Genomic DNA, 57,671 nt, shown 5'->3' with positions numbered 1-57,671 from the left:
CAACACGACCACAGTGTCCGAACCGATGACCATCGCTTCCCTGTTCTCATGGTGGATGACCGACGCTTTTTCCCGCGCCAACGTTTCCACCAGTTCCGTGGCAGTGTCCAGGAACTTTTCTTGTCCCGCTTCGGCCAGGATGCGTTCTTCTATCGCTTTTTCGTCAATGTCCGCAACTTGGACCGCGAAGTCTTTTGTGGATAATGACAGCAATTCGCTGCGTCTTGGCGATTGACTCGCCAATATGATTTTCAGATCCATTTTCTCTATCCTTTTTTCTTCAAAATGCAAAATCATGTCATACCAAACGGCGTTCCCGTGCGTGGAGCTCGATTTGCCGCTGTTCACCAACCCAAATTTCTCGTAATAAGGGATCTTTTCCTCTTTGCAGCAAAGCGTCAAGCCTTTTCTGCCTGCTTGCCTGGCCGCATCGATCAGTGCCGTCAGCAACTTTTCAGCGATTCCTTGCCTTCTATGGTTTGGGCTCACATCCAAACCGAATACGCTTTGATAAGCGCCATCCGGATTATGCAGCGCAGCATCATGGTAATGGGCATCGCGGATGATCGGTTCATCGATGACGGCTCCGTTCACGAATCCAACCAGTACACCCTCGACTTCAACAACCAGGAAGCTCTCCGGGAACAGTTGTAGCCGCTCACTGAGTGATTCAAGCGTAGCCGCCTCGGCTTCCGGGAAACAAGTGTCCTCTATTATTTTCAGTGCGTCCAAATCCTGCAGATCAGCTTTCCTTATCTCAACTTGCATCCTCTGACTCCTCCTTCACTGTCCATAGTTCATATTACCGACAAATCTTCTATTTATCCAGAAAATTCCGTCTGCTCAGCCTCCCAGGGAAGAACATTGTCCAGATTGGACAAACTGCCCTCTCCCACGGCTTCGGAAAGCGATTGCATTTCCAGTAAATCGGGGTTAAGATGACGGTAGCATGATTAAATATTCACGCAATCATACTATCATTACCTAAGGGGGGCTTCAAAATGAATAACATCGAAAATAAATGGATGCGTGCCGCTGTCCCGGCACTGCTTATCCACTGCAGCATCGGGACAGTCTACTGCTGGTCCTTGCTGAAGGGGGGCATCGCCGAATATATCGGCAGGCCGCTAGGCGAGGTCGAATGGGCGTTCAGCATCGCCATCTTCTTCCTTGGAATGTCGGCTGCCTTCGCGGGCAGGGTCGTGGAGAAGGACATCCACAAATCTTCCCTGATTGCGTCCATTTGTTTTGCCGCCGGGATGGCCGGAACCGGATTCTTCATCCAGCAAAAATCGCTGATCGGCATCTTTCTGACTTATGGTGTCCTGATGGGCATCGGTTGCGGCATCGGCTATCTCTCGCCGGTCAAAACCCTGATGCTGTGGTTCAAAAACAACAAAGGCTTGGCAACGGGGATAGCGGTGGCCGGATTCGGATTGGCAAAGGTCATCGCCAGCCCGATCATCGAGATGCTTTTGGGTGCAACCAATGCGGATGGTACGCTCGTTGACCCGACCCGGCTCTACAAACTGTTCTATATCCTGGCTGTTGTCTATTTCATCATGATGTTCCTGGGCCATCTGCTGTTGAAAAAACCATCCGATTGGGTGGAAGTACCCGTGAAGATGAAGAAAGGCGAAAACATCCTCGACATCTTCAAAAACAAAACATTCATCGGCATCTGGTTGATGTTCTTCATCAACATCACTTGCGGATTGGCGCTCATCTCGCAGGAGAAGGATTTGCTGCACTTCATCGGCTTCGGTGCAGTCGGAGTGATCAGCTCATTGACAGCACTCTTCAACGCAAGTGGCCGGCTTGGCTTTGCATCCTTCGGAGACAGGTTGAAGGACAGAAACACCATTTATATCTGGATTTTCGGTCTGTCGATCGCTGCTACGGCGCTTACACTTTTGGCGAACGGCATCAACAATGCAATCGCTCCTTTAGTCATCATTACGCTTTGTGTCATCAACGCCGGCTACGGCGGCGGTTTCTCCAGCCTTCCGCCATTGCTTGCCGACCGGTTCGGGATGAACAGCATCAGCACCATCCACGGACTGGCTTTATCTGCCTGGGCTTTTGCCGGACTTTCCGGGAACCAATTGAGTGCCTTCATCATTGCGAAGACAGGTTCCTTCAACAACGTTCTCTATGTCGTATTGGCACTGTATTCGGTCGCTCTCTTCATCAGCGCTGTTATCTTAAGATCAAAACCGGATGACATGAATAAAACAAGACGTCCAGCCTAAAAAGAAAAATCCCGGAAGAGATCCATTTTGAATGGATTCTCTTCCGGGATTTTTTTTACATTGTACTAAAAACTTCTTCGGCTACGGTGACGCCGGCTCGGGCATCTTTGCAGTAATAATCCGCACCGATGGCTTTGGCGTACTTTTCTGTCAGTACGGCTCCCCCGACGAAGACCTTCACAGGCAGATTTGCCTCGCGCAAGGCCGTGATCGTATCCTCCATCGCAGTGACGGTCGTCGTCATCAGCGCAGACAGCCCGACCAGTTTGACTTGGCGTTGCTTGGCAACAGCGACAACTTCCTCGATCGGGACATCCTTGCCCAGGTCGATGACGTCGTAGCCATAGTTTTCAAGCAGCACTTTGGCCAGATTCTTTCCGATATCATGGATATCCCCTCTTACGGTGGCCATGACGATCGTCCCCTTCGATTCTAGCTTTTCATTGCCGGCCGCAAGTTTTGCACGGATTGTCTCGAAAGCTTTTCCGGCCGTTTCGGCAGCGCGGATCAACTGAGGCAAGAAGATGTTCTTCTGTTCATAGAGCTTGCCTACTTCATCCAATGCCGGCACGATGTGATCGTCCACGACAGCCAATGGTGTATTGTCTTTAAGCAGCGCGTTGGTTGCCTTCATGATCCCTGTTTCGTCGCCCTCCAACAGCATTTCCCGGTAGGAACGTACCACGTTTTCCTGCTTGGGACCATCGGATTTGACCACAGCCTTCTTGTTGTTGTAGTCGATATAGTCGATGGCACCTTCGTCTTGCCCTGACAGAACATTGAAGGCGCGCATCGTGTCGACGATTCCGTCGGCCCCCGGATTGATGATGACCGTATCCAGTCCCGAAGTCAAAGCCATCGCAAAATAGGTACGGTTGATCAAGGCACGGAAAGGCAGCCCATAGGAAACATTGCTCAATCCCAAAGTGGTCAAAGCTTGCGTGTTTTCCTTGACCCAACGCAAGGCCTTCAGCGTCTCCATAACCGCTTTCTGTTGGGCAGCTGCAGTGAGCACAAGGCAATCCACCAGCAATCTTTCGGCAGCGATGCCGTACTCTGCCGCTCGGTCGATCAGCTTTTGGGCGACCTTTGTCCGGCCGTCAGCATCATCCGGGATGCCCGCTTCATCCAGACACAAGGCAACCACAAAGGCGCCGTATTTCTGGACGATTGGATAAATTTCGGCCATCGAGGATTCTTTCCCGTTGACCGAATTGACGATCGCAACACCGCTGTAGCGCCTCAAGGCTACTTCAAGCACTTCCGGCTTGGTCGAATCGAACTGCAACGGCGCTTCCACTAGGCCGCTCATCCCATCGATTATTTTTGTCATATAGTCCGTTTCGTCGATCATCGGCAAAGAGGTGTTGACGTCCAAAACATCCGCACCTTTTTGGACCTGTTCGAAAGCGACTTTGATGGCCGCTAATGGATTGCCTGCCACGAATTGTTCCTTCAAAGCCTTGTTGCCTGACGGGTTGATCCGCTCACCGATGAGGGTGATCTGGCCGTCCAGGCAAACCTTTTTCTGCGCGGAGCAGACGTACCGCTTCAATTTGTTGATTTCCCTTTTCGCAAAAGACGCCTTGGCCTGCTGCAAATCACGGATGTATTCCGGGGTCGTGCCGCAGCATCCGCCGATAACGGAAACCCCCAAACCGGCCAACTCTTTCGCGACTTCAAGGTAAGCCTTGGAAACGACGTTATATTTGGCGACGCCCGCTTCCGTCACAGGGATGCCGGCATTCGCCTGCACCATCACTGATGTGTTCGTGAATGCCAATATCCTTTTGATGATGGGAATCAGCTCCTTAGGCCCCAATGAACAGTTCACGCCCAGTGCATCCACACCCAATGCATCCAAAGAGAGCGCCATGATTTCCGGCTCAGTCCCGGTCAAGGTGTTGCCGTCCTCCGTAAAGGTCATCGTTGCGAAAATCGGCAGGTCGCAGTTCTCTTTTGCCGCCAACACGGCAGCGCGCATTTCCCCCAGATCCGACATCGTTTCGATGAGGATCAGATCAGCTCCGGCCGCCGCTCCGATCGTCACTTGCTCGCGGAAATAGTCGTAAGCCTGGTCGAAATCAAGCAATCCGATCGGTTTCATCATCTTTCCTACCGGTCCGATATCGAGCGCCACTTTCGCCCCGGTCCCTGCCGTTGCCGCTTTGGCGATTTCAACTGCCGCAGTGATCACTTCCGTGACCGAGTAGCCGGTCTCCTGCAATTTGTAGGCATTGGCGCCGAATGTATTTGTCGTGATGAATTGTGCACCGGCTTCGACGTATTCCCGATGGATCCGGCTGAGCAGCTCTGGATCCTCCAGATTCAACGCTTCCGGGTTTTGGCCGGCTTTCATCCCATATTTCTGGAGCATCGTGCCCATCGCTCCATCGAAAAGAAGCAATTCTTCCCCAATTTGTTTTCTGATATCCATTATTTTTTGTCCCCCTGGCTTAACTTCTGGCCGTGCAGCTGTCGTTCAGATCGCACTCGCTGCAGCTTTTGTTCCCGCAGCGATGATTCTTCCCTTTGGAGATGCCTTCCTCCAGAACGCCCAAAATCGCCACAATCGATTTTCTTGGAGTCATCAGCATCGAATCCGTCAGATGGACCCCGATCCGTTTGTCTGACTGCAATTCCCCGAGCAGCGTTTTGTTGGTGGCCAACGGAAGGTCCCCGTATCCGGGCGCGTAGCGGAAAGTCAATGCGGCTCCCGCTGGCAGCTGGCTTTCGATTTCCTGCTGGCAACTGTCCGCAATCGTCTCGACGAATGCGGATGCACAGGCATCCGCGATCATGCCCATAGTAGGTGACATCATTTTATTGCGCTCAATGAGGAGGTCTCCTTGCGCGCCTAATGTGCAGACCATGATATAGACTTCTTTGCAGCGCTTAAGCGTGCGGTTGATGCTTTTCCCTTCAAGAACTACTGCAGTCCCCTCCAGCTTGATCAAGCCTTCAATTGAATGGTCCAGGAGATAATGGCCATAAGTCCATTTCCCGGTTACCGCCTGCTCAAACTGGGCAGCGATGTTCTCCATGTCATTCCTTGTCCGTTCGTCCGGTTGTTTGTTGCCGAAGCCAAGGTACTTCGCGACCAGCTTCAGATCCGTCTTCATCTTTGCGGCTCTTTTCTGCATACCGCTTTGCGGACACAAGAGATGTTCTCCATGATCCTTCTTGTTGCGTCAGGCTTGTTCATCGTGTAGATGTGGACGCCATCCACCCCGGAAGAAAGCAAATCGATGATCTGATCGACTGCATAAGCGATACCGGCTTCCTGCAGTGATGCCGGATCATGCTCGTATCTGTCGAGTATCCGTAAGAATTTCGGCGGCAAGTTGCAGCCTGAAATTTCCTGGATCCGTTTCACTTGTTTGATGTTCAGGACCGGCAGTATGCCTGCGATGACAGGCTGTTCGATGCCGACAAGATCCAATTTCTCCTTGAATTGATAGAAAAGATCGTTGTCGTAGAAAAGCTGCGTGATCATGAAGTCAGCGCCATGGTCCATTTTCTTTTTCAGATTTTTCAGGTCATCCACTTTGTTGATGGAATCGACATGTCCTTCCGGGTAGCAGGCCGCTCCGATCGAAAAATCGCCTGCTGCTTTGATGTCGTCGATGAGCTCGGAAGCGTAACGGTATTCCGGATTCCAATTCTTGTCCGTCAATTTTTCCTGCGGGATATCCCCGCGCAAAGCCAGGATATTTTCGATGCCGCTATCCTTGATCGATGCCAGTGTCCGTTTCATGCCCTCTTTTGTCGAGGTGCAGCCGGTCAAATGGGCGATCGATTCGATGCCGAAATCCTTTTTGATGCGCGATGCGATTTCGACCGTGTTGCTTTGGGCTGTCCCGCCGGCGCCGTAGGTCACGGAAATGAAATCGGGATGCAGGTCCTTCAATTCGCCCAATGTGTCGAACACTGTTTCAAGGGCATAACTGCTTTTCGGCGGAAAAATTTCAAACGAAACGGTTGGTTCCCCTTTGCTGATCATATCTCTAATCTTCATAATCATGTCCTCCTTCAATTTGTTCAAAGTGGCAAATGTTAAGCTCACTTACTTTGTGTACAATTGATCATGTCAGTTGATGACTTCCACAAGAAGTCATTTATTTCCAATAGTATGCCATGAAATGAAGATATAGAGTAACACCAAAAAAATATATTCAGTTATAGCAGAAGGCTATATCAAAAAAAGAGCGAACCTGTTAATTCCCATAGGTCCGGATCACTGCTTTCAATTCCTTGATATAGGCGGCCGCCTGTCGACTGATTCCCGCTTTCTTGTTGGCGATCCAACCGATCACCATCCGGTCTTCGACATCCAACGGAACCGAAACAATATCCGTGCCGTTCAACTCTTCACTAAGTACGCCTGTAGATATGGTGTAGCCATCCAAGCCGATCACCAGGTTGAACAAAGTCGCTCGGTCGCTGACCAGAATGCTTTTTTTATGGAAGACAGTACTGAGTATCTCTTCCGAAAAATAAAAGGAATTATGCTCGCCCTGTTCGAACGACAGGTAGGGATAGTCCTCAAGATCCGCCAAGGTAACGCTCTGTTTGGCCGCCAACGGATTGCGGACGCTGACAAAGATGTGCGGTTCCGCCTCAAAGAGGGGGTGGAACTCCAACTGGCTCTCCTGTAGGATTTTTTTGAGCGCATTGCGGTTGAACGAATCCAGGTAGAGGATGCCGATTTCACTCTGGAAACTTTTGACGTCCTCGATGATTTCATGGGTCCGCGTCTCACGGAGGGTGAACTTGTATTCATCCGCTCCGCTCTTTTTGATCATATTCACGAACGCGCTGACGGCGAACGCGTAATGTTGGGTCGAAATGGAACACAGTTGCTTGGCCGGCTTCTTGTCGAGGTAGCGCTGTTCCAGCAATTCCGCTTGCTCGATCACTTGCTGCGCGTACTTCAGGAATTCGCTGCCTTCCGCAGTCAGCGTGATGCCTTTGGCGGTCCGGATGAACAGTTCCAAGCCGATTTCTTCCTCCAGGTCCTTGATGGCATTCGAGAGGCTCGGTTGTGAAATGAAGCATTTTTTTGCAGCTTCGTTGATCGATTTGTACTGTGCGACTGCCAGCATATATCTTAATTGTTTTAAGGTCATGTTTGTTGCCTTCCCTCTCGCTGTTTTGGCCGCCGCAGCGGTTATTTGGCTTGTCTTTTTGATTCTGCTTCGATTATACCAGATGGGTTCCCGCACGGCCAAGACTGGGCTGATGAGCATGGAAAAACGATGCCTGCTCCGGTGAAGACAGCGTTGCACGGAGGAATGTCGGATCTTGGGCCGGCTGCTCCGGCTAGGCGGTGCCCGCCGGAGTTGCGTACGAATCTGAAGTCGGTGCTCCGGCCAGGATTGTCTTCACCGGAGCACAAGTAAAAAAAGATCGGCGCGGCAGCATTTTCCTATGCTGCCGCGCCGATCCGATGCTATTTTTTCCGGCTGACTTTTTCTTCTATCGTGCGTTCGAATGTTTCCTTGTTGTCCGTTACCGCTATGGGCGCGTATTCCGGCCATGCCTCTTCCAACGCTTCCGCGGAGTCCCCACTCAAGATAAGCACCTCGATTTTCCGCCCGAAACGCTGCTCCAATTCTTCCGAATAGCCAAAAATGGATGGCACCGCATCGATCGCGATCGCCGCACTGCCGTTCTTTTTGAATGTCCTTGCCACTACGAATTTCATGAATTCACCTCAGGGTCCATTATAGCAAAAAGGCCACGCTACCGGTGAAAAAAATTGGCAATTCCGTTGCTGATTCCACACTTTCGGATTGGCTGCCTATACGTCCAGCTCGGTCTGAACGCTGGTTCCTTCAGGCGTAGCCTTGTAATGAGCCATAACCAAAGCGCCTAAGCCCGCCATGACGGTCAGCAGGGAGCTGAGGAATTTGACAAACGGCGGCAGCCCCAAAAGCCCGAGGACAGCCAAGCCCAAGAGCACCAGCCAGACTCCCTTATGCAGCTCTGGCCATTTGAAGCGCTTCGCCACCCACTGTCCGATGAAAACCGCCACGATGATCCGCGACAAGTACAGCGAAAACGTATAGATGGCACTTAACATGACGCCTGCCGGTATTCCAATGACGGTGACCATTGCCAAGATGATCATCGGCGGCACCACCAGCAACGTCAACAAACCCACCCCTAACGTCTTCAATGGCGTCTCAGCCAATGGGCGGGCAGTATTGTTCCAGAAATTAGGCCGCCAGATCCGTATCAGGAACCAAATCAACAAAGCGCTCGCCAAGCTCCAGAGGAACCAGAAAAATTTCCTTACCGGAGTTCTCGTCTTTTTCAACGCAACTTCCCTGTCCACGTTCACAGTTTCAGCAAATTCCCAATTCGTGTCACCCGCAATCGTTGCGCCAGTGCCGATGTCAGCTTCGTTTTCACCCTTGTAGTAGAGGTCTCCTGCTATGTTCGCACCGTCCTGGAGTTTCAGGCTGTCCGTCTGCAGATTGGCGTTCCCGCCGATTGGGCCGCTGAGCACAATCTCGGCCCCACCCCCGAAGAGGTTGCGTTGGATAATCCCTTCCTGCAGGATGGTTGCGCCTGCCGCGAAGAAATCCCTGCCTACAGATGCATCCTGTCCGATGGAGATATTCTGACCGGCAAAGAAAACATCGCTTTCCGACTGCCCATCAAAGGTGAGCGCTTGCCCCGCTCCGTAAATGTTTCCCGTCACCGTCCCGTTGATGGTAATCGTTTGGGCAGCCACAAAAAGATCGCCATTGATGTTGCCATTGATCCGGATATCCTGCCCGGATACAAAAGTCGTCCCTTCCACATTTCCGTCCACCTTCACCACATTACCCGCAAAGAATCCCGGTCCATCGATCGTTTCGCCTGCAGCCAAATGATCAAGGTTTTCCGCATGCATGGTCGTGGCCGAAGCAACGCCCGAAAAGCCCAACAAAATCGCCAAAAATAGCAAGTTGATACTCCAGAAGAACCCTTTCCACCAAACCTTCTTATTCATCTTGCTTCCTTCTTTCAAATAAAACGCAAGTGACTATCCTTCATAAACTCTTCTCAGCTCTGCAAGGTCCAATTTTTTCATTTTCAGAGTCACCTCTGTGACGCGTGCCAATTTTTCAGGATCCGCTGTCTGCATCATCTCGTTCATGTCCGTTGGGACGATCTGCCAAGATACCCCGTATTTATCCTTCAGCCATCCGCAATTTTCCGCTTCCGGGACAAAAGTGAGGGCTTCCCAATAGTAATCGATTTCTTCCTGATTTTCGCAATTGACGATGAAAGAGAAGGCTTCATTGAATTCAAAATCATGCGCCTGAGCGCTATCCATGGCTGCGAACGATTGGTCTTCCAACTTGAACGATGCGAACCTTACCGTCCCGGGCGCATCCGGCTCCTCCCCCACTCCGTAGTAATCCATTCCGTCGATTTCGGTATCTGAAAATACTGCCTCATAGAAAAGGATTGCTTCCTCTGCTTTGCCGCACTGTTTGTTGGTGAACATCAGTGTCGGAGTCAATTTCTGCTCTATCTCCCGTTCGCCGACATGCATGACCTGCCAGGACAGTCCATAGCGGTCTTCCGTCCAACCGTACCTTTTGCTGAAGGGATAAGCGTCCAACGGCATGAGCACCGTGCCGCCATCCGAAAGCTGTTCCCAGAGGAAATCGACTTCCTTCATCGATGCGCAATCGATTCGGATGGAAATGGACGGATTGAGGCGAAAATACGGACCTGCCGAGATCGCCATGAAATCCTGACCGGCCAACGTCATCGAGACAATATCGGCGTCTCCATATGGTGGCGGATTTTGGATTTGGCTGATGCTTGTGATTTTGGAATTATCGAACAGCGAGGTATAGAATTCGGCTGCTTCTGTAGCCTGCGTATCAAACCAAAAATGCGGAACAATTTTATTCATATATAAAATCCCCTTTGATTTTTTTCATGCCGACCCCGACAGTGCAAATGAACAAAAAAACAGCGGCTGCATCGGCCCGCCGAAGTCTTTCTTCGGCGCAGTCGGTGCTCTCCACTGCCATTATGCCACTTTTCGTTGCCGATGGAAAATGAGAACCATCGGAGCTGAGCGGCTATTGCATTCTGTTCAATTTATCGTTCAGCTTGGCGTAAATGCCCTTCATGTAAGGCTCGTTGCACTTACTGAGCGCCTCTTCCAACCCCATCCAGGCAACCCCGCTGTTTTCGTCCGGTTTGACGCTCGTCTCTTGCCTTTCGTCCGCTTCCAGCAGGTAGGTCAGGTTCAGATGCACATGTGTCCCTACCTGTTTGCCGTTTTTGACGTGCCCGTCCACACTCAATATTTCGAGCGAAAAAAGTTCCTGCGATACAGGTTGCACCTGCTCGATACCTGTCTCTTCCTTCGTTTCCCGGATGGCTGTCGCCAGAAAGTCGGTTTCACCATCCATATGGCCCCCGATCCAGGACCAGGAACGGTAGATGTTATGGTAGACCATCAGCACCTTGGTCCGGTCGCGATTGACGACCCAACTTGAAGCGGTGAAATGGGCGAACTCATTCTCGCGCTTGAACAGATCATCGAACTGATCCAGATAGCGAAGCATCAGCTCACGATCCTTTACTTCCTGCTCATTAAAGGGAGAATAGTCCGCAAGTATTTGTCTGATTCCCATGCCAGCCTTCCTTTCGCATGCTTTTGCTGCTTAATTGGTTCGCGAGAAGCCTTCATCATTCAGATAACCGACAGCCGCATCACGGGTCTTGAAGATCCCTTCGATTTGACCGTTCTTCAAAGCAACCGACCACATCGGATTATCGTAGATCAGTAACAAAACATCTCCGGACGGATCCACCCATTTTTCCGAGTAGCCTTCCACATAGCCGTCTGCGGTTTTCTTCAGGAAGGAAATCGCCTTTTCCAACAGGAAACGGATCGTTCCTTCGTCGCTTTCCAATACGGAAATATAGCCTTTCTCAGTCTCTTCTTTCGGCAGGTAGCCTGCATAAATGAAGGCATTGCCGTTTGGATGCAGGAAGCGGACAACAATCTTGTGGTCCACCGCGCTCGCATTGAAATGATAATTGATCCGGTTCATCGAAACTGGTACAGCCGTCAGTTCTTCATAATCATCAAATATCGCTTTTTTTTCTTCGAATGACAAGGTCATTTCTTTCAACTCCCTAATAATGTTCTCCGATTTTTTTGCGGAGGTTCGACTCATTCTACCATATCCGGCTGCGGCCTTTCAGCCCCATCCGCGTATTTTTCCAGAAAATGATGCCTTCCGTCCCGATCGCGGCAAGAAATGATTTTTTCGAGATTCACGCTCTGCACACTCTGGAAAATGTTCGCATCAATGAGCGGACTCCTTTCGCGCAGCTGCCCGATCAATGCCTTCACCTCTTTGCGCTTAAAACCTCCCAAATCGCTCGGTTGATTTTCGTACATTTCCGTGAAACGGCAGGCGCACTGCAGAAAAGTCAGTTGATGGTAGTCTTTCCAAGCGATGATATCCGTTTCCTTCACGTGATAAAGCGGCCGGATCAGTTCCATGCCTGCGAAGTTCCGGCTTTGAAGTTTCGGCATCATCGTCTCGATGGTCCCGCCATAGAACATATTCATCAGGATCGTCTCGATGACGTCATCAAAATGATGGCCCAAAGCGATCTTGTTGCAGCCGAGCTCCTGGGCTTTTTGGTACAGGCTGCCCCTGCGCATGCGCGCGCAAAGATAACAAGGTGACGACTCGACACTCTCCACGACATCAAATATGGAGGACTCGAAAACGGTAAGCGGGATGTCCATCAATGCGGCATTGGCCAAAATCTGTTGCTGATTCTGTTCGCTGTATCCCGGATTCATCGCCAAAAAGACCAGTTCGAAACGTAGCGGGCCATGCCGTTGCAGTTCCTGCATCAGTTTGGCCAGTAGCATCGAATCCTTCCCGCCGGAGATGCAGACGGCTATCCTGTCGCCGTCCTTAATCAGTTCATATTCCTGGATCGCTTTGATGAAGGGCCGCCATAGCGGCTTCCGGTATTTTTTGATGAGGCTTCTTTCGATTTGATCGCATTTTTCCATTTGATTAGGTTTTCCTTTCTTGCGGGCTGTCCAGTTGATTTTTTATTCTTTTGCTCCGGGGAACGGAGGCTTCGCCGGAGTTCAACCTATATTTCGCAAGCGTCCTCCGATAAAGCTGGCTTCAACGGAGTTGCGGCTAGGAATCAACGGTGTGCTCCGATTAGCGCCCGTTTCCCCGGAGTTGGGGCACCACTTGGTATGCCCCGAGATCCAAATGCCGCTCCTCAAGAAGACTCACCGGCATGATGTCCATCAGGGCATTGGTGACGAATACTTCATCCGCACTCAAAAGTGTCTCCAGGCCGTACGCCCCTTCCTGGACCGGAATCTGAAATTCAGCGCATTTCTTGATTACCCTCGCTCTAGCCGTCCCTTCCAGTATGCCGCAGTGCAGCGATGGGGTGTATACGATTCCGTCCTTCACCCAAAAAACATTCGAAACGCACCCCTCGGAAACATGATCATGCGTGTTCAAAAAGATTGCTTCGTCAAAGCCTTTCTGAACGGCAGCTTCCTTTTCCAGAATGTTCTCCGCATAGTTCATGCTTTTGATACCGACGAGTTTGGAGAATTCGTTCCTTCTCGCATCAGCCAAGCATACTTTCAAGCCTGTGGCATATTCCTCTTTGTAGGTTTTCGTTCCTGTCAGGATCAGGATATCCGCTTCCTGCTGCGGCTGTTTTTTCGGGGTCGATTTGCTGCAGACGGCCTTTACGAATCCTTCGGAGACACCATTCAGCTCCAGCAATTTTTCGATGATCTGCTGGAGTTCGTGTTCCTGATAAGGGCAAGTCATCCCCAGAACGGACAGCGCCTGGACCATACGCGCGAAATGCTGGTCCAGAAACAGCGCTTGTTTACCGGAGACACGGATCGTCTCAAAAACCCCGTATCCGTACATGAATCCCGGGGACAGCGGACTGATCAGCGCTGAATCTTCCTCAAGATAGACATCATTCAAAAATATTTGCATCCTCATTCCCCTTCCGGTAATTCCGCTTGCAGCGCTTCGATAAGTGCCTTTGCCTTCACAAGCGTCTCCTCATATTCCATTTCCGCATCCGAATCCCAGACAATTCCGCCACCGACCTGAAAATAAGCCATGTCGCCTTTCTGCAGGATCGTCCGGATGACGATATTCAGATCGGCATCGCCGTTGAAGCCGACATAGCCGATCGATCCGGTATAGACGTTGCGTTGGGTCGGTTCGATTTCATCAATAATTTCCATCGCCCGGATTTTCGGTGCGCCTGTTATCGATCCGCCCGGAAAGGCGGCTTTGATGCAATCGAGCGCATGGATGCCTTCTTCCAGCTCCCCTTCGACTGTCGAAACAAGCTGGAAAACCGTGCTGTAGTCTTCGATATGGTACATTTCCGTGACCTTGACGCTGCCTGTCTTGCAGACCCGGCCCAAATCATTGCGCATCAGATCGACGATCATCAACAATTCAGCCCGGTCCTTCTCGCTTTCCAGCAACTCCTGGCGATTGGCGCCGTCCTCTTGTTCGGTGGTGCCCCTTGGCCGGGTGCCTTTGATTGGCCGCGTCTGCACCTTGCCGTTGCGGATCTGCAGGAACCGTTCCGGCGAACTGCTCAACAGCTGGCCCATACCGAAGTCGATGAATGCGGCAAAGGGAGCGGGGTTGATGTTGCGCAAGCGCGTGTACAGCTCGTAGGGCGTTGCTTCCGTCCGGCACTGGAAGCGTTGGGTCATGTTGACCTGATAGATGTCGCCGGAACGGATGTACTCTTTGATGCGTGCGATTGCCGCCAAATAGTAATCCTTTGTCATGTTCGCGGTGAGCTTCGGTCTGGCTTCACTTGCCAATTCAAAGTCCGCGACCGGAAACTGCCCCCCTTCCGCGGCCAGAATGACCTTTTCCACCTCGGCCACCCACTTTTCAGGATCGCCGAAGAACCCCGGTGAAGCAAGATGTACCTTCCCCAAAAGATGGTCCACCACGATTGCCCCGTCGTAGATGCCGAAGAAGCTGTCCGGAATCTGGACATCATCGTGCGCTTCCTTCGGCAAGCGTTCCACCTGATGGCGCAGCTCATAGCCGAAGTAACCGACAGCTCCGCCGATGAAAGGGAGCTCCCCTGTATAGTCTACTTGATAATCTTCCAGCAACGATTTCAGTTCTTCGAACGGATCTACGCCCGCTTTGGCTGTCAGTGTCAGTTCGGGATCGAATCCGATGAAGGAATAGCGCCCCAATTTTTCCGGATCCATCCCGCTGTCCAGGAAAAAACAATGCTTGCGGTCGCGGAACAAAGAGAACAGTTCGAAGCTCGAAAGCCCGGTGACGATTTCCTTGATCACGATATCAGCCGCTTTCTTTTTCATCCAAAATCGCTCCTTCCCGCTTTCTTTTGGCGCGCTCATAAAAGTTGCGCAACATATACAAGCCATGCTCCGTCAGGATCGCCTCAGGATGAAACTGGACCCCCTCGATCAACTCTTCGCGATGAAGAAAGCCCATGATTTCGCCATCCTCTGTCCAAGCGGTGACCTCCAACGAGTCCGGAAGGCTTCCCTTTTCCACGATCAAGGAATGGTATCTTGTGACATTCAGCGGACTTTTCAAGCCTTTAAAGACGCCTTTCCCTGTGTGTTGGATGGCATGCACCTTCCCATGGACAGGCTCTTTCGCCTTCACGATTTCCGCGCCGAACAGCCCCGCGATCGTCTGGTGCCCTAAGCAAATCCCCAAAATCGGGATATTTCCTGCGAAATGTTTGACGACAGACAGACTGATACCCGCTTCATCAGGAGTTTTCGGACCCGGGGAAATCAGGATCATCAGCGGATCCAATGCCGCTATCTCTTCGATTGTTATCTTATCGTTCCGTTTCACCACAACATCATCATCCAATTGCTTCAGATATTGGACAAGATTGTAGGTAAAGGAATCATAATTATCTAATACAAGTATCATACGTATCCTCATCAATATTATTATTTTTATAATCTAACATCTATCATTTTCCATGTACCTGGCGGACCTTCTAAAATGATAGGTCCATCATACCAAATGCTGGGACTTCAGCCTATAGTTTTGGGAAAACTGACTACTGACAAAAAAATGGCCAGGACAACAGCCCGGCCATTCTGTCTGTACCGAAAGCAGAGCACTGTGCAGATACAGCCTGGCCCTCACTTCAGCCGCTCTCCTTATGGTTGGACATCCGCCTCATTGTCAAAACCCCGCTGTTCCCAATAGCCTTCATAGTCGGCGTCGTCAGACAGCTCAATGCGGGTGATCCATTTGATCCATTTGTATCCCAGCTTATCCTCCGCTACAAACTGGAACGGAAAGCCTCTTTCCGGCGGCAGGACAACCCCGTTCATCTTATAGGCGATCATCAGCTGCCTGTCCATGATCGTCCGCAGCGGCAGGGAGGTGCTGTAGCCATCCTCTGAATAGAAAATGACCGTATCGGAGGTTGCCTGAACGTCCGCTGCTTCGAACAGGTCCGCAAGCAGAATCCCTTCCCAAAGGATGTCGACGCTCCATCCTTCCACGCAATGCAGCGTCACAACCTTTGTGTATTTCTGATTATCCAGCACTTCGTCGTAGGACAAGGAAACCGGCTGCTCGACCAAGCCGTCAATCGTCAGCATGTAAGTATCTATGTCTATATATTGAGGACCTTTGATAGAATTTTCCCGAAAATCGGTCAAAGAAGACAAATCTTGTCCGTCGTATTCGGTCACTTCGATTTTGGTCAGTTCTTCCAGATCAATCTCACTGGTGTCGTCATCATTGGATGTTCCGCAACCAAAAAGCAACAGACTCAGCAACAGAAACAGGTAGTTTTTGGGAATGCGACTGGCATAGCGGCCCTTTACTGCGAATTTCCCCACTTTTTCCATCAAAAAGCCTTCTTTCCTAAACCCATCAGACTAAAAACCACGTGTCTGCCCTTCCCACGGTTGCGGTTTCCCTTCCCGATGCTCCCCCACGCTTGGCCCTTTCAGGTTGCGGAGGCGCCAAATGCCGTAGAGATAACTGATGATCAGGCCTGCAATCGTTACTGGAAGCCCTAAGAGTGTATTGGTCCAAGCCAACTCGACAACGTCGCCGCGCCTGAAAAGAATGACCTGCAAGGCCAAGCGCATCAGAAAAAATAAAAACCAAAGAACCGTCACTTCCTGATAGGCCGGCTTCACATCCTTGCGCCAATACCACTCCAAATCCCATCCGCGCGTCAAATGGCTCGTCAAAGCGGCCATCGGTTTCCCCAGGATGAGGCTCACCAGCGCCGCCAACACAAGAATGGCACTGGTGACTATTTTGGGGAGGTAATAATTGGCGGCATTATTCGAGAAATACGCGATTCCGGAGGCGACCAAAACCCCCAGCAAACCACCCGCTGCATAACGCAACGGTTGTTTCCGTGCTACTCTGATGATCCCCAACAGCACAGCCAAAGCAATCGCCATAATGATTGCGACCATCAACTGATATCTGCCGTTGACGACGGCAAACAGCAAAGGCGGCAATAAAGCATCGAAAGTCTTCCCCGAAATGACCAACTTCAATTCTTCCGATATTTCCTTGATTCTGGCTTTCAAATCATCATCCCCTATCTGCAAATCTGTATGCTACATACTCGATGATGACTCCGTAACCGATGCCCGCCGCAAAACCGACGGGATCTTCGAACCCTGTTGAACTGTAGAAAGCAAAGGAAACCAGCAAGCCTAGGATGGCTCCCCTTCCCAATGCTAGTTTCAATTCGTGCGTTTCCTTTGCAAAGCCGATGACGATACCCATCAGCAGCCGGTTGTACCAGAAGGCGAACAGATACAGTGCCTCCTTCTCAAATCCGGAACGCAACTGGGCACCCGCGATGCAGATCACTCCCAGAAGAGCTCCCGCAACGATTGAAATTTTCATTCTGTTCGTCAGCATATGCTCAACTCCCCTCATCTGTCAGCATAAAAATCAACCTGCTCATTTGCCTCAATTATACTACTGCTGCTCAAAAAAGCGAAAATGACGGCCCCAGCCCAGAAAATCCCGGATTGGAGCCGTCATAAATTTTAATAAGCTGATACAGTCGGAAAGATTGGATCCTCTAAAAGTCTGTCTATTCTATCAGGAGACAGACTGTTCTCAGTCTGTTTCGTTCATCAAGCCTGCTTTTTCGAACAGATAGAACGATAAGCTCAAAATGATGCCGACCACACTCGCAAGCACCATTCCGCTCAATTCGATGCCTGCAAATTGAACTGTCAAGCCGCTCAATCCAGTCACGAAAACGATGGATGTCAGGATCAGGTTTTTGGACTTGCTGTAGTCCACTTTTTCTTCAACCAATAAGCGCAAGCCGCTCGTGCCGATCATGCCGTAAAGCAGGAACGTAACACCACCGATTACATCACCAGGAATTGTGGAAATCAGTGCCGCCAACGGTCCGAAGAAGGACATGACCATGGAGAAAATTGCAGCGCCGGCGATGACGCGCACGCTGTATACACGTGTGATCGCCATTACCCCGATGTTCTCGCCATAAGTCGTTGTCGGAACCCCACCGATCAAACCGGATAAAGCAGATGCAAAGTAATCAGCAAACAACGAACGATGCAAGCCCGGATCTTTGATCAAATCGCGGCCGACGACGTTGGAAGTGACTACTTGGTGGCCAATGTGTTCAGAAGTAAGAACAAGCAGAACCGGAAGCATCGTCAAGATGGCATTCATATCAAATTTTGCCAATTGGAAATGAGGCATCGTAAACAAGGCTGCTTCCATTACCGGAGTGAAGTCGACCATCCCGAAAGCAATCGCAGAGATATAGCCAACGACGATAGCGATCAGAATAGGGATAGTGGACAAGAAACCTTTGAACAGCACGGAACCCAGAACAGCCGTGCCTAAAGTGATGAAGAAGACAGCGAAGTTCTGTGCTGTCGCCGTTTCGGTCATCAAGTTCGCACCGATCGATCCACCTTGAATCGTAAGATGAGCCAGCTCCAGACCGATCAAGGCAACGACAGCCCCCATCGCTGCAGGCGGTAGGACAACATCGATCCACTTTGTGCCGATACGATGGATGACAAAGGCCATAATACAGCCAATGATACCTAATACAACGAAACCGCCCTGAGCATACTCAAAACCTTGGTTAGCGATGATGATGCTTGTCGGTCCGATGAATGCAAAACTTGAACCAAGATAGGCCGGCGATTTCCCTTTTGTGATCCAAATGAATAATAGCGTGGCGACCCCGTTCATCAATAGTACGATGCTCGGATCAATACCGAAAATGATAGGCACAAGCACAGAAGCACCGAACATTGCGAAAGTATGTTGCAAACTAAGCGGAATCAGCAAGTTTGCAGGTACCTTTTCGTCAACCTGAATAATTTTCTTTGAAGACATCTCCAAATTCCTCCTATGGGCGCAAAAAAAAGCCCTTGAATTATGATATTCGCAAAAGGACCTAAGGTATCAAATATTCGATTTGTTACCCTTTTTAATCTCTCAGGATTAGTTTAAAGGACTTTGCTTCGCTTATTTTAGCAATAATAGTGATGGAATACAATTATAAAATGATTAGATAATCCTGCTTTTGGCCCATAAACCATGCTTGTTGAAGATACAAACAGGACCGCCAGAAAGCCTTGAATCAACCTGTCAGGCTTTCTGTTGGTCCCTACAATTCAATCAGACGGCCTTGCCTGCCAACAAGCTTGACTCCGCAGGGATGCCGGCCATCCGTTTCAGATCGAGGATGCTGTCCGTTTCCTCAATCGAGAGCAGTCCTTTTTCAAGTACCAATTCCCTGACGGTTTTGCCTGTCTTCAGTGATTCTTTGGCGATTGCGCTGGCCTTTTGGTAGCCGATTGTCGGGCAAAGCGCAGTCGCAATGCCGGCGCTCTCTTCCACCTGTTTGTAGCAGGCCATCTCATTGGCTTGGATGCCTTGAATGCAGTTGAGGGTCAGCGTAGCAACCGAATGCGCCAAGCAATCGATCGATTCAAACAACGAATGGAAAATGATCGGCTCGAAGGCATTCAGCTCCAACTGTCCGGATTCGGCAGCCATCGTGATGGTCAGATCGTTTCCGATTAGGCGAAAAGCGACTTGCGAGACGACCTCGGGTATCACCGGATTCACTTTTCCCGGCATGATCGAGGAACCATTTTGCTTGGCAGGCAAATTGATTTCACCGATGCCAGCTCTTGGGCCGCTCGACAACAAGCGCAAATCATTGCTCATCTTCGACAAGTTCACCGCTGCTGTCTTGATTGCCGCCGACACCCTGACGAAACCATCCACGTTCTGGGTCGCATCGAAAAGATCCTCCGCCTGCATGAATTCAATCCCCACTTCTTCACTCACGAAGGCGGTTATGTTTTCCAAGTATTCCGGCGTCGCATTGATTGCATTGCCGATTGCGGTCCCGCCAAGATTGATGCTCTTCATCTCTTCTGCAGCACTCATGAGGTGGCGGATATCTCTTTTGACGAAGGATTGATAAGCCTGGAACGTTCTCCCCAACGTAGTCGGGACCGCATCCTGCATTTGTGTCCGCCCCATTTTGATAACCCCGGCGAATTCTTCAGCCTTATCAGCCAACGCCCGCTCAAGTTTTTCCAGTTCGGCAACCAACTCCGGAAGCAATTGAAGGACGGTCATTTTCCCAGCTGTCGGAAAGACATCGTTGGTGGACTGGCAGAGATTCACATCGTCATTCGGATGAACGATGCGGTAGTCGCCCTTTCTCCCGCCCAAAATTTCGATGGCGCGATTGGCGATGACTTCGTTGGCGTTCATGTTGGCCGATGTTCCGGCACCGCCTTGGATGGCATCCACAATGAACGCTTCATGAAAATGTCCTGCCACTATTTCGTCGCAGGCTTGGACAATCGCATCCTTTTTCCCGACTGTCAGGTTCCCCGACTGAGCATTTACGACAGCTGCGGCTTTCTTGATCCGCGCCAGATTGCTGATCAATTCCGGATGCAATTTCGTGCCCGTGATGGAGAAATTTTCCTTTGCACGCGACGATTGCACACCATAATACGCTTCTGTGGGTACTGCTAACGTTCCGATCGAGTCTGCTTCAATTCTCATGTTCATCTCTGTTTGCCCCCTGAAATTTTTCTGTAATTCATAGTGCAAACAATACCACCCCTGCAAACCGAATGAAACAGCTCAAAGGAAGTTGCGAACAAAACCTGCATATTCGGTATTTCCGCAGAAGAATCCCACGCTATTTCCGATGTAACTTTATTTTCTTAAGTCATGTCAGCATTCGTTTGCTTCCCTTGGTAGGTCTGATATAGAATCTTAAGAATAAAAAGCAAACAACAACAAGGGAAGGAGCCTCTAATGGATAAAATCGATAAGCAAATTTTGAACATTCTGCAGACAAATGCGCGGGCTTCCCTGAAGGAAATCGGCGAGGCCACCTTTTTGTCTTCGCCGGCAATTTCCGCAAGGATCGCCCAGCTGGAAAGGAACGGCGTCATCACAGATTACGGCGCACATGTGAACCTGCAGACGCTGGGCTACAATATCAAGGCTTTCATCAATCTGGAGGTCGACCCCAAGCAAAAGCCGGTTTTTTATCCTTTCGTGGACAGCATCCCGAATGTGCTGGAATGCAACTGCGTGACCGGTGAATTCTCGATGCTCCTGAAAGTCGCCTTTCCGACGACGAATGAACTGGATACTTTCATCGGAGAGCTGCAGCAGTTCGGCAAGACCTACACGCAGGTCGTCTTCTCCACCTCGGTCGGTCCCAGGGGCATCCATTTTGAAGACCAATGACAATAACGATCAGCATCAGTCCTAAAAAAAAGCTATCCTTTCCCGAGACAGACCAGGAGAGGATAGCTGCACATACTATACGTAGTAAAGGTTTTCGGATGGGTAAACTGGATCGCAAGTGATATCGAGGCCAAGATTCCGAAGGATCTGATCATCGTCTTTGTTCAGGATGACAGTCGAATGGGCCTGCACATCCTTCAGCTCGGAAAGTTTATCGTAGGCCAACTGGGCTGTCGGGTTGGTTACCGCTGAAATGGACAGAGCAATCAGAATCTCATTCGCAGTCAAGGTTGGGATGCGCTTGTGCAAACCATCGCTCTTCAGCTTCTTGATCGGCTCCAGAATGACCGGGGACAGCAACAGGATGTCGTCGGAAATGTTCGCCAAGGCTTTGATTGCGTTCAAGATGGCGGAAGAACAGGCGTCCATCAGATCGGAAGTTCTGCCGGTGATGATCCGTCCATCGTTCAGCTCGAAAGCGATGACCGCAGGAATCTCGTTGTCGACCGCGCGTTTCATCAAACGCTTCGCATATTCGCGGGCAGGCTTCACGGGAGCCCGGTCTTCTTGCTTCAATTCGACCTCTTCCATGATCAGGCGCATATGGTTACGCGTCTCTTCATCGCTCAGGCCTTTCTTGTAGTCGCATTCCGTGTCGAAACTGCGGCGGATGATCTCCTGCTTCGACGCTTCCCGGATTGCTTCATCGTCGGTGATGCCGAAGCCGACGCGATTCACGCCCATGTCAGTTGGTGACTGATAGACGGATTCCTTGCCGGTGATGCGCTCGATGATGCGTTTGATGACCGGGAAAGTCTCCAAATCACGGTTATAGTTGACCGCCACTTCGTTGTAGGTCTCAAAATGATAGTTGTCCATCATGTTGACGTCCTTCAGATCGACAGTTGCGGCTTCATAGGCGATGTTCAGCGGGTGCTTCAACGGAACATTCCAAACCGGGAAAGTCTCGAACTTGGAATAGCCGGCCGCGCGCCCTTGACGGCGTTCGTGGTACAGCTGATTCAGGCAGGTAGCCAACTTACCGCTGCCTGGACCTGGAGCAGTCACGACGACAATCGGCTTGGTCGTCGGAATGTAGGTGTTCTGGCCGAAGCCTTCTTCGCTGACGATCGTTTCGATATTGGAAGGATAGCCTTCGATGGCGCCATGGGTATAGACTTTGATGTCGCGTTTTTCGAGTTTGTTGATGAAGACTTTGGTGGCCGGCTGTCCGTTGTAGCGCGTGATGACGACGCTGTTGACGGCCAGTCCGTATTCCCTCAGCTCATCGATCAGGCGGAAAACGTCCATATCATAGGTGATTCCGTAGTCGCCGCGGATTTTGTTGCGTTCGATATCGCCAGCGTAGACGCAGATCAGGATCTCCGCTTGGTCCTTCAATTTTTGCAGCAATTTGATTTTGGCGTCTTCATCGAATCCAGGTAATACGCGTTTCGCATGCTTGTCGCCGATCAGTTTCCCTCCAAATTCAAGATACAATTTATCGTAATTGTTGACCCGTTCGAGGATGTATTTCGATTGTTCTTCAATGTATTTCTGTGGATCAAAGCCGATTTTTTTCATCTGTTTTCCTCCAATGTCTGAATGGTGTATCTGTATACTTACCGTTATGCGTCTTTTTCCGGATGCGGAAATGTGTTACCTGCCTCATCCAAAAAGCTTTGTTTTCAACTCTAACTATTATAGAGCAATTTCCTTGATTGGCAATAAGCATTTTAAGCCCGCGACGATTCGTTGAACAGCATGCGTGCCGTAACCCAAGCGGTGAGAGGGATGATTCCGGTCACTCCGATACCGATGACAAACATGGAGAGCACTTCCGAGACAAGCACTTTTGCGTTCAGCGCCTCCCCAAACGAATAGGACAGGTCCCTGAACCAGAGGAAAAGCGCGAGATAACCGCCGATGAAGGAAAAATACAGCGTGTTCGTCGTCGTTCCGATGATGTCCTTGCCGATCGTCATCCCTGACCGGAACAAATCCTTTTCGCTCAACCGCGGATTGCGGTGATGGACTTCATGCAATGAGGATGAAATGGAGATGGCGGTATCCGTGATGGCCGCTATCGTTCCTGTTATCATCGTGCAAATACCGATTTGGACGAAATCCACATTCACAAAAAAGGAAAGCGTCGTGTACTCTTCGACTTCCTCGGGACCGAAGCCCTGGATCATCGCAAACCGATGCACAAAAATGATCAGCAACAGCAAGAAGAACGTTGTGACGATTGTGGCAATAAAAGCCGCCTTGGTTTTGACGTTCACGCCGTTTATGTAAAACAAATTGATGTAGCTGACCACCGAACACGCCAACAGTGTCACAAAAAGAGCAGGAAAGCCATTGATCAACAGCAGCACCAATAGATAGAGGACCGCAAAATTGAAAAACAACGACAGGAATGAAGAAATACCACGTCTGCCTCCCACCACCCCCATCAGCAGCAAAAGCATCAGCGCCAATACCAGCTGCACGCTCATCGGCGATCACCTGCTTTCTTGGGAATCAGACGGACTGCTGTGAACATTGCCAACGGAACCGTCAAAACGATACCCAGACTGCCCGCCAAAGCCCGGGTGATTTCCAAAGATAATTGCATCGAAAAAGTGTGGAACACATCGGAGCCGTTCTCCAAATAAAAAACGAGCGTCGGAATCGCTCCGCTGACATAGGCAAAAAGCAACACATTCGCCATCGTCCCCATGATGTCCTTGCCGATTTCGCGTCCGGACTGGAATAAGGCTCTGGCGGATATCGCGGGGTCCTTTTCGTACAGTTCCTGGATGGCTGCGACCATCGTGATGGCGACATCCATCACCGCACCTAAGGAGCCTATTAAAATGCTCGACAGGAAGATGCGCCGCGGATAATGCGTCACAAACTGCATTTCCTCATAACGCAGGCCCTGCCCGTTCGTCAAGGCAATGACTGCGTAGGCTATCATCAAGGTCATGAATGTTCCGATCAAAGTGGAAAGGATCGCTGCGTAAGTCTTTCTGTTTCTACCGCTGACCAAGAGGAGCGTCAGGACGGTCCACCCGATCACTGCCCCACTGCTGATCCATAATAGTTGGGCATTATCCGCAATCTCATAGCTGTCCAGAGCGATGCTGAACAGCAAAATATTCCCCGCTATGCTGATTAGGGAAAGCAGGCCTTTTTTGCCCGCGGTTGCCACAAGCACGAAAAGAAATAAGGACCCAAAAAGGACAACATATTTATCCCGCTTTACTCCGACGATTTTGCCTGCCATGACACCCGTACCGCTCTCGCTCAGTGAAAGGAAGACTTCATCACCTGAACGATACATTTGACTGTATGCAAGTGAATCGGAATAGCTGTTTTCCAGCACAACCAATTCCCCTTCCGACTCCCCGCTCATCAGTAGACCCGTCAGTTTTTGATTGTATACGGGATAGCTTTCCCGGTTGGCACCGATCGTTTCGTCGTTTCCAACGGCTTCCGCTGCAGTGATTTTGGCGATCGGTTCTTCGTACCACGCGTAGTTATGGAAACTGAACAGCGTCAGCATCCCCAACAACGCCGCGAATAAAATCAATAATATCGCTTTTTTCCTGACTGACAACCATTCATTCATCCACAGTGTTCCTCCCTTCAATAGATTTCCGCATGGGTTTTAACCTAAATCGGGAAGGAGAATTTTCTCCATCCGGATGTCGTCGCGCCATTCGCCTTGTGAGTAGGTGAAATGGGGAATCACGCCTATTTGTGCGAATCCGGATTTTTCATACAAGCTGATTGCACCAGCGTTGTGGGAAAAGACCCCCAGTTCGATCCGCTGATAGCCGAGTTTCCGGCATTCTTCTTCGTAAAGGGCCATGACCGTTTTGCCGATGCCCTTGCTGCGCCACTCCGGTTCGCCTATGAAGATGCCCAGCCAAGCTGTTTTTCCGTCATTCTTCAACAGGGCAGGAAAGTCCCTGATGATCGACGCGATACCGACTGGCTTGTCATCCACGCAGATGAAATAATTGCGTTTGTCCGGATTGGACAGACTCTCGCGGACATCGCCTTCCGTCACTAAAGGCAGCTCGCTTTCTTCATCATAGTGAGGGGTGATGAACGGCGAAATGGCCGGGTCATTTTCCCAACGGAGCACTGTCTGGATCAATTCCTCGCTCAATGGTAAATTTTTCAGTTGCAGGTTCATCATTTCTTCGCTCCTTTGGTCTTATCAATCAGCTGCTTGGTTCCATGCGAAAAGGATTGCACCCGAAACGAGCGGTGCAATCCTTTTCGAAAATCTGCAAAGCTATTTTTTTTACAGCACCTTTTCGTAACCCCAACGCATGTCGCCGATGCTTGTCAGGATGTGGCCGCAGTAGGTATACCCGGCTTTCTGAAGGGCTCGTTGCATGCTTTTGTTGTCGGGATGCGTATCGATGCGCATGCTGGTATATCCTTTTTTACGCGATTCATCAGCAGCCCATTCCACGATTTCCCCAAGGACACCCTGACCCCGGAATGTTCCTTTGATCGTGATGCGATGGATGACCGTGTAAGGATTATCCGTCAGCCATTGGCCTTCGGTGATGACTTTATAGGTAGGATCCTCGCCGTAAAAAAATGCAAAAGTTGCCGCTGGAATGCCATCCCGCAAGTAGATATAGCTGTACCCTCCGGCCATATCCTGAAGAATGACCGCTTCGTTCGGGTACCCTTTTTGCCATTGATCGATGCCGGATGCCTTCAGTGTGACTTTCGCCTCATTGATGATTTCCATGATTGCGGGCAGATCCGCTGGCATTGCTTTTCTGATCATTGCTCCACCGCCTTCCATTTTTTTCATTTAAATATGATTATACCGGAAATCTTGTTGTTTTCAGTATTTTTTTGCTGTCTTTCTTCATTTTGGGTGATTCCGGCCCTTATAGGTTGAACATCTTTCGGTACTGCTGGATATAGGATTGCTTTTGTTTTTTCAGCATGTAGAGCGCATTTTTGATCTGATCCGGCTCATCCGCCATGTCCAGGTCTTCTTTTTGCTTTTCGATGCCTTCTACTACGGGCTCACAGTAGGCAGCTTCTTTGATTTCATCCAAAATGGCGATGATTTCCTTGCGCATCCTTTCGACACGGGGGCCTTCACCGGCTTTTATTTCATCCAAGCTCTCTACGAGTTCCCGGAATGGAAGGTTCCTTCTGACTTTTCCATCCTTGATGCGGATATATTCTTTTTTGAATTCCGTCACGCCGGGCACAGCTCCATTCAGTTGGTACCACCCATCGTACAGGATCCATCCACCTTCAGGTTCGGCCGGGATGAAGTCCCTTTTTAAAATGTATACTTCGTCCGCGCCGGTAATTTCCGCCACCCAACATTTGCTTTCGCTGTCTGCCGGGCTGAGCTGCAAACCTAACTTCGACATGAGAAAATCCTCTTTCTGATTATTATTGATGGTTCATCCTCAGGCCGATTGCGCTTTGCCTGATTACGTTCTTCCATTATACGCTATCTCCATTGTTCTGGATAGGCATTCACTTCCTGAAGGCCCGATGGTCAATCCGGGACAGCCATCAATCGGCGTCCCCGCTGTCCCTGACCTTCACGCCGGCTACAGGCTCTTTGTCCGGATCAGCGACGTAGCGCTCCCCTTCCACCAGACCATCCAATATTTCGATGTCATATTCGGTCTCCAGCCCTGTTTCGATGTACCTTTTTTCGACTCGGTTGCTGCTGTCCACCACGTATACATACGCTTTTCCCGATTCCGCTTCGATTTGGACAGCCTCATAGTTCACGCGCAAGGCATCCAGCCTTTCGATCGTGATGATTTCCGCGTCGGCTTCATAACCTACCTTGATATTTTCGTCAGGATCGGTGATTGTGACTTTTACCGCGACTTTCGCATCCTGATCTGCGGACGTCGCCGATTTCTCCGCCGACTGGCCGATTTCCGAGACGATCCCTTTATATTCCCCGATGAGCCCTTTCACCTTGACGTTCGCCTTCTGGCCTACCCGCATATTGACGCTGTCATACTGGCTGACAGCCAAGCTGATCACATATTCAGTCGCCCCGTCGACGATGATGGCATCACCGATCTGAGGATATTCGTTCGCCACGACATCCATCTTCGTAACCACGCCGTCTACATTGGCTTTCAGATCGCACTCCTCGATTTTTTTGTTCAAGTAGACGATATCCGTTTTCAGGAGCGCAATCTGGTCGGCCTGATTGGAGATCCTTTCTTCCGTTGTTGCGCTGGAAAAGCTTGCCGTGGTCTGCAGGTTCGAAAGAGCGATTCCCGCACTCCGAACGGCTTTTTCACCGTCGCTGATAGCCTTAACTGCCGCCTCATATTTTACGGCAGCGCCGCTTCTGGCATTCGAAAGGGTAATTTCCGCATTGCGGACAGCGGCTTCGCTGTCGCTGACGGCCTTTTCGGCTGCCGCATATTCAAGGGCTCCAGCGCTTTCGGCGTTCGAAAGCGCGATTTCCGCGTTGCGCACGGCCGTTTCACTGTCCGATACCGCCTTTTCGGCTGCCGCATATTCAGCATCGGCTGCGTTTTTGGCATTCGAAAGCGTGATTTCCGCGCTGTGGACAGCTGTTTCGGCATCGATCACCGCCAATTTCGCCGCATCATAGCCGGCTTTATAGCTCATTTCAGCACTGTCCAAAGCGAGTTCCGCATTCCATACCGCCGTTTCGGCTATGTTAACAGCCTGCTGCGCCAACTGATAATCCACGGCATACAGGATTGGATCGGCATCATACAAAGCTTTGACGATGTCCAGATTCAGCTTCGCACTCGCATAGGCAGCTTTTGCTGTTTCAAGCGAACATTCGGCTTCATACATGGCATTTTCAAGATCATCCAAATTCTTTTTGGCGATCCAATAATGCGCCTTCGCATTTTCCAAAGTCAGTTCGGCTTGTCCGACCGCATTGGCGTTGGCTATTTCAACGTTATTCAGTTTGTCAGCTAAAGCGGCAGCATTCGATTGGGCGCTCTCCAAGGCTATTTGAGCTTGGCTCACCGCATTTTGCGAGGATGACTTATCCATTTCTGCACTGCTCCCGGAAAGATAAGCAAGCGTCGCCTCTGCATTGGCAAGATTGATGGTCTGTTTGTCCAACTGGGTGCGGTATTCGGTCGAATCGATCCTCGCCAATACTTCGCCTTTCTTGACTGCTTGCCCTTCCACCGCCAGCACTTCGACAATCTTGGCTGTGGGAGAAGGATAAAGGCTACTCCTGCTGCTCGCCTCGATGTCGCCGGTTATCGGCACATACTTCGCCAACTGCCCTTTCCAGGCAGTTTGCAGCGAAACCTCCTGGACCTGGGCATTCTGATACCACCAGTATGCAGTTCCTCCGCCCGCCAGCACAGTCAGCAGCAGGACCGCCGTGACAATGATCGATTTTTTTGATTTGAATATGATAGCTTTCAGCTTTCCCATAAAGAAGACCCCCTCGAGCAATTTCCGGATAATCCAGTTGATTCCATCGTTTCGGTATCTCAATTTCACCATATCGACCGATGTATCTGTGAACATATTGTCAACGCATACAATTCCGTTTTGGTATTTTCTTTTTTGGGAATACACCGCCTCTCAGCAAAAAATCTGCTATCCTCAATTTTTTGACAAAAAATCCCGACACAAATATACTTGAACTGATTGAAGCAAACTCAAAAGAGGGTGGATACGATGATAACGATGACCAATGTGACGAAAACTTACAAGACCGGTGATGTGGAAACATATGCCCTCAAGGACGTCAATCTCACCATCGAAGAAGGGGAGTTCGTCGTCATCCTCGGTCCCAGCGGCAGCGGCAAGAGTACCCTGCTGAACGTCATCAGCGGCTTGGACACCGTCACTTCTGGGGAAATCATCTTCAGGGGAGAGACATTGACGAACCTGGACGAAGACGAAATGACCGCCTTCAGAAGGAAACATCTGGGTTTCATCTTCCAGCAATACAACCTGCTGCAGAACCTGAACGTCTACGAGAATATCCAGATTGGCTCGGATATCGGCACTGCTCCACTCGATATAGCTGACTTGCTCGAAAAGGTCGGTCTGGAAAAAGCCCGCGACAAATATCCAAGTCAACTCTCCGGCGGGGAGCAGCAACGGGTTTCGATCGTCAGAAGCTTAGCGAAGAATCCCGACATCATCTTCTGCGACGAACCCACCGGCTCGCTTGATGAGGAAAATTCAAAAAAGATTCTTCAGCTGCTGCAGAACCTCAACGAAGACTACAATAAAACCGTCATCGTCATCACCCATAACCTGGGCATCGCTGAAATGGCGGACAAGGTCATCAAGATGAACTCCGGTCAAATCAAGGAAGTCACCCTCAACAAAGTCAAAAAGAATGCCCAGGATATCTCTTGGGGATAGGACGAGGTGCGGATCATGCTGCTGAAAAATGTCATCAAAACCTTGCAAAAAAAATGGATGCAGCTGGTTGCCATCGGCTTCATCATCATCCTGAGCTCCGCCACCTACACCATGATGTTCTACGGATTGAGCGGCATCGAAGAACCGACGGAAGCGTACCTGGAGGATTACAACCAGGAGGATTTTGCCGTTGAGATGCTGAACCGGGTCACGCTTGAGGAGGCGGCCTACCCCATCGCGGCGTCCCTGTTGGCCAGAGGCTTTTACTCGCTCAGCGACATCAAAAAAGTCGAACCTGCCACTTTCTACAAGCTCATGGACAACCGGATCGCCGAGTTTGAAGCGAGCTACCGCGATGTCAGCCTCGAATTGAGGGAATACAAAAACACGTCCTACACTTATCAAGGGCAGTCGCATAAAGCGCTCCTCGTGAAAGATGGCGAAAGAATCAATCTTTCCTATATGGAGGAAGGCCGCAAACCTTCCGCTGACAACGAAGTCGCGGTCACAAAGGTCTATGCCGACAAGAACGGCCTCACCATCGGGGGCTCCCTTATCATCAAAAACAAAAGCTACCGCGTGACGGGCTTTGTGCTTTTCCCCGATTACACCCTTCCCATGTTCGATGAAACCTTCAACTTGGATACCGGCCTGCAGACCTTGCTGCTCATGTCTGATGAAGAATACGAGAACTTCGACGACAAGGAGAGTTTCCGTTTAGCCGGCATGACCCTGACCGAGGACAGCATAGACACCGCCTACGACAAAGACGAGCTGCCTTTCGTCAGCCAGATTGCGGACACGCAGACATCCATGAGGAGCGGAGCCATCTATGACGAACTGACCCAAGGAAAAGTCATGGCTTTGGGGCTCAGCATCTTCATCGCGGCCATCGCTGTCATCATCGTATCGATCCTGATCTACAACCTGCTCCATGCCGAAAGAGGCCAGATTGGCATCCTTAAGGCACTCGGCTACCGCCGTTCGGAAATAGCCCGTCCCTATTTCGTCGTGATGATGGTTTTCGCCGCCCTTATGCTGATCCTTGGCTACTTCTTCGGATCGCTCTATTCCGAGCCGTTGAAAAAATTGTACCTGGATTTCTATCTCCTGCCCCAGGTCAAAATCGCCCAGAGCTTCACCGTCTTTGCTACGGCAATCCTGGTGCCGCTCCTGTTCTTTTCCTTGGTTTCCGGGATCATCATCTACCGGATCCTCGGCGAGAATGCCTTGGAGCTGCTGAAGCCGCATGAGGGCAAGTCAATCAACCGGATCGGCAGGTACCTCAGCCGGGTACTTACGAAGGCGAAAGGCAGCACGAAATTCAAATATTTGCACGCCATCAAGAGCACCGGCAGCTTCTTCATTTTTTTCCTGGGCATCATGTTTTCGACAATCCTGATGAGCTTTTCCTTCATGATGGGCGGCATGGTCGATCGGATGACGGTCGACTATCTGAACAAGGTCGACTACGAATATGAGGCCTATCTCGATGTCACGGAAAGATTGCCCGAAACGCGGCCCGGGGACGAAAAATTCCTCATTTATCCTTTCGCCTCGCTGGACGACAACATTGTCTCGCTGCAAGGATTGTCTTCGCGCAACAAACTTTACAGCCTCTATGATGAGGAGGGCAACGACATCACCGTAAACATCCAGAACGGCGCTGTGATAACAAAACGAATCAGCATCAAGCTCGGCATCGCAGAAGGGGACACCATCCGACTGGAAGTGAACGATGACACTTTCACCTTTCTTGTCAAAGGCGTGACCGATGAATACATTTCCGACAAGGTGTACCTGAACATCGAAAAGCTCAGCAATATGTTGTCGGAAAACAGCACTTCACGCCTTTACAGCGGCATCTATGCCAGCCAAAAGCCGTCCGATGTCTACTACAGCACAATCATCAGCAAGTCCGGGCTCATCGAACAATCGAAGGCGATGTCCAACTATACCCAGTTCATCTCGAACGTCATGATCGGCGGATCTGCAGTCATCGCGGCGAGCATCCTGTTTGTGCTCACTTCCTTCACCGTCGAAAAAAATTACTATGTGATTTCATTGCTCAAAGTGATGGGCTACAAACGCCGGGAAGTCAACGCGATGATCCTGAACGGCTATTTCTTTTATGCCCTGATTTCCTATCTGATCAGCATCCCCATCGCATTGGGTATACTGAACCTGATGATGCGGTTCTTCACGGAGGAATACGGCGTCATCCTGCCGCTGCAGTACAGACCGATTTTTATGTTGCAGACATTGGCGATTCTGGTACTTATTTTCTTCGCCGGCACCTCCATAAGCAGGCGGAAAATCGCCAAAATCCCGCTCCAGGAAGTCCTCAAGTCTTATCAGGAATAAGCCTGGCCGGAAGCTTTTCGTTAGTCGCTTATCGACTCCTGTAGTAATATATTAGAAAAGCTGAACGGCTCATTTAAATATTCAACTCGGGAAGTGATACTGTGGAAAAGAAAAAGAGAAATAAAGTCATCAGCCTCGCACTGATCGGCATCATCATGACGGGGGTGGTCACGCTCGCTCTCCTTACAAAAAACGGAAAGATCGAACGGGTGGCTTTTGCTGAAGAAACGAATACGGAAGCCAGCCTCGGTTCAGTGGATGAACTAATGGAGGGACTGTCCGCCTATCCCGAACTGTACCGAGCGGCTTTTGAAGAGGATGGCATCGATCCGGAAGAGAACATTTTCATCATCCCGGGAATGGATGCCACTTTGACGCTCCATCATGAACATGAAGAGGAAGAAATCTGCACAACGATGACGCCGCAAGGTTTGGCCGTCAACAAAGATTACCTGTTCATATCGGCTTATTGCCAAACCAAAGAACACAATTCCGTCATCTATGTGCTGGAAAAGAAGAACGGTTCCTTCATCAAGGAAATCGTCTTGGACGGCATTCCGCATGCAGGCGGCCTCGCCTACGACAACAACCATGAGCTGCTCTGGGTCACCTCGGAAAAAGGCGACATCGCGCAGGTCATCACTCTGTCTTTGAAGGACATTGAAGCCTATGACTTCGCGGATTTCGCTGAACCGATCACCTATACGGACAGCATCGAACTGCCTGACATCAAACGCGCTTCAACAATCACGGTCCACGGCGATGACCTCTACGTGGCGCATTTCGATGACGAAGAAACGAGTGTCATGCACCGCTACCTCATTTCCACAACAGAAGACGAGGACGGGAAGGAAGTCCATGCGCTCGATACAGGAAAAAGCACAGAAGAGGCTTATCCCGACGATGTCGACAAGATCGGCAAAGAGATCCAAGGCCTGGCTTTTTATCACGAAAAGCTGATGCTGTCACGCTCTGCCGGCAGAAAGAAAGACTCGACGCTGCTTTCTTTCGATCGCTTGGAGGAAAACGAAAATTTCACCGACAAGAACGCCAGCACCGAAATCACGATGCCGTCCTATCTCGAACAAATCGCAGTGGATGGGAAGCAACTATACATCCTCTTCGAATCAGGTGCTTACCCTTACCGCGACCATGGCAACCCAAGCATCGACCGGGTACTGCGTGTGGAAATCGACACCTTGTTCTCGGAATGAATTGCCTACCATTATCGGAATTGAAAACAATACGCAAAACAGGGAGCTGTCTACAATTAAGACAGCTCCCTGTTTTGCGTATGCGATTCCCAACTCACTGCCCTAAACCTCAGTCTATATGATCAGTCAACTCGATGCGTTGGTCTCCCTCCAAAAGTTCCCTCACGATTTCCATGTAGCGTTTGGAGATCGCGCTGAGCGGACGCACTTTCGAATAGATGAAGCCGATGGTATTTTTTTGATCGACATCCATGGGCACAACGACAATATGATCCTGCGTGTTTGATTTCAGAAGACCGGAACCGACCAAGTACCCGTTCGTAACGGACAATAGATTCAATACGGTCGCGCGGTCACTTGCGCTGATCCGTTGGACATTCTGATCGACCTGGATCGATTCCTCCATCAGCTGCAGCGTGCTGTTTTTGCTTTGATCGAAGGAAATGACGGGGTACGGGTGGAGTTCCTCTTGCGTTATTCTCTCCTTCTTCGCCAACGGATGGAATTCGCTGAGGAATACATGCGGTTGGAACACGATCAGCGGATCGAACTTCAGGTCGAACGCTTCGAGATATTGCTTGATGACCTTGCCGTTGAAATCATTCAGATAAATGAAGCCGACTTCACTGACGGCATCCCGCACGTCTTCCATCACTTTCGAGGTGCTCGTCTCCAGGAAACGGAAATTCAATGATTCTTCCTTCTTTTCCGAAACCAGTCGGGCAAAGCCTTCCGAAGCAAAATCATAGTGCTGGCTCGAAACGGAAAACAATCGTCTATTTTCGGTCGCAGACAGATAGCGGTAATCCAATTGGTCCGCCTGGGCCACAATCTGATCGGCGAATTCCAAAAGCATAGCCCCTTCTTTGGTTATTTCGATCCCTTTTTTGGAACGCTCGAAGATCTGGATGCCATATTCTTCCTCCAGATCTTTGATGCTTGACGACAGACTGGACTGCGCCATATATAATTGCCTTGCGGCTTCCCGAAAAGTGCCGTATTTCGCCACTGTGATAACATATCGCAATTGTTGCAGATTCATATTTTTGCCACCTCGCTCTATTTTCCGATGGGTTCCCATCATTTCCACAAAAAAAGTGCATGCGCGTCAACAAAACACACATGCACGAGTATTCATCATCATTTCAGCGCTTCACTTGGATGCGGATGCACAATCTGCCCCATAATCCCCTTCACAGAGCCGGCAAAAATACCCGGTCGTGGAGATCAAAAGATGATAAGAATATTCCTGCATGTTTCTTACATCCGCACATACAACACATCATCTTCTGCATGGTTCTGCCTCCCCTTCTTTTCCTAATCGCTTTCTAATAAGATAGCGATTTTCCCGGCATCTGTCAATCATTTTCACTTTTTCGGCCTTAAATGAATTTTCCCGTCACCGAATTTGGGTTTTTCCGGATGTCTGATGGCGTTCCTTCCGCAATGACTTTCCCGCCGGCTGTCCCGCCCCCCGGACCAAGGTCGATGATCCAATCAGCCGCTCCGATGATCTGTTGATTGTGTTCCACAACGACCACCGTGCTGCCGGAATCGACCATCCGATCCAACAACTTCAGAAATTTTTCCACATCAAGCGGATGCAGACCGGTAGTCGGTTCATCGATCAGATACAGATTCTTTTTCCCCTGATTTGCGAGGAGTTCCACTGCCAACTTGAGCCGTTGCGCTTCGCCGCCGGATAAAGTCGTTGTCGTCTGGCCGAGCTCGAGGTACCCGAGACCGACGTCCTGCAGGAGATTCAGGATGCCACTGATTTTTGGGGAATCCGCAAACAGTTCCGCGCCTTCCTCAACCGACAAGGCCACCACTGCGGTGATCGAATGGCCGCGGTAGGTCACGGACAGGACATCATCCTTGAAGCGTCTGCCCGAACAGACAGGGCAAGGAACTTCCTGATCTTCAAAAAACAACAGGTTATTTGTGACGACCCCCAACCCTTCGCAATGATCGCAGCGTCCCCCTTTCACATTGAAGGAAAAGTGATTGGCGGTCATTCCTTTTTCGATGGCAGTCTGCTGCCGGCTGAAGATTTTCCGGATTTCCGTATAAGCATCCGAATAGGTCGCGACATTCGAACGCTTCATCCGGGTGAGCGGGCCCTGTTCCACGACGACAATCCGGTCGAATGAGCCGGTCCCGCTCACCCGATTCGGATCCTCTGAAGGGGCAGTGTCCCCTTTCGCCAGCACATCGAACACGAGCGTCGATTTACCGGACCCCGATACGCCGGTGACACAGATGAGACAGCCGATAGGGAAACGGACTGTCAGGTTCTGCAGGTTATGCTTGTCCGCTTGCCTCACTTCGATGAAATCACCGGACCCTTTGCGGAAAAATTCGCGCGCTTCAGGTTTGCTGTTCAGGTAGGCGCCGGTTACGGACGTCGCTTGACCCTTCAGTTGCTGCAACGTTCCCGTTCCGATGACTCCGCCCCCGTATTTCCCGGCTCCCGGCCCGATATCGACCAGGTAGTCCGCCTCCTCCATGACTACTGTGTCATGTTCGATGACAAGCACCGTATTTCCTTTATCCCTAAGCGACCGCAATACTGTCAGGAGCCCTGCTGTATCTTTTGGATGCAGACTGATTGTCGGTTCATCCAGGATGTAGATGACACCCGTCAGATCCGAATCGAGGACAGCCGCCAGCCTCAGCCGTTGCGTTTCCCCTCCCGAAAGTGTCATCGTCTGCCTGTCGAGCGACAGATAGTCCAATCCCAATTTCAGGATCCGTTTCAGTTTGGTCTTCAGATCCGCCACATAGACGCCCGCCAACAGTTGCTCCGTTTGTTTCAGCCTTTCTTCGAGATTGCTGACCCAATCCATAAGACCGGTCAATGAGGACCCGGACAGTTCAGGCAAGCGCGTCCCTTTCACCGTCACGCTCCTGCTCAGTTCATTCAATCGTTCGCCGTGGCATTCCGGGCAGACAGCGGATTCAAAGTAGGCTTCCCGGAGTTTGGAAGTCCCTTTTTTGTCTGCCATTCTGCGCCAAAGGTTCAGCAGAACCCCTTCATAGCGGCCTTCCACAAGAGTACGGGGCACCGGCACATCCGGGAACAGCCGATGAACTTCTTCACTTTCTGCACCCTGCAGCAACAGCACGTGCTGCGCCGGCGTAAAGTCTTTCACCGGCGTATTTGTTTTTAGCGAAATCCCGTAATGGTCACAAGCGGCATAAAACGACTCCAGTTGATAATCACGGTAGCGTTTTTCCCAAAAAACGACCGCGCCCTCTTCAAGCGCCAACTCTTCATGGAGTACCCGCTTCTCATCGATCGTCAGCACTTCCCCCATGCCCTGGCAAGCTGCGCAGGCACCTTCTTGGGTATTGTAGGAAAAATGGGTACGGGTCAGTTTCTCCATCCGCTGATCGCAATGCGGGCAATACTGGAACACCTTGAAGTCATCGGTGGTCTTTTCGGTCTCCTCCCGGCAATCGGCCGAACTGATTTTCTTCCCGCAAGCCGGGCAGTCCCTTGTGCTCAGCTTCTCGAACAGCATCCGGAGATCGGTATAGATGTCCGTGACCGTTCCCACAGTCGAGCGCGGATTTTTATTGGAAACGTGTTGCTTGATTTGGATGGCGGGGGACACATGGCGAATCGCCTCGATATCCGGTTTGCGGATCCCTTGGTAGCCGATCGCCTCCAGATATTGGCGTTGGCACTCCTGATAAAGCACATCCATCGCCAAAGTCGTTTTCCCGGAACCGGATACCCCTGTAAGGACAATCCATTTGTTCCGCGGCAAGTCCACGGTGATGTTTTTCAGATTCCCTTCCTTCGCACCGATGATCCTGATATGGTCCATGTATGCTCCCCGCTTCCTATTTGATTCTTCTGTCCCAATTATATGCCATTTGCTGCGTTTTTGTCCTGATTATGTGGGATGGATGCCCTGTTTTCTGTTATACTTCAGAAGAGACGACTGCTACAATCAGGCGGCGAACAGAGTCAGGAGCGAAACAGATGAAAAAAACAAACCAAAAGAAACCAATCAACCATAAACGCAATCGTCAGGACAAGGCGAGAGAGCCCCAAAAAAGCCCGTCCACCAAAGGGGTTACCCAATACCCCGTGACCGAACCAAGCGAATTGTTGCCCTTCTTGCTGCAGGTCCTCAGCAAGCAAAGCCGCAATTCGGTCAAATCGATTCTTACCCGCGGACAAGTGACGGTAGACGGCAAGTCCATCACCAAACACAATCACCCCTTGGAACCTGGACAGACTGTCGGCATTTTGGCAAACAAGGAAGCCCTCAAAAAAACTTCCCTTTCCGGTCTCAAGATCCTGTTTGAGGACGAATCGATCATCGTGATCAACAAGGATGCCGGTTTGTTGTCGATGGCGACCGATGATCCCAAGGAGCCGACAGCTTACCGCCAATTGAGCCAGTACGTCAAAGAAGACAATAAAGCGAACCGGATATTCGTCGTGCATCGTCTGGACCGGGATACCTCCGGCGTCATGCTGTTCGCAAAATCCGAAGAACTGAAAGAGAAGCTGCAAAATGATTGGAAGGATATCGTCAAAGAACGCATTTATACCGCTCTTGTCGAGGGCGAAATCAAGAATGATGCAGGCACCATCTCCTCATGGCTGACCGAGAGCAAGGCCATGAAGGTCCATTCCAGTCCGAAAGACAATGGCGGCAAGCATGCCGTGACTCATTACCGGAAAATCCGCGCGAACAAGGAATATTCGCTCTTGGAGGTGCAGTTGGAGACCGGACGGAAGAATCAGATCCGCGTCCACATGGAATCTTTGGGCCACCCGGTTGCCGGAGACAAAAAGTACGGTGCCCGCACCAATCCGATGAAACGTTTGGGGCTGCATGCTTCCACACTCGCATTCATCCATCCCGCTACCGGCGAACTCGTCCGCTTCAGCGCGCCCGTGCCGAAAGCTTTTCTATTGTATTCGAAATGACCCATAGCAAAAAGAGCTGCCTCATTGAGACAGCTCTTTTGCTATATGTTGGGCCTGAAGTATCATGGGAACCACCGGAACCGGAATTCCCCGCCAAAAGCGGTTTGGCGGGCTAAAATACAGTCTATCCTCTGTAGCGCAGCGCCAACCCTTTCAGAAAGTTCCGCGCATAGCGGTCACCGCAAGGCTTGTAGTTGCGGTGACCTTCTTTGCGGAGAACAGCGCTCAGTTCACTTTTCGACACGGTGACGCCTGCCGATTCCAGGATTTCAAGCATGTCTTCATTTGTCAAAGTCAACGCGATTTTCACTTTCTTCAACAGCAGATTGTTGACGTTCCCGTTGTTCAACACAAATTCCGGCTTTGATTCCGGCTCGCCTGGCTTCGCTTGCGGTTTGCCGCGTTGGGAAGTGATGAGCCCATTCAAGAATGATTCCAAGGTCGCATTGTCGCAAGCCAATTGATCATCTCCCGATGGAGCTGCAGCCCCGGCAGTGTCCGTCGCTTCATCCTTCTTTGGATTTTTGAGCATTTTCTGTACAGTTTCCTTCGTCAATTCTAGTCCGCCCAAGCGGAATACTTCGACCATATCCGCATCCTTGATATCCAGCGCATAGCGCAAGCGGATCAATATATCATTGTTGTTCATAATTAGCCTCCAAATTTTCCTTTTCAATTGTCCTTTTCCAGTATACCCTGTTGTCCCATGGAATGCATGCCTTATTCGTTTCTCATTTTTTTAAATTTACCCCTTCACTTCTCACGCAAGTATGTTATAATCAAATATACGAGCAGGTGATTCATCTGTTTATCGGTTCCTTAGCTCAGCGGGAGAGCACTACCTTGACATGGTAGGGGTCGCTGGTTCAATCCCAGTAGGGACCATCAAGCTTCAGCACAGAATAGGAAAGAGGCACGATCGAAAAAATTCGATCGTGCCTCTTTTTATGTTCATTTCTGCAAGAGCCAGTACATCAAATAGCCGCTTCCGGAGCCTCGCTCATCGTTGCATCCAAAAGGTATTCGCCTTTGCTGCTGTTTCCCTCAGTGGAAAAACGCGCATCGAGATCATTGAAATGCCACCATTCCGAAGCCAGCGGTGTCAATCCAGCGTCCGTGCAGTAGCGCTGCAGGAGGATGGCTGCCTCATTCATCGTATCTGCCAAGGTGGCTTGGAGCCAGGCGGTCGGGGAACTGGATTTGACCGGTCCAGTGAACGTAGCCGAAGCCATACTCAATTCATGGATGGTTGTCGGCATCGTGTATTCCGTGTAGCCCGTTATGGCGGTCGCAGCATAGTCGCCGATGACGATTTCCTGTTGTTCCGTTATTTTCGCCAGAGTGACATCGATGGCATAGCCCATCTGATGATTTGAGACGCTTGTCGCAATAAACCAGTTGGTGTCCCAAGGATGGGTATTGATTCCAGCCATCACTTCCGGATCGGATGCAGCCAGATTCGTCAAAGCATCCACCGTCATCTTCTGGGCGGAATAAGGACGATACCCCTCATAGATGACCAAGGTGTTTCCCTCCGCCAAGGCAGCTTGTTGCGCTAAATAAATTTTCTTTGACATGCTGTAAAGCACCGGCACGATATCGGATACCTTACCCAGACGCATATTGTATGCTTTCCCGTCATAAAGCGCCACTCCGGTTATGCCAGGGATCGCTTTTCCGGAAGAAACGAACTTGGATGCGTACGTGTTGGTATTGTCGTAGATGATGGAAGGGATCACGTCCGGAAGGTTGATGAAGCAATAAAGGTGTTGCACCCAGCCTGATTCTGTTTCGGTCTGGACATACCACCAATCGCCCACTTCCTCCACCACTTCAAAAGCGGTTCCCGCCTCCAGTGCCGAAATCGTTTCGGATCCTGCATCAGCAGCCGCCTTCAGATCCATCCGGACCGAAGCATAGCCGGTCGCCCCGTTGACCGGAAGTTCCAGACTCCCTTCATACACCAACGGTTCCGGCTCTTCCGGCTGGACCACCGCTGTGTCCTCTTCTTTTGAAGTTTCACTCGAAGCCGCCTCTTTGACAGCCGAATTCGCCGAAGCGCTCTTCGACTCCTCCGTTTCCGTCTGTTCATCCGAGCCGGAGCAAGCGGACAGCACCACAGCCGTCAGGAAGCCGATGACAGCGCGGCGCCAATTTCTTTTGATACTCATTTACATTCATTCCTCCATTACGCGGATACGATCATTTTTACTAGTTCCAACAGCAACAGATGGAACGGATAAAAGGCATAGAAGCCCCATTTCATCACATTGGATTTCTTGCCTTGACGGCCTTTGTAGAACAGCAGCAGCGGCACCGCCAGAAAAATTCCGATCTGATAAGATTGCATCCAACCGATTTCGCGGATGGACGGGATGATGTGGAACAGAATCCCTATGACCGCAAAACTCAGCAGTTGTTTTTCGGTTTGTCCCCTGAGCAATCCAAAAAACAGGATCCACAAGATCGCTACGTAGTTCCAATCAGCCGGGACCGCCAACAGACAGCATGCCAAAACGATTATTGCCTTAAGCGGAAGGGACCAGTCCTCCCGTTTGGCCGCCGCCAATGCGATCAATCCCAGCGCCAATCCCCAGATGACGCTCGTGGCCTGCCACCAGGGAAGCCCGAAATACCAGACATACGGAAAATGGGAAACTGCGGCAAACAGTACTAACCGCACGATATATTTTTTCAGATTGGATGTGTAATGATAGCCTTCCGCAATCATATAGCACATGATCGGGGCGGCGATCCGCCCTGCAATCCGTAGCGCCACACCTTCAAGGCTGTCCTGCGGCACAAATACTGCAAAGATATGATCGAAGAACATCGCAAATATAGCAAGGTTCTTCAATGTATAGGATGATAGGTCTTTTTGAATCTCGCTAATGCCTTGCATCGGAGTGCTCCTCACTGTACTTGGTTTCGCAGCGTTTTCTGTAAGCTGACTGACGGGTCAATGTTCCCGTCCTTTTCCACAGTATATGCTTCCGGGAGTCCCCGAATCCCCGAAAAAAAGGAAGAGATTTGCGGGAAAACTTACGCAATCTGAAATTGGTTGCGTTCACATTTGCAAAACGCATCCGATAAGCCATTTCTGACCAAATTGGACCCCTCATTTTATGTCGGATTGGACGGTTTCATAGCCCTTCTCATTTGCTAAAATTATCAGCAATATACCAAATGATAAGGAGGATTTCCTGATGAGATACAAACCGAATTACGCCCCGGGTCCGACAGATGTGCGCGAAAATGTGCGATTGGCCCGTGCAAAAAGAACCAACAACAGCGACTTTGACAAAACGTTCGTCCGCTATTACCGTGAGGTCAGCCAAAAAATGGGGCAAGTCATGGGCACTACGAATGAGGTCCTGCTGCTTGTCGGTGAAGGGATCCTGGCTCTCGAGGCCGCTTGTGCGAGCCTGACGGAACCCGGCGACCGCGTGCTCGTGCTGGACAACGGCATCTATGGCGAAGGCTTCAAGGATTTCGTCAGCATCTATGGCGGCGTACCGGTCGTCCTGAGTTTCGATCACCGCAGCGGCATCCCTGCTGAAGCGGTACGCGCCTATCTGGAAAAGGATTCCGACTTCAAATATGCCACCTTGGTCCATTGCGACACGCCGACATCGGTGCTGAACAACGTGACCGAGCTTTGTCCGTTGCTGAAGGAATACGGCATCTTGACCGTTGTCGACTCGGTAGCCGGCATGGTCGGCGAGCCGATCAGCGTTGACGCAAACAAAATCGACATCTGCTGCGGCGGAACCCAAAAAGCCATTTCGGCACCGGTCGGACTGGCGATCGTCTCCGTCAGTGAAGACGCCCAAAAAGCGATGGACAACCGCAAAACGCCTATCGCTTCCTTCTATGCCAATCTGCAGGTCTTTAAAGGCTACGCGGAAAAAGAATACTTGCCTTACACGACTTCTGCGGGCGATGTTGCGGCGCTCGATGCCGCTTTGGACAACATACTGGAGGAAGGCATCGAGGCCGTCTACGCACGCCATGACAGGATCGCTTCCGCAGTGCGCGAAGCCGCCCAAGCGTATGGATTGGCGTTGTTCCTGGATTCCGACCGTTCCAATACCGTCACCGCCATCCGGATACCGGAAGAGATCGGTGCTTTGCGCCTGCAAGAGCACCTCAGCGAAAACTACGATCTGTTGGTCGCAACTTCATTGGCACAATACGCAGATGTGATCCTGCGCATCGGCCATATGGGCGAAAATGCCTTCATCGACAAATTGATTTATGTTTTGGCCATCGTAGACAACGGTCTGCGCGATCTCGGTTTCGCAGGAAAAGGCGACTTGGCCCAACTGTTCATTGCAATTTACAAAGAAAATAATTAGGAGGCTCCACTATGCAAAAAGCACAAGGTTATTCAAACACACGCACTTATGATTTAGTTCTGACGGCGATCCTGATTGCGCTCGTATTCGTCGCTACAGTCTTCCTGAACATCAAATTGCCGATCGGGGCAAATGGTGGCTTGATCCACCTCGGCACTGCGATGCTCTTCCTCGCATCCATCCTGTTCGGACCGAAAAAAGGCGCCATCGCCGGAGCGGTCGGCATGGCCATCTTCGATCTCATGGCCGGTTGGGTTCTGTGGGCTCCCTTCACATTCGTGACGCGCGGCTTGCAAGGCTATCTGGTCGGTAAATTGGCCTGGTCGAAAGGCCGCCAAGGGAACAGCTTTGCTGTGAATCTTTTGGCCACGCTGCTTTCTGTTCCCATCATGCTGGTCGGTTATTATCTGTGCGAATGGATCCTGTACGGCAATGCCATCACACCGTTCGCTTCGATTCCTGGCAACCTCGTCCAGAACGCGGTCGGAATCGCCATCTCTTTGCCGCTGTCGGCTATTTTGAAAAAAATGAACATCACTGCAAGATAATGAATTGAAAAGGAAGGCTCTGTCTCGGGATGAGATAGAGCCTTCCTTTTTTGTTATAGTCCTCGGGTTGTCCAATTCTTTCTGGTTATCGGACAAGCTACAGATCGTTTGCGTGCCGGTTGTCCGATTCTTCCGCATTATCGGACATCATTTGATATATCTGTGGGCACAACACGAAAAGACTGTCCATAAAGAGACAGCCCTCCGTTTTCCCTATATGCTATTTGATAATCCTCAACCTGTTCCGAGGCTGCTATTTTGCATTCAGGTCCGGTTGATGGATCCCGAACAGATTCCCTTCCGTATCGAAATAATATCCCTGCCAAGCCATCCCGGTCAGCGCATTCTTCGGCATTGCGACTTTGCCGCCCTTCTCCAGGATCAGCGCTTCGGTCGCATCGTAATCTTCGGTCCCCATCGTGCACACAAAAGCGTTCAACCCTTGATTTACCTCAGGCGGAGCACTTTGGCGTTGCATCAAAGCGCCGTTGATACCCGGTTCGCTAGCATCCCCTGTAATCGCCCCGAAATAGGGCCTACCCGTAAAAGCGGTCCAATCTTCGAATGTCCACCCGAAAACATCTCCGTAGAAAAGCTTAGCCCGTTCCATATCGTCCACATGGATTTCAAAATGAATAATTCTTCCCATGATTGACCTCCTATTTTTCGAAAAACAGTCGCTGTGGATGGCTCGTGTAATATGCAATTGGAAACAGAATTCCAGCAAAAGGAAAGTTATCTGTGCTGGTCGACGAGGATCGGATTGCCGTCGGGATCCTCAATGATGAAGCTGGCCGGTCCTTCTGATTCCGGATCGGCTTCCGAAACAAAAGCGATTCCTTTTTCCCGCAATTCCTCCTGCAGTTGGCGGACATCCTTGAACGGATTCACTTCCTCCGCGTTGCTGTTCCAACCGGGATTGAACGTCAGCATATTTTTCTCGAACATGCCCTGGAACAGCCCGATGATGCAGTCCTCATTCTTCATAATCAGCCAATTCTGATCGATGTCCCCGCCGAAAGTGCTGAAGCCCAATTTTTCGTAAAATACTTTTGATGCATGTATGTCCTTGACCGTCAAACTGAGGGAAAATGCTCCGATGCTCATGCTTATTCTCCGTTCTGTTTTGGAATTTTTCTGTTTCTGATCCGGGTCGTTCTGAAGAATGTCTCTTTATAGCCTATTATAATTTCGTCAGATGTGAAAAGCTAATTTTAGCGAACCAGGGGGGTTTTTTGAGAAACTGAAATTGCATGGATGAAATGTGCAATTTTATTTGGTTATTGCAGATAGCTCCGGCCGGATGCCCGAATTATCGAATATTGTACCTGTATTCGGCAATTTTGCCCTCCGCAGTCGCCGAATGCCTGGATTATCATACCGGCAAACCCATTCGTAGCCAACACAGAAAAGACTGCCTCAGTTTGAGACAGCCCGCTTCGAAAGTATACGTTACCCTTATTTACTCAGAATAATTATTGCAAATAATCGCTCTTGGCTTTTTCTTGCGCATAGATGGAATACCCGCTGTTGAACACGTAGGCGACCGACACGATCGCAAAAAAATACGGCAAGGTGTCATAGCCGAAGACTTCGACGCCAATGAAGACGGGCGCGATGAAGGTGTTCGTCGCGGATGCGAAAACACTTGCGTATCCCAAGGCGGCCACAAATTCCGGCGGCAAACCGAACACCGGAGCCAGCCAATAGCCCAAGCTTGCGCCGATCGAGAACAAAGGCGTGACTTCCCCGCCCTGGAATCCCGCTGCCAGAGTCACGATCGTCAGCACCAACTTCAGTACCCAGTCGTAGCCGTAGATCGTGCCTTCATCGAAACTGGCGCTGATCAGATTGGTGCCCAAGCCCGAGTAGCGTCCCGTATGCAACGCAAACATCGCGATGGACAGCAACACGCCCACCACAAAAATCCTTCTGTAAGGATCCGCTATCTTTTGCGCCAGCCAACCTTTCGTGTTCTTCAGCAGCTTAGCGAACAACCCGCCGACTGCTCCGAAGACGATGCCCAAGAGGACAACCTTTCCAGCAAAAAGCAAATCGACCGGGACAGCCACACTCAAGTCCACCGAAAATTTTTCCAATCCGAGGAAATGCGAGGTATAGGAAGCCACAAAGGCGCTCAGCGCTGCGGGGAAAAGCGCGCGGTATTCGATTCTGCCGACCATCAGCACCTCCAAGGCGAAAAAGGTAGCCGCCATCGGTGTCTGGAACAAGCCCGCGAAACCGCCAGCCATCCCGGCAACCAACAGGATTTTTTTCGAATCTTGGAAAGGGAGCTTCTTGCCGAAAGTATAGCCGACGGTCGCTCCGATCTGCACGGCTACGCCCTCCCGGCCGGCACTGCCGCCGAATAGGTGGGTCAGCCAAGTACCGCCGATGACTAGCGGAACCAGTCGTTTCGGTATCTCTTCATCCTGCCTGTTCCCCGCGGAGAAGATTAATCCCATTCCTTTGCTGCTGTTTTTGCCGAATTTTTGGTAGATATAGACGATCGCTAAGCCTGCGACTGCGAGGAACGGTAGCAATAATGCGATGTGCTGCCCGCGGAACTGCGTGATCAGAATGAGGACTTCGCCGAACAAGGCGTCCAAAGCTCCCACGAGTATGCCCATCAGGATTGCCGCAATCCCATAAAAAAGTATTTCTTGATAAACCGCTGCTTTCTTTTGATCCATTGTTGTTATCCTTCTTCTATCTGATATTTTTCACCGCGCCTTTTATAAGGCATCCTCAAATGATGATACCACGAAACCAATAGGAATATCTGAAAGTTATTGTCCGAACCGAACGCAACATTTGGATACAGAACCCAATTCCTCCTTGAAACGGAAACAAGCAAAAAAGCCCAGAAGCCGATGACTCATCAATTGTGAGTCAGGGATTCCAAGCTTTTTAATTTACAGCTCTGCGTTCATAGGGGGCTGTTTATACCTTATTTGCCGCTTGTTTGCGCTTGTTTTTTCTTCAAACGCTCTTGTTTGCGCATGTCGATCTCTTTGTAATACGCTTCCCACGATATTTCAATAGTCACGTTCTGCGAATTCGTATAGACGATGTTCTTCATATATTTCTTGCTCCTTCTTTAGCGTAACCATATGCGTACGCTACTATCTTTCAACCTCCTCATATATCCTTTTTTTCTGTATTTAGAGAAATCAAAAAGGCACTCAATCGAGTACCTTCCCGTCTCTACTTATTATCATAAGAAAGAAAAAGGTATTCCTGTACAGGAATCGCGGCTTTTTCACTATCAAATCTAAATCTTGGAAATTCATGTTGCGGGCACCACACTGTGGCGCTACATAATAAATTTAACTTCGCTTATTTTTGGTTCCGTTTGCCTGCAGCATCCGCTGCAGAATAGAGAAAAGCCATGGTTCCATACATATCAGTTGCATATGTTCTTGGACGTTGAAAGGTAACTATAACACGAATATCCGTTCGATGCAAGTGGAAATATTTATTTTCTAGAAGCTATGGTGAATTGCTATTTGAAAAACTAAATTCCAGTTGAGTGTTTCAAAATACGGAATTAACTTCTGCAAAGTCCTAAATAGTCAGTGCTTGTTCATTCCTTGCTTTTCGACGAAATCATGCATGTACATGCGTTGCGGATGGGAGAGCATCTCTGCCATCTGGCCGGTCCAAGTGTCGCAGCGTTCGCCTTCGGTCCGCGCCCGATAGTACTCTTGGATCTCTTCGTTGTACTGCTTCAGTTGTTCTTTATAAACCGCATTATTCTGTTGATACTCGTTTTCATGGTAAATATGTTCGAAAGGCAGACGCGGTTTCTGGTCGTTGACGCTGGCCGGATAACCGACCGCCAGTCCGAAGAGCGGGATCACTTTATCGGGAATCTTCAGGAGTTCGCTGACTTTTTCGAGGTCATTCCGCAAGCCGCCTACGTAACAGATCCCGAGCCCCATCGCTTCAGCCGCCAAAGCAGCATTCTGGGCAGCCAGGGATGCATCAACCACGCTGACCATGAATTTCTCGGTGCTCTCAAGCGAGGCTGCAACATCCTTCCCTTCCATCTTTCCGATCACATCGTGGCGATGCAAGTCGGCGCAAAACACGAAGAAATGGCCATTCTCGGCAACAAAATGCTGGTTGCGCGCGATTTTCGCCAATTCGCGTTTTTTGTCAGGATCCGTGACTCCGATGATGGAGTAGGCCTGCACAAAGCTCGAAGTCGAAGCCGCCTGGGCGCTGCGGACAATCGTTTCTATCTGTTCCGGGTTCAAATGTCGTTCTTCAAAATCCCTTACCGTGCGATGCGCCAGGATGCGCTCGATCATTTCATTCATCTATTGTTTTCCTCGCCTTCAGAATAGCTTATATTGAATCCATAAGATCATTCTAAAGGATTGCAGAAGCCACGTCCAACCGGGTGCTCAAGGTACAAACCGCGAAAAAGCCCCGCTCCTTTGCCATTTAGGCGAGGAACGGGGCCAGAAAATCCATGCATTATATTTTTTTGGCTTCTTTGATTGGACGCTCGTTTTCTTCAATCGCTCCGTCGCTCAATAGTTTTTCAGCGACCAAAAACAGGATCGGCAACAGCACATCGTCCGCGTAACCGGCCATCGGCACAAAATCCGGGATAATGTCGATCGGACTGATGATGTAAAGAATGATCCCCAACACCAGCCATTTTTTCTTGCCGTCGACTTTGGAATCGAACAGGGAAAGTATAAGTGACTTGACTTTACTAAACGGTGTCAGACTGATTTTCTTTTTTACTTTCATTATGCATTTTCCTTTGCTGATTGATTTGGACAACCATTCTTAGCACCCAGCTTTTTGAGCTGGCTCTGTCTGGTTATCGTGAACAAAGTATACTGCTTATCTTAAGTAAATAAATCAGTCTCAAGGATGATTTTTCTACCTGCCGGAATGCCTCAGCTGTGTCCGACAATCAAATGCGGAACATACGGTTCTTCCAGGAATGCGACTTCGTCAGCGGTCAGCTTTACAGAGACGGCATCCACCGGTTTATCTAAGTGCTCCAGCTTTGTCGCCCCGATGATGGGAGCTACGACCGGTTCCTTCTGCAGGAGCCAAGCCAAGGCAATCTCGACGCGGGAAACACCTCTGTCAGCGGCTACTTGCGCCAATCGTTCGACGATGATCCGGTCCTTATCGGCAGTGGCATCGTATTTCGAACGCGCCACGTTATCCGTTTCCATTCGTTTGGACGTCTCCGACCAATCGCGCGTCAATCGTCCTGAAGCCATTGGACTGTACGGGGTCACAGCGATTTTTTCTTCCCGGCAAAGCGGCAGCATTTCCCGCTCCTCTTCGCGGTAAAGCAGGTTCAGATGGTCCTGCATCGACACGAAGCGCGTCCAACCGTTCTTTTCCGCAACATGCAGCGCTTTTTGGAACTGCCAGGCATACATTGCGGAAGCTCCGATATAACGGGCCTTCCCGGATTTCACCACATCATGCAGGGCTTCCATCGTTTCCTCGATCGGTGTGTTGTAGTCCCAGCGGTGGATGATGTAGAGATCCACATAATCCATATCCAGACGCTTCAGGCTGTTGTCGATTTCGCTCAGGATGGACTTGCGGGACAGCCCGGAACCGTTCGGGCCCTCGTGCATCTTGCCGTGGACCTTCGTTGCGATGACCACTTCATCACGCTTGGCAAAGTCTTTGATCGCGCGTCCGAGGATTTCTTCGCTTTTTCCCAATGAATAGACATTCGCTGTATCAAAGAAATTGATGCCCAACTCCAAGGCGCGTTTGATGATCGGCCTGCTTTCATCTTCCTTCAACGCCCACTTGTGCAGCCATGTATCCGGATCCCCGAAGCTCATGCAGCCCAAACAGATCCGCGATACATCCATCCCTGTGTTGCCGAATTTCACATATTCCATCTTTTTTCCTCCGTTCCTCTTAAACGTACAGTCTTATTGCGTTATAAAACCGGCCGGACTACTTCCTCCAATCGGAATACCTTCTCTTTATATTCGTAAACGAAGATGCTCCCGTTCGGGAAACCCTTCGCCAACTCCTCCGCCGGGTCTTGCCAAAGCTTCAGAAAGTTGTAGCAGGCGCCACTGTGCGAAACTGCCAAAACGTTCGTATGATCATCCTGCTCCATCACTTCGGTCAGTGTCTGTGCCATCCGTTCCGCCACATCATTCGTATTTTCCCCGCCGAACGGCACAAAGAACGACACGATTTCCTGTGGTTCCTTCGGTTTGAGCATCTCCCGCTCCCCTTCGAAGAAGCCGTAATTGACCTCCTTCAAGCCTTTCAGACGGGCATAGGGCATGTCGGTAATCAGTTCCAACGTATCGCTCGCCCTTTCCGACGTCGAACTGTACGCATGATCGAAGCTGATGCCTTCCGATTCGAAATAATCCCGCACAGCCTGAGCCTGTTTGATGCCCCGTTGCGTCAAAGGTGAGTCGCTCCATCCCTGAATCTTTCCTTGAATATTGAACAAGGTTTCCCCGTGACGGACCAAATATAATCGTTTCATCCGCAAATCTCCCATCATTTAGGATTTTTTCAGGCTGAATGGCTGCCCTGGAGCATAAGCATGGATCCTTTCCGGATTAACCACCCGGTCGTACAAGGATTGCGGGTCGGCGTTGAAAACGTTCAGATCAGGTGCATCCACCGTGCCCCAATGGCATAGGATAAGATGCGCTTCAGGATAGGTGTTCGCCATTTGGATGGCCCCTTCCAATCCGATATGCCACTCGTTGTCGGAAAAGTCAAAGAGGATCGCATCCGGCTGCGGCATCTCCAGGTGCTCCTTCATCAAACGGGAATCGCCCGGTGCCCAGATGATCCCATCCGGCGTCTCAATCCAAAAACCGCAGTAATCCTCCAACCGGAATACCCGGTAATTGTATTTGGCTTTTTCATTCTGCCAGGCATGGTCCGCCGGCGTCAGCGTTATTTTGGCCGGACCGACTTCGAAGCTGTCGCCGATGTCATGCCCGTTTGCCGGAAACCCTTCCGCCTGCATCAGTTCGGCCACATAATGCGGCCCGTGGAATGCCTTGGAGACATGCTCCATCGCGTGCAGCGACGGCACGCTGTAATGGTCATTGTCGCAGTGCGTAATCAAGACCGCATCCAGATGCGGGATATTTTCAGGCGCAATCGGCATGTCGATCAAAAGCGGCATATCAAAACCCTTCAGCATCGGATCCATCATGATGCAGGTGCCGCGGGTGTTCACGAACATCCCGCCGCTGCCCAGCCAGCGGACTTCCGTGTGGTCGATCGGTTGAAAAGCTTCTTCTCCAAAGAATACGGTAGGTGGTGGAACGGCTTGTTTGTGTGTTGCCATTTTATTTTCCTCCTTCTGATCCGGTTCATCCGGACAACTGCAGACTATCTTATAGTGCTTATCTTAACGCTGTTTGGGCGCCAATACCAATAGTTATATTGCATCATGAATCATGCCTGCAAAGCATGCTTCAATTCCTCGATGAACTTCGCGACGACAGGCGGGAAAGTCTGGTATTTTTTCCAGGCGATCACAAAACCTGTTTCCAATACGGGATCCAACAATTTAAAACAAAGCGGACTGTCCTCACTTTCCGGAATAAGCTTTTCAAGACAAAGCGTATATCCCAGATCTGCCTCCACCATGATAGCGGCATTGTAGATCAGATTGTAGCTTCCGATGATGTTCATTCGATCGTACGCATCACCGAACCAGTTCGCCAACTCATTGCGGACAATCGACCTGCCTGCTACCAAAATCGGATAAGGCAGTAAGTCATCCGGGTTGATTTCCGATTTTTGCGCCAAGGGACTGTCTTTTCTCATAAGGACGCCCCATCTTTCTTTTTGCGGAATCCGGAGGAAATCGAACTTTTCGACGTCCACCGGTTCCGTCAACAGACAGATGTCGAGCAGCCCTTTATTGGCCCGGTCCTTGATTTCGTCGGCATCCGCACTGTGAAACTTGTAGGTGACCTGCGGATAATCCAGACTGAATCGCTTGATATGTTCAGCCAACAGCCTCATGAATTGCGTTTCGCCAGCGCCGATCGCAATTTCGCCGTTCATGAGTGGCTTCTGCTGCTTCAGCTCCTTCTCGGTCCGATGGGTCAAATCCAGAATTTCTTCAGCCCTTCGCTTCAGGAGCAAACCCTCGCTTGTCAAAGTGATTTTCCTTTTTCCGCGCCGGAACAACTGGACACCCAACTCCTCCTCCAACTGCATCATCTGCCTGGACAATGTTGGCTGCGTGATGTGCAATTTTTCGGCTGCGCTAGTGATGTTTTCCTCATAAACAACCGTCAAAAAATAATGCATGACCCTTAATTCCATAATTACTGTGCTCCGTTTGCTGATTATTTCGCCATCGAAGGCGTTTACACTTCCATGATGACACAAGTATCCCCATCCGACAAGCGGGAGCCCAAACCAAAAAACACTGCATTTCCGCATCAATAGTGCGGCCTTGCAGTGTTTCCCCTTATAGCGGATATTCCATTTTGTACGACGCGATTCCTTCGGCGAAACGTTTGATGCCGTCCTCCAGGAGTGCTTTCGGGCAGGCATAATTCCAGCGGACAAAACGCGATCCGTTGCCTCCAAAGATATTTCCCTCGGACAGGTACAGTCCCGTTCTCTCCCTGATAAACGCGCACAGTTGTTTCGTATCTTCCGTAATCGCCGCGCAATCGATCCAGGCCAGATAAGTAGCTTCAGCCTTGACCACCTGGATTTCAGGAACAAGTTCCTTCAAAGAAGCAATCAGGAATTTTCGGTTCAGTTCCAGATATTCCCGCAGCTCCTCCAGCCATTCTTCCCCTTCGTCGAAAGCCGCTTCAGCCGCTTGGATCGCGAAAGTATTCGGTTCCGCCCCTTCATCCGTATTGATCCCTCTGTCCACTTGTTTTCTGATTTCAGGATTCAGGATGACGATCGCCGCTGTTTGCAGTCCGGCGATATTGAAAGCTTTTGTCGGCGCGATGCAGGTGATTGTCCGGTCAGCAATCTCCTCGGAAATGGAGGCAAACGGGATATACGCGTGGCCGATATGCGTCAGATCGCAATGGATTTCATCACTCACGACCAGCACATCATGTTTGATGCACAGTTCGGCGATCCGTTCCAGCGTCGGCCGATCCCAAACTTTGCCGATCGGATTATGCGGGTTGCAGAAAATGAACAGCGAAGTCGTTTCGCGGGCCAGTTTTTCTTCCAGATCCGCATAATCGATGGCATAGCTTTCGTCTTCATAGCGCAATTCGCTCGCCAAGACTTTCCGACCGTTGTTCAGGATGGAATTGTAAAAGATGTTGTAGACCGGCGCAAGAACAACGATGTCATCGCCTATTTCCGTCATTTTCCGCACAATCGAAGAGATGGCCGGGACGACGCCTGTGCAATAGAGGATCCATTCTTTTTCCATCGTGAATCGATGCCGCCTCTGCCACCACCTGATGATGCTTTCCCGAAAACTGTCAGGGACGGTATTGTAGCCGAAAGCGCCTTGCCGAATCCGCTTTTCGATGGCGTCAACAACAACAGGCGCCGTTCCGAAGTCCATGTCCGCCACCCACATCGGCAGCTCGCCCGCTTTGACATCCCACTTGTAAGAGTCGGTGTTCCGTCTGTCGATGATCTGATCAAAATCGAATGGCATATTCCTGTTCCTCCGCAAGCTGGTATTTGGTGTTCTCGGCCGCGATTTCCGGGTCATCCAGGATCAATTCTCCGATTCCCGCAGCGGTTATCGTGCCGCTGATCGGATTTTTGACGCTGTCGATGCGGCTGTTCGCTTGAACGTCGACCGTCGAATATTCGAACGCCAGATCCGTGTTGATGATCGTGCAATTCTCCATCTTCACGTTTTCCATGTAGCACATGCCTTGGTTGCTCTCAATGATGCAGTCGATGAAGGTGATATTCTTGGAATTCCAACCCAAATATTCGCCGATGATCGTCGAATCCCTGACGACCACATTCTCGCAATTCCAGAAAGCATCTTTTGAAAGCAACTTGGCATGTGAAACCTCAATATTCTTCGCACCATCAAAGGCATAGTTGCCCGACAGCGTAAAGTGCTCGATATGGATATTTTCGCTGTTCATCGCAAAATAATCGCCCGCTGCGTTTACATGTTTCAGCGTAATATCGTTGCAGTTCCATAACGTTTCTTGGGCATTTGGCATTTCCACTCGTTCCAGCGTGATATCGGTGGCTCGCCTGAATGTCTTGGGCGCTTGGATCATGCTGTCGGTGAGGGTGATGCCAGTTGTATACCAAATGCCGGAACGCGCTGTGTCCACTAAAGTGATGTTGTTTGCCTGAATATTCCGCGCATACCACAAAGGATATTTCCAACGGAAGATCGTGTTGTCGAGTATGATATTGCTGCTTTCCTTCAACGGAGACTCTCCGTCCGCAAAGACTGAATGACTGATCTGCAGGTCTTTTTCTTTGAATAGAGCCCGTTCCCCGGTGAATAGCTGTTGATTAAGATGTTCCATAATTCATTACCCCTCTCTGATACATACAGAGCGTACACCTTAACCTTGACATTAAGTCAAGCACTAAAAATAAGCCAGCCAAATGGCGGGCTTACTTCGTACTTTTTTCCTTTTCTGCTTCCGGTTGAGTGGAGAAGTCCTCTTTATTCCCTTGAAGGCGCTCCTCGTAGAAATCGATCTTATTTTCGATCACCTCAAGATTGTGCATCAATGCTTGGATATCTTTTTCCAACAAGCGTCGTCTCTTTTCCAAGAGTTCCATCCGCTCCAGCATCGTCGCATCCCCTTCGGCACGCCAAATGGTGTACTGCTTCAGTTCCGCCATCGACATGCCTGTGCCTTTCAGATGCAGAAGAAAAGTCACCCATTTTAAATCCTGATCGGTATAGACGCGCAGGTTGTTCTCATCGCGATCCGGTTTCAACAGCCCTTCATTTTCATAGTAGCGCAGCGTCGACACAGGCAGACCGATCATTTTCGAAAATTCTCCGATTGAATAGGACATGCAATCCCACCTCCATTTATTACGCATACTATAGCACTATTTTTTAGTGAAAGGAAAAAGCATTGGAACTCTTTTGGTGTATTCTTCCCATCCATCATATTTCTCCATATTTTTCTCCAGTAATGGCGTGGATATTTTGATTAATACGGTACTCATTAAAATAGGCGAGATGACTAATAACAGATAATAATAAGGGTTGATGGAATCCGTAAAGAACAAGGTAATACCACTTGCATACAATCCGATCCAGATCAGGATTTCACCGAAATAGTTTGGATGACGTGTGATTGACCATAATCCTGATTGCAGAAGTGTGCGTGTTTTTTTATTGATGTGTCGTCTTAGTTGTTCATCACCGACTACTTCAAAGAACAATCCTGCCAGCGCAATGAATAATGCAGCGTAAACGAAATAGCGGTGAGCTGAATCAAAGCTGAATTCGTTGTATTTGATTACCACATAGCTTGCAGATCCAACGATAAAATTGATGATACCCTGAACCACAAACACTCTGAAAAAGGCGGTGATGACTACTTTATCGCCCCATTCTTTACGCCACTGTGCGTATCTGAAATCTTCGGGTTTCCCATAATTTCTTTTCAATAAACGCAGTGATAACCTAAGGCCCCATACACTAATGAATCCAACGATAGCATACGATAAAACTGTGGGATTTTCAGTCACAAGCAGTGTAAGCCAGCTCCCCACAACAAAGCCCATCCCCCAACCAATATCGACAATTGAATTGTTTTTGATTACTGTTGCGATAATAAAGATGATCGTAAAGTAAGCAAAGGTAAAAATTAATGGGACAAGCAGTCCGTCCAAACCTGTATTCGTGAATCCTTGTGTCGCTATTGCTAATGTTGCTATAAATAATAGCGTATAAATTACAATTCTTTTCTTATCCATAGGCCACCTCTTTCAAATTTCTATACATCCTGCCACACCAAAAAAAGTAAAATAATTCAGCCCGTTCTATCGCTAAGATGTAGTACTCTCATTGTACACTAATATATAACAAGCAATCGAATAGAAGCTCTTACATGAAGCCCGAATTTTCTACCCTTTTCAGAGAATGCTCAAATTGAACAGGCCATGTGCTTTCACCTCCATTTTCAAAGATACAACAGTACGATATTTTGAGAACGGAAAAGAATTATGAACTCGCGCTTGACTTAAAGTGCACTCTAGGGAGTATGCTGAATGTAATATTCCTAAGGAGATGATTTTATGGCAAAAGTAACTGCAGGAAGAGATTTATTGGGCGATTTTGCGCCAAAATTTGCTGAATTGAATGACGATGTTCTGTTCGGGCAAGTCTGGTCGCGGGAAAAGGAATTCGCGCCGCGCGATCGTTCCATCGTCACCGTCACCGCACTCATCACAGGCGGAAACTTCGAGCAGCTTCCGTTCCACTTGAACAAAGCGAAAGAAAATGGCATTACAAAAGAGGAGATTGTGGAAATCATCACCCAGCTTGCGTTCTATGTCGGCTGGCCGAAAGCCTGGTCCGCATTCAATATCGCAAAAGAAATATACAAAGATTAATTCACAGGAGGAAAAAATATGTCCAAAAACGAAGAAGTAAAAAAAGGCGTCATCTTCCCGATCGGGGATGAAAATACAGCTTACGCGCAGTACTTTGTCGGCCAAAGTTATTATAATGCACTGGTTGCCGATCCTGAAGTGGCTGTCGGCGTCGGCAATGTGACCTTTGAACCGGGTTGCCGCAACACCTGGCATATCCATCACGACGGCTACCAGATCCTGTTGGTCACCGGCGGAGAGGGTTGGTATCAGGAAGACGGCAAGCCTGCCCAATCCTTGAAGCCCGGGGATGTCATCGTGACGCATGACGGCGTGAAACATTGGCACGGTGCCGCTAAGGACAGCTGGTTCGAGCACATCGCCATCACTGCCGGAAAACCGGAATGGCTGGAAGCTGTTGCTGAAGATTTGTATGAAGGACTGCATCAATAATTGCAAAAAAAAGAATGTCCGGCCTTGGAATTGGGGCCGGACATTCTTTTTTGATTGTATTTTATTAGTGAAAAAGATTTGCGGGCGGCCGTTAGTCGGAGGAAATCTTGGTTTCACCCTCCAGCTCCGGAGAGGCGGCTGCCCGCCGGAGGACACCGGTCAGAACCGACCTCACCTCCTGCGAAGCGGACCTCGCCGGAGATTACAAGCAATAATGTTGGCCGAACTCCGGCGAAGCCTCCGTTCACCGAAGGAGAACGATCAGGTACCCTGTCCTCCCGTTAGTCATCATTCGCCGTCAAATCAATCTTCCACTATATAGACTGCTGCTTCGTTGCCGGTATGGTTGGCGGCTACTATGATGTCCCGATCCGCTTCGTTCACAACCATGATATTGGATGGGCCGCAGCCTTTGTCGACGATTTCCGTCTTGAATTCGCCGTCCACATATTGAATGTAAAACAGGTCGCAGTTTTCGCGCCGGATACCGCCGACAAAACTAGGAACTCCCCTAAGCGTGGTGCCCACCAAGGTATGGGCGAAATCGATTTTATGCGGATATTCATAAACTGATTCATAACCGGATTCCGTCTTTTTGTAGATTTTGATGCTGTCGCCATGGAATGGCTCGATCGTGATCATTTCTTTTTCCCCGTCCGAGTCGATGTCAAACAATGCGACTTCGCCTATCGGAGTGTCCAAAATCTGCTCAATTTCCCATTCTTTATCAGCAAACGGCGTCACTTTGATGATCCCTTGATCACTTGTGAAGTAGCCGACCGGTTTGTCGCCTTCATAATCCTTGTAGTAACCATGGTTGCGGAAATAGCCTTTCCCTAAAACCTTCAGCTCGACGCCTTCGGTAGGGTCTTCCGGCAGTACACCATAATAGATGCTGCCTGATCGCGACCAATCGTCCTTGAAATCTTTGTCGTCCGCTATCGTGGCGCCAACGAAATAGTTCACGCCGTCCACAGCGTAGATGTCGAAACGGTGCAGGTAAGGCAGATACAGCACATCCTTGATTTCCCAACCGGTTTCCGCGTCATACTTGCCCCAGACGACTTTCGCTTTGCTTGGGCTGACCTTCAGGTAAAAATCGACGATGGCCAGAAATTCATTGCTTTTGTTCGGGATCGGAATGATGGACATGCAGCCACCGCCCTTTTCCCAAACGGTTTCTTTTTTTTCGAAGTCTTTGCCCGAATACATGTAGCAAGGGTAGCCTTCCTCTTCGCTGGCGATCAACGCGCACGTTTCGCCTCCGATTGTGATATAACTGGCGCAATAGCTTCTATACATATCATCCAATTTTTTCTTGGTTATCTTCATCATTTTTGCTCCCTTCATCATTAGCCCCGCACAGTTGCAGCAGGATTCCGTTTACTTTACGAACTTCGCTTGATAAGCCGCAACCACTTTTTCGGTCGTAAACCCGAACTCAGCCATCACCGTGTTCCCGTTTCCGCATGCGCCGTAAGTATCGATGCCGTAAGCCAATCCATCCAGGCCGACATAACGTTCCCAACCGAAGGTCGCGCCCATTTCGATGGACATGCGGTTGCGGACTGCGCCAGGCAGGACTGTTTCTTTGTAGGCCGCATCTTGGGCTTCGAACAGATCGAAACTCGGCATGGAGACAACAGAAACGTCCACTCCGGCTTCACGCAATTGTTGCTGCGCTTCAACAGCCAAGTTCACTTCCGAACCGGTTGCGATCAGGATGCCGGCAGGCGTTTCGCCTTGTTG

At 50.0% G+C, this 57,671-nt stretch carries 57 protein-coding genes and 1 tRNA gene (1 of these 58 running past the window's edge); 11 read left to right on the top strand and 47 right to left on the bottom strand.

The window, feature by feature from the left end:
* Positions 1–768: the 5' portion of a Maf family nucleotide pyrophosphatase gene (locus BM184_RS15360; protein WP_218150954.1), read on the bottom strand. It extends 366 nt beyond the left edge of the window; only the first 768 of its 1,134 coding nucleotides appear in the window; it begins with the start codon at positions 766–768; its stop codon lies beyond the left edge, outside the window.
* 242 nt (positions 769–1,010) lie between these two features.
* Here BM184_RS15360 and BM184_RS00280 point away from each other — a divergent pair, with 242 nt between their 5' ends.
* A complete protein-coding gene (locus tag BM184_RS00280; RefSeq protein ID WP_218150968.1) occupies positions 1,011–2,252 on the top strand; it encodes an OFA family MFS transporter in 1,242 nt (413 codons plus the stop codon).
* 55 nt (positions 2,253–2,307) lie between these two features.
* On the opposite strand, the gene BM184_RS00275 is transcribed toward BM184_RS00280, so the two are convergent.
* From BM184_RS00275 to BM184_RS00190, 18 genes are all read right to left on the bottom strand, one after another.
* A complete protein-coding gene (locus BM184_RS00275; RefSeq protein ID WP_086942045.1) occupies positions 2,308–4,689 on the bottom strand; it encodes a homocysteine S-methyltransferase family protein in 2,382 nt (793 codons plus the stop codon).
* A gap of 19 nt (positions 4,690–4,708) precedes the next feature.
* Entirely contained in the window at positions 4,709–5,374 is a 666-nt protein-coding gene (locus BM184_RS00270; protein WP_160116916.1) for a vitamin B12 dependent-methionine synthase activation domain-containing protein, read from the bottom strand.
* Positions 5,371–6,270, bottom strand: a complete 900-nt coding sequence (gene metF / locus BM184_RS00265) for a methylenetetrahydrofolate reductase [NAD(P)H] (protein WP_086942043.1) — start codon at positions 6,268–6,270, stop codon at positions 5,371–5,373. The genes BM184_RS00270 and metF overlap by 4 nt, the downstream gene beginning before the upstream one ends.
* Before the next feature lie 199 nt (positions 6,271–6,469).
* Entirely contained in the window at positions 6,470–7,381 is a 912-nt protein-coding gene (locus BM184_RS00260) for a LysR family transcriptional regulator (RefSeq protein WP_086942408.1), read from the bottom strand.
* A gap of 323 nt (positions 7,382–7,704) precedes the next feature.
* On the bottom strand, positions 7,705–7,959 hold the full coding sequence (locus tag BM184_RS00255) for a DUF6718 family protein (protein WP_086942042.1): 255 nt from the start codon (positions 7,957–7,959) through the stop codon (positions 7,705–7,707).
* A gap of 96 nt (positions 7,960–8,055) precedes the next feature.
* Complete coding sequence (locus BM184_RS00250) at positions 8,056–9,255, bottom strand: hypothetical protein (RefSeq protein ID WP_086942041.1); 1,200 nt, start codon at positions 9,253–9,255, stop codon at positions 8,056–8,058.
* Positions 9,256–9,288: 33 nt separating this feature from the next.
* Positions 9,289–10,173 (bottom strand): VOC family protein, encoded by an 885-nt coding sequence (locus BM184_RS00245; protein WP_086942040.1) that lies wholly within the window; start codon positions 10,171–10,173, stop codon positions 9,289–9,291.
* A 172-nt stretch (positions 10,174–10,345) separates the two neighbouring features.
* A complete protein-coding gene (locus tag BM184_RS00240; protein ID WP_086942039.1) occupies positions 10,346–10,906 on the bottom strand; it encodes an NUDIX hydrolase in 561 nt (186 codons plus the stop codon).
* A gap of 30 nt (positions 10,907–10,936) precedes the next feature.
* Positions 10,937–11,401: a hypothetical protein gene (locus BM184_RS00235; RefSeq protein WP_086942038.1), complete on the bottom strand. Its 465-nt coding sequence runs from the start codon at positions 11,399–11,401 to the stop codon at positions 10,937–10,939.
* A 50-nt stretch (positions 11,402–11,451) separates the two neighbouring features.
* Entirely contained in the window at positions 11,452–12,315 is an 864-nt protein-coding gene (locus BM184_RS00230; protein WP_086942037.1) for a tRNA 2-thiocytidine biosynthesis TtcA family protein, read from the bottom strand.
* 160 nt (positions 12,316–12,475) lie between these two features.
* Positions 12,476–13,288 (bottom strand): aminotransferase class IV, encoded by an 813-nt coding sequence (locus BM184_RS00225; RefSeq protein ID WP_177208483.1) that lies wholly within the window; start codon positions 13,286–13,288, stop codon positions 12,476–12,478.
* Positions 13,289–13,290: 2 nt separating this feature from the next.
* Positions 13,291–14,664 carry an aminodeoxychorismate synthase component I gene (pabB, locus tag BM184_RS00220; protein WP_177208482.1) on the bottom strand — a complete coding sequence of 458 codons (1,374 nt, stop codon included), beginning with the start codon at positions 14,662–14,664 and terminating at the stop codon, positions 13,291–13,293.
* Complete coding sequence (locus BM184_RS00215) at positions 14,645–15,256, bottom strand: anthranilate synthase component II (RefSeq protein WP_086942035.1); 612 nt, start codon at positions 15,254–15,256, stop codon at positions 14,645–14,647. Before BM184_RS00215 ends, pabB begins: the two co-directional genes overlap by 20 nt.
* A gap of 236 nt (positions 15,257–15,492) precedes the next feature.
* Positions 15,493–16,194 carry a molybdopterin-dependent oxidoreductase gene (locus tag BM184_RS00210; RefSeq protein WP_086942034.1) on the bottom strand — a complete coding sequence of 234 codons (702 nt, stop codon included), beginning with the start codon at positions 16,192–16,194 and terminating at the stop codon, positions 15,493–15,495.
* A 30-nt stretch (positions 16,195–16,224) separates the two neighbouring features.
* A complete protein-coding gene (locus BM184_RS00205; protein WP_086942033.1) occupies positions 16,225–16,896 on the bottom strand; it encodes a DUF3159 domain-containing protein in 672 nt (223 codons plus the stop codon).
* A gap of 4 nt (positions 16,897–16,900) precedes the next feature.
* Entirely contained in the window at positions 16,901–17,236 is a 336-nt protein-coding gene (locus BM184_RS00200; RefSeq protein ID WP_086942032.1) for a hypothetical protein, read from the bottom strand.
* Between the two features lie 204 nt (positions 17,237–17,440).
* Positions 17,441–18,709, bottom strand: a complete 1,269-nt coding sequence (uraA, locus tag BM184_RS00195; protein WP_086942031.1) for a uracil permease — start codon at positions 18,707–18,709, stop codon at positions 17,441–17,443.
* A 285-nt stretch (positions 18,710–18,994) separates the two neighbouring features.
* On the bottom strand, positions 18,995–20,413 hold the full coding sequence (locus BM184_RS00190; RefSeq protein ID WP_086942030.1) for an aspartate ammonia-lyase: 1,419 nt from the start codon (positions 20,411–20,413) through the stop codon (positions 18,995–18,997).
* A 252-nt stretch (positions 20,414–20,665) separates the two neighbouring features.
* Here BM184_RS00190 and BM184_RS00185 point away from each other — a divergent pair, with 252 nt between their 5' ends.
* Entirely contained in the window at positions 20,666–21,106 is a 441-nt protein-coding gene (locus tag BM184_RS00185; protein ID WP_086626717.1) for an Lrp/AsnC family transcriptional regulator, read from the top strand.
* A gap of 75 nt (positions 21,107–21,181) precedes the next feature.
* Here BM184_RS00185 and BM184_RS00180 read toward each other — a convergent pair whose 3' ends face one another.
* The 7 genes from BM184_RS00180 to BM184_RS00150 form a co-directional block, all read right to left on the bottom strand.
* Positions 21,182–22,690: a DUF1846 domain-containing protein gene (locus BM184_RS00180; protein WP_086942029.1), complete on the bottom strand. Its 1,509-nt coding sequence runs from the start codon at positions 22,688–22,690 to the stop codon at positions 21,182–21,184.
* Between the two features lie 152 nt (positions 22,691–22,842).
* Positions 22,843–23,604, bottom strand: a complete 762-nt coding sequence (locus tag BM184_RS00175; RefSeq protein WP_086942028.1) for a YibE/F family protein — start codon at positions 23,602–23,604, stop codon at positions 22,843–22,845.
* Entirely contained in the window at positions 23,601–24,722 is a 1,122-nt protein-coding gene (locus BM184_RS00170; RefSeq protein ID WP_086942027.1) for a YibE/F family protein, read from the bottom strand. Before BM184_RS00170 ends, BM184_RS00175 begins: the two co-directional genes overlap by 4 nt.
* 39 nt (positions 24,723–24,761) lie before the next feature.
* Positions 24,762–25,298 carry a GNAT family N-acetyltransferase gene (locus tag BM184_RS00165; protein ID WP_086942026.1) on the bottom strand — a complete coding sequence of 179 codons (537 nt, stop codon included), beginning with the start codon at positions 25,296–25,298 and terminating at the stop codon, positions 24,762–24,764.
* A gap of 108 nt (positions 25,299–25,406) precedes the next feature.
* Positions 25,407–25,907 (bottom strand): GNAT family N-acetyltransferase, encoded by a 501-nt coding sequence (locus BM184_RS00160; protein WP_177208481.1) that lies wholly within the window; start codon positions 25,905–25,907, stop codon positions 25,407–25,409.
* 106 nt (positions 25,908–26,013) lie between these two features.
* A complete protein-coding gene (locus BM184_RS00155) occupies positions 26,014–26,514 on the bottom strand; it encodes a hypothetical protein (RefSeq protein ID WP_068561933.1) in 501 nt (166 codons plus the stop codon).
* Positions 26,515–26,662: 148 nt separating this feature from the next.
* The gene (locus tag BM184_RS00150; RefSeq protein ID WP_177208480.1) at positions 26,663–28,552 is read right to left on the bottom strand and encodes an HlyD family efflux transporter periplasmic adaptor subunit; all 1,890 of its coding nucleotides are present in this window, start codon (positions 28,550–28,552) and stop codon (positions 26,663–26,665) included.
* Between the two features lie 249 nt (positions 28,553–28,801).
* On the opposite strand from BM184_RS00150, the gene BM184_RS00145 reads away from it, so the two are divergent.
* The 3 genes from BM184_RS00145 to BM184_RS00135 all read left to right on the top strand — a co-directional run bounded on the left by BM184_RS00145 (position 28,802) and on the right by BM184_RS00135 (position 33,078).
* Positions 28,802–29,500, top strand: a complete 699-nt coding sequence (locus tag BM184_RS00145; protein WP_086942023.1) for an ABC transporter ATP-binding protein — start codon at positions 28,802–28,804, stop codon at positions 29,498–29,500.
* Between the two features lie 15 nt (positions 29,501–29,515).
* Complete coding sequence (locus BM184_RS00140) at positions 29,516–31,864, top strand: ABC transporter permease (protein ID WP_086942022.1); 2,349 nt, start codon at positions 29,516–29,518, stop codon at positions 31,862–31,864.
* 101 nt (positions 31,865–31,965) lie between these two features.
* Complete coding sequence (locus BM184_RS00135; RefSeq protein ID WP_086942021.1) at positions 31,966–33,078, top strand: YncE family protein; 1,113 nt, start codon at positions 31,966–31,968, stop codon at positions 33,076–33,078.
* 109 nt (positions 33,079–33,187) lie between these two features.
* On the opposite strand, the gene BM184_RS00130 is transcribed toward BM184_RS00135, so the two are convergent.
* Both BM184_RS00130 and BM184_RS00125 read right to left on the bottom strand, forming a co-directional pair.
* Positions 33,188–34,120 (bottom strand): LysR family transcriptional regulator, encoded by a 933-nt coding sequence (locus BM184_RS00130; RefSeq protein ID WP_086942020.1) that lies wholly within the window; start codon positions 34,118–34,120, stop codon positions 33,188–33,190.
* Between the two features lie 340 nt (positions 34,121–34,460).
* The gene (locus tag BM184_RS00125) at positions 34,461–36,914 is read right to left on the bottom strand and encodes an ATP-binding cassette domain-containing protein (RefSeq protein WP_086942019.1); all 2,454 of its coding nucleotides are present in this window, start codon (positions 36,912–36,914) and stop codon (positions 34,461–34,463) included.
* 158 nt (positions 36,915–37,072) lie between these two features.
* On the opposite strand from BM184_RS00125, the gene BM184_RS00120 reads away from it, so the two are divergent.
* Complete coding sequence (locus BM184_RS00120) at positions 37,073–38,032, top strand: RluA family pseudouridine synthase (protein ID WP_086942018.1); 960 nt, start codon at positions 37,073–37,075, stop codon at positions 38,030–38,032.
* Between the two features lie 124 nt (positions 38,033–38,156).
* Here the strand turns inward: BM184_RS00120 and BM184_RS00115 are convergent, their stop codons facing one another.
* Positions 38,157–38,681 carry a YehS family protein gene (locus tag BM184_RS00115; RefSeq protein ID WP_086942017.1) on the bottom strand — a complete coding sequence of 175 codons (525 nt, stop codon included), beginning with the start codon at positions 38,679–38,681 and terminating at the stop codon, positions 38,157–38,159.
* 164 nt (positions 38,682–38,845) lie between these two features.
* On the opposite strand from BM184_RS00115, the gene BM184_RS00110 reads away from it, so the two are divergent.
* Positions 38,846–38,917, top strand: a tRNA-Val gene (locus BM184_RS00110).
* 89 nt (positions 38,918–39,006) lie between these two features.
* On the opposite strand, the gene BM184_RS00105 is transcribed toward BM184_RS00110, so the two are convergent.
* Both BM184_RS00105 and BM184_RS00100 read right to left on the bottom strand, forming a co-directional pair.
* Positions 39,007–40,203, bottom strand: coding sequence for an SH3 domain-containing protein (locus BM184_RS00105; protein ID WP_086942016.1), 1,197 nt, complete (start codon positions 40,201–40,203; stop codon positions 39,007–39,009).
* Between the two features lie 17 nt (positions 40,204–40,220).
* On the bottom strand, positions 40,221–40,934 hold the full coding sequence (locus tag BM184_RS00100; RefSeq protein WP_086942015.1) for a TraX family protein: 714 nt from the start codon (positions 40,932–40,934) through the stop codon (positions 40,221–40,223).
* Positions 40,935–41,238: 304 nt separating this feature from the next.
* On the opposite strand from BM184_RS00100, the gene BM184_RS00095 reads away from it, so the two are divergent.
* Both BM184_RS00095 and BM184_RS00090 read left to right on the top strand, forming a co-directional pair.
* Positions 41,239–42,390 carry a pyridoxal-phosphate-dependent aminotransferase family protein gene (locus tag BM184_RS00095; protein WP_086942014.1) on the top strand — a complete coding sequence of 384 codons (1,152 nt, stop codon included), beginning with the start codon at positions 41,239–41,241 and terminating at the stop codon, positions 42,388–42,390.
* A gap of 11 nt (positions 42,391–42,401) precedes the next feature.
* Positions 42,402–42,938, top strand: a complete 537-nt coding sequence (locus BM184_RS00090) for an ECF transporter S component (protein WP_086942013.1) — start codon at positions 42,402–42,404, stop codon at positions 42,936–42,938.
* Between the two features lie 253 nt (positions 42,939–43,191).
* Here BM184_RS00090 and BM184_RS00085 read toward each other — a convergent pair whose 3' ends face one another.
* The 14 genes from BM184_RS00085 to BM184_RS00025 form a co-directional block, all read right to left on the bottom strand.
* Positions 43,192–43,587: a VOC family protein gene (locus tag BM184_RS00085; protein ID WP_086942012.1), complete on the bottom strand. Its 396-nt coding sequence runs from the start codon at positions 43,585–43,587 to the stop codon at positions 43,192–43,194.
* An 86-nt stretch (positions 43,588–43,673) separates the two neighbouring features.
* On the bottom strand, positions 43,674–44,045 hold the full coding sequence (locus BM184_RS00080; protein ID WP_086942011.1) for a VOC family protein: 372 nt from the start codon (positions 44,043–44,045) through the stop codon (positions 43,674–43,676).
* Positions 44,046–44,413: 368 nt separating this feature from the next.
* On the bottom strand, positions 44,414–45,631 hold the full coding sequence (locus BM184_RS00075) for a voltage-gated chloride channel family protein (RefSeq protein ID WP_086942010.1): 1,218 nt from the start codon (positions 45,629–45,631) through the stop codon (positions 44,414–44,416).
* 257 nt (positions 45,632–45,888) lie between these two features.
* Positions 45,889–46,020: a hypothetical protein gene (locus BM184_RS15455; RefSeq protein ID WP_255356057.1), complete on the bottom strand. Its 132-nt coding sequence runs from the start codon at positions 46,018–46,020 to the stop codon at positions 45,889–45,891.
* Between the two features lie 493 nt (positions 46,021–46,513).
* Positions 46,514–47,263, bottom strand: a complete 750-nt coding sequence (gene nfsA, locus BM184_RS00070; protein ID WP_086942009.1) for an oxygen-insensitive NADPH nitroreductase — start codon at positions 47,261–47,263, stop codon at positions 46,514–46,516.
* 160 nt (positions 47,264–47,423) lie between these two features.
* Positions 47,424–47,705 carry a DUF1232 domain-containing protein gene (locus BM184_RS00065; protein WP_086942008.1) on the bottom strand — a complete coding sequence of 94 codons (282 nt, stop codon included), beginning with the start codon at positions 47,703–47,705 and terminating at the stop codon, positions 47,424–47,426.
* A 152-nt stretch (positions 47,706–47,857) separates the two neighbouring features.
* Complete coding sequence (locus BM184_RS00060; RefSeq protein ID WP_086942007.1) at positions 47,858–48,838, bottom strand: aldo/keto reductase; 981 nt, start codon at positions 48,836–48,838, stop codon at positions 47,858–47,860.
* 41 nt (positions 48,839–48,879) lie between these two features.
* Positions 48,880–49,449 carry a histidine phosphatase family protein gene (locus BM184_RS00055; RefSeq protein ID WP_086942006.1) on the bottom strand — a complete coding sequence of 190 codons (570 nt, stop codon included), beginning with the start codon at positions 49,447–49,449 and terminating at the stop codon, positions 48,880–48,882.
* An 18-nt stretch (positions 49,450–49,467) separates the two neighbouring features.
* Positions 49,468–50,271: an MBL fold metallo-hydrolase gene (locus BM184_RS00050; protein ID WP_086942005.1), complete on the bottom strand. Its 804-nt coding sequence runs from the start codon at positions 50,269–50,271 to the stop codon at positions 49,468–49,470.
* A 110-nt stretch (positions 50,272–50,381) separates the two neighbouring features.
* Entirely contained in the window at positions 50,382–51,263 is an 882-nt protein-coding gene (locus tag BM184_RS00045; RefSeq protein WP_086942004.1) for a LysR family transcriptional regulator, read from the bottom strand.
* A 148-nt stretch (positions 51,264–51,411) separates the two neighbouring features.
* On the bottom strand, positions 51,412–52,587 hold the full coding sequence (locus BM184_RS00040) for a MalY/PatB family protein (RefSeq protein ID WP_086942003.1): 1,176 nt from the start codon (positions 52,585–52,587) through the stop codon (positions 51,412–51,414).
* The gene (locus BM184_RS00035) at positions 52,571–53,434 is read right to left on the bottom strand and encodes a DUF3737 family protein (RefSeq protein ID WP_086942002.1); all 864 of its coding nucleotides are present in this window, start codon (positions 53,432–53,434) and stop codon (positions 52,571–52,573) included. The genes BM184_RS00040 and BM184_RS00035 overlap by 17 nt, the downstream gene beginning before the upstream one ends.
* Before the next feature lie 91 nt (positions 53,435–53,525).
* On the bottom strand, positions 53,526–53,939 hold the full coding sequence (locus BM184_RS00030; protein WP_086942001.1) for a MerR family transcriptional regulator: 414 nt from the start codon (positions 53,937–53,939) through the stop codon (positions 53,526–53,528).
* A gap of 36 nt (positions 53,940–53,975) precedes the next feature.
* On the bottom strand, positions 53,976–54,851 hold the full coding sequence (locus BM184_RS00025; protein WP_086942000.1) for a DUF1295 domain-containing protein: 876 nt from the start codon (positions 54,849–54,851) through the stop codon (positions 53,976–53,978).
* 321 nt (positions 54,852–55,172) lie between these two features.
* Here BM184_RS00025 and BM184_RS00020 point away from each other — a divergent pair, with 321 nt between their 5' ends.
* On the top strand, positions 55,173–55,490 hold the full coding sequence (locus BM184_RS00020) for a carboxymuconolactone decarboxylase family protein (protein WP_086941999.1): 318 nt from the start codon (positions 55,173–55,175) through the stop codon (positions 55,488–55,490).
* Positions 55,491–55,508: 18 nt separating this feature from the next.
* Positions 55,509–55,922, top strand: coding sequence for a cupin domain-containing protein (locus tag BM184_RS00015; protein ID WP_086941998.1), 414 nt, complete (start codon positions 55,509–55,511; stop codon positions 55,920–55,922).
* Between the two features lie 303 nt (positions 55,923–56,225).
* Here the strand turns inward: BM184_RS00015 and BM184_RS00010 are convergent, their stop codons facing one another.
* Positions 56,226–57,257: a hypothetical protein gene (locus BM184_RS00010; RefSeq protein ID WP_218150952.1), complete on the bottom strand. Its 1,032-nt coding sequence runs from the start codon at positions 57,255–57,257 to the stop codon at positions 56,226–56,228.
* A 48-nt stretch (positions 57,258–57,305) separates the two neighbouring features.
* A partial coding sequence (locus BM184_RS00005; protein ID WP_305727959.1) for a transketolase-like TK C-terminal-containing protein occupies positions 57,306–57,671 on the bottom strand: 366 nt, incomplete at its 5' end.

Origin of the sequence: Trichococcus pasteurii (genome assembly GCF_900112935.1) — a bacterium.
GTDB lineage: Bacteria > Bacillota > Bacilli > Lactobacillales > Aerococcaceae > Trichococcus > Trichococcus pasteurii.
Note: the sequence above shows the minus strand (reverse complement) of the source record. Positions and strands in the feature narration are given on the sequence as shown.

Coding starts and splice junctions, on each gene's coding strand:
- BM184_RS00275 (WP_086942045.1), bottom strand. CDS start 4,689: ATGGATATCAGAAAACAAATTGGGGAAGAATTGCTTCTTTTCGATGGA.
- BM184_RS00270 (WP_160116916.1), bottom strand. CDS start 5,374: ATGAAGACGGATCTGAAGCTGGTCGCGAAGTACCTTGGCTTCGGCAAC.
- metF (WP_086942043.1), bottom strand. CDS start 6,270: ATGAAGATTAGAGATATGATCAGCAAAGGGGAACCAACCGTTTCGTTT.
- BM184_RS00260 (WP_086942408.1), bottom strand. CDS start 7,381: ATGACCTTAAAACAATTAAGATATATGCTGGCAGTCGCACAGTACAAA.
- BM184_RS00255 (WP_086942042.1), bottom strand. CDS start 7,959: ATGAAATTCGTAGTGGCAAGGACATTCAAAAAGAACGGCAGTGCGGCG.
- BM184_RS00250 (WP_086942041.1), bottom strand. CDS start 9,255: ATGAATAAGAAGGTTTGGTGGAAAGGGTTCTTCTGGAGTATCAACTTG.
- BM184_RS00245 (WP_086942040.1), bottom strand. CDS start 10,173: ATGAATAAAATTGTTCCGCATTTTTGGTTTGATACGCAGGCTACAGAA.
- BM184_RS00240 (WP_086942039.1), bottom strand. CDS start 10,906: ATGGGAATCAGACAAATACTTGCGGACTATTCTCCCTTTAATGAGCAG.
- BM184_RS00235 (WP_086942038.1), bottom strand. CDS start 11,401: ATGACCTTGTCATTCGAAGAAAAAAAAGCGATATTTGATGATTATGAA.
- BM184_RS00230 (WP_086942037.1), bottom strand. CDS start 12,315: ATGGAAAAATGCGATCAAATCGAAAGAAGCCTCATCAAAAAATACCGG.
- BM184_RS00225 (WP_177208483.1), bottom strand. CDS start 13,288: ATGCAAATATTTTTGAATGATGTCTATCTTGAGGAAGATTCAGCGCTG.
- pabB (WP_177208482.1), bottom strand. CDS start 14,664: ATGAAAAAGAAAGCGGCTGATATCGTGATCAAGGAAATCGTCACCGGG.
- BM184_RS00215 (WP_086942035.1), bottom strand. CDS start 15,256: ATGATACTTGTATTAGATAATTATGATTCCTTTACCTACAATCTTGTC.
- BM184_RS00210 (WP_086942034.1), bottom strand. CDS start 16,194: ATGGAAAAAGTGGGGAAATTCGCAGTAAAGGGCCGCTATGCCAGTCGC.
- BM184_RS00200 (WP_086942032.1), bottom strand. CDS start 17,236: ATGCTGACGAACAGAATGAAAATTTCAATCGTTGCGGGAGCTCTTCTG.
- uraA (WP_086942031.1), bottom strand. CDS start 18,709: ATGTCTTCAAAGAAAATTATTCAGGTTGACGAAAAGGTACCTGCAAAC.
- BM184_RS00190 (WP_086942030.1), bottom strand. CDS start 20,413: ATGAACATGAGAATTGAAGCAGACTCGATCGGAACGTTAGCAGTACCC.
- BM184_RS00185 (WP_086626717.1), top strand. CDS start 20,666: ATGGATAAAATCGATAAGCAAATTTTGAACATTCTGCAGACAAATGCG.
- BM184_RS00180 (WP_086942029.1), bottom strand. CDS start 22,690: ATGAAAAAAATCGGCTTTGATCCACAGAAATACATTGAAGAACAATCG.
- BM184_RS00175 (WP_086942028.1), bottom strand. CDS start 23,604: ATGAGCGTGCAGCTGGTATTGGCGCTGATGCTTTTGCTGCTGATGGGG.
- BM184_RS00170 (WP_086942027.1), bottom strand. CDS start 24,722: ATGAATGAATGGTTGTCAGTCAGGAAAAAAGCGATATTATTGATTTTA.
- BM184_RS00165 (WP_086942026.1), bottom strand. CDS start 25,298: ATGATGAACCTGCAACTGAAAAATTTACCATTGAGCGAGGAATTGATC.
- BM184_RS00160 (WP_177208481.1), bottom strand. CDS start 25,907: ATGATCAGAAAAGCAATGCCAGCGGATCTGCCCGCAATCATGGAAATC.
- BM184_RS00155 (WP_068561933.1), bottom strand. CDS start 26,514: ATGTCGAAGTTAGGTTTGCAGCTCAGCCCGGCAGACAGCGAAAGCAAA.
- BM184_RS00150 (WP_177208480.1), bottom strand. CDS start 28,552: ATGGGAAAGCTGAAAGCTATCATATTCAAATCAAAAAAATCGATCATT.
- BM184_RS00145 (WP_086942023.1), top strand. CDS start 28,802: ATGATAACGATGACCAATGTGACGAAAACTTACAAGACCGGTGATGTG.
- BM184_RS00140 (WP_086942022.1), top strand. CDS start 29,516: ATGCTGCTGAAAAATGTCATCAAAACCTTGCAAAAAAAATGGATGCAG.
- BM184_RS00130 (WP_086942020.1), bottom strand. CDS start 34,120: ATGAATCTGCAACAATTGCGATATGTTATCACAGTGGCGAAATACGGC.
- BM184_RS00125 (WP_086942019.1), bottom strand. CDS start 36,914: ATGGACCATATCAGGATCATCGGTGCGAAGGAAGGGAATCTGAAAAAC.
- BM184_RS00120 (WP_086942018.1), top strand. CDS start 37,073: ATGAAAAAAACAAACCAAAAGAAACCAATCAACCATAAACGCAATCGT.
- BM184_RS00115 (WP_086942017.1), bottom strand. CDS start 38,681: ATGAACAACAATGATATATTGATCCGCTTGCGCTATGCGCTGGATATC.
- BM184_RS00105 (WP_086942016.1), bottom strand. CDS start 40,203: ATGAGTATCAAAAGAAATTGGCGCCGCGCTGTCATCGGCTTCCTGACG.
- BM184_RS00100 (WP_086942015.1), bottom strand. CDS start 40,934: ATGCAAGGCATTAGCGAGATTCAAAAAGACCTATCATCCTATACATTG.
- BM184_RS00095 (WP_086942014.1), top strand. CDS start 41,239: ATGAGATACAAACCGAATTACGCCCCGGGTCCGACAGATGTGCGCGAA.
- BM184_RS00090 (WP_086942013.1), top strand. CDS start 42,402: ATGCAAAAAGCACAAGGTTATTCAAACACACGCACTTATGATTTAGTT.
- BM184_RS00085 (WP_086942012.1), bottom strand. CDS start 43,587: ATGGGAAGAATTATTCATTTTGAAATCCATGTGGACGATATGGAACGG.
- BM184_RS00080 (WP_086942011.1), bottom strand. CDS start 44,045: ATGAGCATCGGAGCATTTTCCCTCAGTTTGACGGTCAAGGACATACAT.
- BM184_RS00075 (WP_086942010.1), bottom strand. CDS start 45,631: ATGGATCAAAAGAAAGCAGCGGTTTATCAAGAAATACTTTTTTATGGG.
- BM184_RS15455 (WP_255356057.1), bottom strand. CDS start 46,020: ATGAAGAACATCGTCTATACGAATTCGCAGAACGTGACTATTGAAATA.
- nfsA (WP_086942009.1), bottom strand. CDS start 47,263: ATGAATGAAATGATCGAGCGCATCCTGGCGCATCGCACGGTAAGGGAT.
- BM184_RS00065 (WP_086942008.1), bottom strand. CDS start 47,705: ATGAAAGTAAAAAAGAAAATCAGTCTGACACCGTTTAGTAAAGTCAAG.
- BM184_RS00060 (WP_086942007.1), bottom strand. CDS start 48,838: ATGGAATATGTGAAATTCGGCAACACAGGGATGGATGTATCGCGGATC.
- BM184_RS00055 (WP_086942006.1), bottom strand. CDS start 49,449: ATGAAACGATTATATTTGGTCCGTCACGGGGAAACCTTGTTCAATATT.
- BM184_RS00050 (WP_086942005.1), bottom strand. CDS start 50,271: ATGGCAACACACAAACAAGCCGTTCCACCACCTACCGTATTCTTTGGA.
- BM184_RS00045 (WP_086942004.1), bottom strand. CDS start 51,263: ATGGAATTAAGGGTCATGCATTATTTTTTGACGGTTGTTTATGAGGAA.
- BM184_RS00040 (WP_086942003.1), bottom strand. CDS start 52,587: ATGCCATTCGATTTTGATCAGATCATCGACAGACGGAACACCGACTCT.
- BM184_RS00035 (WP_086942002.1), bottom strand. CDS start 53,434: ATGGAACATCTTAATCAACAGCTATTCACCGGGGAACGGGCTCTATTC.
- BM184_RS00030 (WP_086942001.1), bottom strand. CDS start 53,939: ATGTCCTATTCAATCGGAGAATTTTCGAAAATGATCGGTCTGCCTGTG.
- BM184_RS00025 (WP_086942000.1), bottom strand. CDS start 54,851: ATGGATAAGAAAAGAATTGTAATTTATACGCTATTATTTATAGCAACA.
- BM184_RS00020 (WP_086941999.1), top strand. CDS start 55,173: ATGGCAAAAGTAACTGCAGGAAGAGATTTATTGGGCGATTTTGCGCCA.
- BM184_RS00015 (WP_086941998.1), top strand. CDS start 55,509: ATGTCCAAAAACGAAGAAGTAAAAAAAGGCGTCATCTTCCCGATCGGG.
- BM184_RS00010 (WP_218150952.1), bottom strand. CDS start 57,257: ATGATGAAGATAACCAAGAAAAAATTGGATGATATGTATAGAAGCTAT.